Genomic DNA, 57,671 nt, shown 5'->3' on the forward strand with positions numbered 1-57,671 from the left:
TCAACCGGGTCCGCCGCCCGGGTCGGGGCAGCCGCCGGTACCGGTCGAACGTGGTGAGCCCACGGCCCTTGATCACGTGATCGATCTCGTCGCGCCAGTAGCCCGCCGAGGCCGCGATCGCGGGCAGGCGTCCGCCCCGACCGACCTCGGCCCAGGCCCGGTCGAAGGCGGCGGCGGCCCTGGTCGGATCGAGTTGGCGCGGTGGGCCGCCGCGTCCGTTCAGGAACGCGAGCGCCCACGCGTGGATGCCGCTGAAGTCCACCCGGTCCACCGCGACCGGCGCCATCGTGGCCAGGAACGTGCGTTGTACGCGCGGCAGGTTGGCGGTGAAGGTGGCGTACAGCACCCGGCCGGTGCCGTGTTGGGCCAGGTAGGCGGCGCGGTGCAGGCCGACCACGGTCTTCCCGGTGCCCGCGGGGCCGGTGATCCGGGCCGGCCCGGGCCAGTCGGCCCGGACCAGCGCGCACTGGCCGGGATCGAGGTAGGTCATCCATCGTTCGATCGGCCCGAGCCGTGCGGCCCGCAGCGTGGCGGCGGCGAACTCCCTCGGATCGAACGACGCGTCGAGTCGTCCGGGTGGGGACGTGCGCGCGACCGCCGTCATCGCCGAGGGCAGGGTCGCGGGTGCGGGTGCGGCCTCGTAAGGGTCCTCGTAGACCGGGAACACCCGCTCCAGGTGCCGCGCGATCGCCGTCACCGATTCCGGGTCCAGGCGGGCCGCTCGACCCAACAGATCGGGCGCGGCCTGCGTCTCGCCGAGCAGTCGGATCCGGCCCAGGCCGGCGTCGACGCGATGGCCGGCGAACACCATCATCGGCACGACCGCCACCGGCGAGACGCCGAGCGTGGCGATCGCCTCCTCGGCGATCGCGGTGATCGCGAGCAGCTTCGCGGCCTCGCCGGGGCGTGGCTGATCTCCCGCGTACAGGGTGCCGTTTCGGATGTTCGGCGCGGCGCGCCAGTTCTTGACGTCGACGACGTACACCCCGGCAGGTCCGACCAGCAGCAGGTCCACATTGGCCGCGCGGGTTCCCGGCCGGCGGCGGTCCACGGCGGGCCGCCAGCCGTAGCCGGTCAGCATCAACAGGTGTGCCACGACGCGCTGTTCCGCCTGTGACGCGGCCTCGTACCGCATCGCCACGCGACGGGCCTGTGCCCATGCGCGCCGCAACTCCCGTTCCCGCGCCCGCGCGTCGCGCGCCAGCCGGGCAAGGGAGCCGCCGGGGGCGGCGGATGCTGCGGCGCCCGCGCCCGCGCCCGCGCCCGCGCCCGCGCCCGCGCCCGTGCCCGTGTCGGTGCTCGCGCTCGTGTCGCTGTTCGTGCCCACGTCCGCAGATCGCATCGGGTCCCCCACCGTCGCGCCCCCACCCTTGAGCATCCCCATCGGAGCGTGTGGTCATGGGCGGGTCCGGCGATGAATTCCCGGTGATTCGTGGGCACTACGCGGGGTCGTCCCGAGTGTGTGTGAGGTAGTGGGGGCGGCGCGTCGATCCGCGGGCGGTGTCGGGACAGCGGGCGTGGTGTCGGGGTCGGCGGGCGTGTTGTCGGGTCACCGGGACGCGGCGTCGTGCAATGCGGCGAGGAAGGCGCGCAGGGCGGGCTGGGGTGGCGCGGACTCGCGGACCGCCGCGTAGATCCTGCGGATCGGTTCGGGGTTGCGGATCCGGCGGACGACGGTCGCGGATCGGCGGTTGTCCAGGGCCGATTCGGGGACCAGCGCGATGCCCAGGCCGGCGGCGGCGAAGCCTTGGGCGGTGGCGTAGTCCTGACTCTCCACCACGAACTCCGGGCTGAAGCCGGCCGCGCCGCACGCGTCGAGCAGGACGTCCAGGCACGGGCCCGGCGACTCGCTCGCGACCCACTGTTCCGCGGCCAGGTCGGACAGTTCCAGCACGGGCTTCGCGGCCAGCCGGTGACCCTTCGGGAGGACGGCGCGATAGCGGACGTCGAGCAGGTGTACGAAGCGCAGTCCGTCGACGGACGGGCGGTCGTCCGGCCGGACCACGAGTGCGATGTCGGCCTGGCCGTCCCGGACCTCGGCCAGCGGATGCCTCGGGTCGGACAGCTTCAACCGCACCTGCACGCCGGGGTGTTCGCGGCGCAACGCGGCCAGCGCGGGAGCCACCAGCACGGCTCCGACGGTGGCGAAGTAGTGGATGGTGAGCCGACCGGTGCGGCCGGCGCGCAGGTCGGCCAGGGCGGTCTCGGCGGCGGCGACGTGGGTGCCGATCAGCGTCGCGTACTCGGTGAGCAGACGGCCGGCCTCGGTGGGGCGCACACCTCGACCGACGCGTTCCAGCAGCGCGATCCCGGCCTCCTTCTCGAGAGCGGCGATTTGTTGGCTCACGGCCGAGGGCGTGTATCCCAAGGTGCGCGCGGCGGCGGTCACCGAGCCGCCGGCGACCACCGCTCGAAGCACCTGCATGCGTCGCACATCAAGCATGTAGGACAGCTTAACGATTCGTGCAGATCTTGTCGCTTGTCTTACCGGTCTGGGTGCGACAGCGTACTCAGCACCCCCTTTACCAACTCGCGGCGGAGGCGAAGTGCTCGGCGGATCACGCGCGACCCTGGTGCGCATGGCGGTCCTCGCGTTGTTGTGGGGATCCGGCTTCCTGTGGATCAAGATCGCCCTCAACGGGGGCCTGGCCCCGCTGCACATCACCGTCGTCCGCTGCGCCCTCGGCAGCGCGGCGCTGCTGGTCCTGGCCCGCTCGGCGCGGCAACGGCTCCCGCGCGAAAGGCGCGTGTGGGGACACCTGGTCGTGGCCGCGCTGTTCTGCAACGCGCTGCCGTTCTTCCTGTTCGCGGTCGGCGAGCAGACGGTGGACTCCGGCGTCGCGGGTGTGCTGAACGCCACCACGCCCCTGTGGTCCCTGGCCATCGGGATCGGGCTCGGCACCGAGCGCGGTCTGCGTCCGCCGCGGCTGATCGGCTTGGCGCTGGGCTTCGCGGGCACCCTGCTGATCTTCGCGCCCTGGCAGCGGGGCGGCCTGGCGGGCTGGGGCGCGTTGGCCCTGCTCGGCGCGGCGCTCAGCTACGCGGTCGCGTTCGCGTACATGGCGCGGCACCTGATCGGGCGGGGCGGCGCGCCGCTCGCGTTGTCGGCGGCGCAACTGGTGTGCGCGACCGGGCTGACCGGACTCGCCCTGCCGGTCGGTCCGACGGATCCGGGCGGGCCGACCGGCACCGCCGTACTGGCCGTGGTGGTGCTCGGGGTCTTCGGCACGGGCGTCACCTTCCACCTCAACTCCCGCCTGATCGCCGACGAGGGACCGACGGCGGCGGCCACGGTCGGCTACCTGCTGCCGGTCGTCTCGGTGACCCTCGGCGCCCTCGTCCTCCACGAGGCCCTGAGCCTCCGCGTGGTGGTGGGCATGCTCGTGGTCCTGCTCGGCGTCGGCCTGACCCGCACCACGAACCCCGACGCCACCAAGACCGCCCGCCCGTCCGAAACCGACCCCCTCCACGCCGAAACCCACCCGACGGTCAACCCCGAACCGGCGGAAGGCTGACGGGACCCCAAGCCCCCGCCACCACGCACCGGGTTCACGCCACCGCGCACCTCCCGCCCGACACACCGCCCACCACCCGCTGTCGGCCTCGCCCGCGCCGGAGGCCCCGCCCGGATCGTCGATCGCGGGTCGCGGGTCGCGGGTTCCGGGTCGGTCAGGTGGTTTTCGCGGGGGTCCAGGTTCCGGGGCGGATCACCGTGGCCGTGGTGTGGATGGGTGGGCTGTGGCGGAAGTGGAGGGTGAAGGGGATGGTTTGGCCGGGGGTCAGCCTGGGGGGTGTGCCGAGCATGATGTTGGCGCCGCTCGCGGTCATGCCGAGGAGGCCCTTGGCCGGGATCGGGAGGGACTTGGTCATCCACATCCGGCCGGCGTAGCCGGTGTAGGTGTGGAAGCTGAAGCCCACGTCGCTGGTGATCGGTGTGCTCACGCCGACGAGTTCGTCGTTGGCGGCACCGGAATTGCGGATGGTGAAGTACGCGGAGGTGGCGTCGGCGTTGGTGGCCAGGTGCACGCGGCCGTCGCTGATCGACAGCTTCGGTGCGGTGCCGGCTTGTCCCGCGGCCGTCCAGGCGGTGAGCAGGGTCAGCGCGAGGGCCGCCGCCACGAGCGGGCCCGCGACCGTCTTGAGCAGGGCGAGAGGCTTCACTTCGGATCCCGTTTCGGGTCGTCGAGGCGGCGGTCGGTACGGAATCGGGTCAGCCGCAGGCTGTTGCCCACCACCGCCAGCGAACTGACCGACATCGCCGCGGCGGCCAACATCGGATTGAGCAGGCCGGTCACCGCGACCGGGATCAGCACCACGTTGTAGCCGAAGGCCCAGCCGAGGTTGGCCCGGATGGTGCCGGTCGTCCGCCGGGAGAGCCGGATCGCGTCGGCGAGCGCGGTCAGGTCGTCGCCGACCAGGGTGACGTCGGCGGCGCCGATCGCGGCGGCCGTACCGCCGCCCATGCCGATGCCCAGGTCCGCCTCGCCCAGCGCGATGGTGTCGTTGATGCCGTCGCCGACCACCGCGATCGCCCGTCCGGGCTGGTCCTGCCGCAGGCCTCGGACCAGTTCGGCCTTGTCGTGTGGGTCCAACTCGCTCAGGACCTCGTCGATGCCCACCGCGTCGGCGACCACGCGCGCCGGCCCGGGACGGTCCCCGGTGGCCAGGATCACCGTGACGCCGAGCCGGTCGAGGGCCCGGATCGCGCCGGCCGCCTCGGGGCGTACCGAGTCGCCCAGCACCAGCACCCCGGACGGCACGCCGTTGACCGTCGCCAGCACGGCGGTGTCCCCGGCCGCGTCCGCCGCGGACAACGCCGCGCGCAGGTTCGCCGGCAGCGACGTCACGTCCTCGGCCCCCGGCCGCAGCACCGCCACACGCTCGCCCCGGACCAACCCGCGGACGCCCGTGCCGGGTTCGGCCGTGAAGTCGGCGACGGCCGGCAGCGGTCCCGTGCGCTCGGTCGCGGCCCGGGCCACGGCCCGACCGATCGGATGCCCGGACGCGGCCTCGACCGCGCCGACCAGGGACAGCAGTTCGCCCGGATCGACCCCGGGGGCCGGCTCGTACCGCAGCAGGCTCATGCCGCCCGTGGTCAGCGTGCCGGTCTTGTCCACCACGACGGCACCGACCCGGCGCAGCCGCTCCAGTCCGGCCGGTTCGCGGATCAGTACGCCCATCCGGGCGCCGCGCCCGGTCGCGGCCAGGATCGCGGTGGGGGTGGCCAGGCCCAGCGCGCACGGGCAGGCGACCACCAGGACGGCCATCGTCGCGCCGGCCGCGGCCTGCGGGTCACCGCCCGCGCCGAGCCAGAAGCCCAGCACGGTCACCGCCGTCGCGAGCACGGACGGCACGAACACGCCCGCGATCCGGTCGGCCAGGCGTTGCGCGTCGGTCTTGCCGGCCTGGGCCTCCTCGACCGACGCGGCGATCCGGGCGAGCCGGGTGTCCGCGCCCACCGCCGTGGCGCGCGCGGTGAACCGGCCGCCCTCGTTGACGCTTCCGCCGGGCACCGGATCCGCGGGTCCGACCTCCATCGGCCGGCTCTCCCCGGTCAGATGGGACACGTCGAGCGCGGATCGACCCTCGACCACGACCCCGTCGGCCGGGACCCGGTCGCCCGGGCGTACCACGAACACCTGACCGACCGTCAAGGACGCGGTGGGCACGGTGACCTCGACCTCGCGGCCGCCCCGGCCCGGGTGCAGTACGGCGGCCTCGTCCGGAACCAGCGCGGCCAACTCCCGTACGGCCGACCCGGTGCGGACCCGGGCCCGCTCCTCCAGCCGGCGCCCGAACAGGACGAACAGGGGTACGGCCACCGCGACTTCGAGGTAGGTGTGGGCCTCGGCGCCGGCCGCGGACGGGAGCAGGTCGACCGTCATCCGCATCCCGGGTTCACCCGCGTCGCCCACGAACAGCGCCCACAGGGACCAGCCGAACGCGGCGAGTACGCCCAGGCTGACCAGGGTGTCCATGGTCGCGCCCGCGTAGCGCAGCCCGTGCAGGGCCCGTCGATGGAACGGCCACGCGCCCCACGTCGCCACCGGCGCGGCCAGCATCAGGCACAACCACTGCCAGTTGGTGAACTGCCACGCGGGCACCATCGACAACACCAGGACCGGAAGCGCGAGCGCGGCGGTCAGGAGCAGATCCCGCCGACCGCGGTCGTGCTCCTCGGCGCCGGCCGGCCGGGCCCGGGTCGTGTCGGGCGATGGGGCGGTCAGGGTCGCCGAGTAGCCCGCCTCGGTGACCGCCGCCAGCAGGCTCACCACGGGCACCGACGCGGGGTGCACCACCCGTGCCCGTCCCGTGGCCAGGTTGACCGTCGCGCTGACCCCCTCCAGCCGGGCCAGCCGCCGTTCGACGCGATGTACGCATGCCCCGCAGGTCATCCCGGACACGGTGACGTCGGTGGTGACCAGTTCGGGCGAGGTGGTCACAGCGCACCTCCGACGACCCGGAAGGCGGGCACCGCACCGGCCGGTTCGCCCAGTCCCATCCGGCCGTGCCCGCCGCCCTCGTCACCCATCGGCACCGGGGCGCCGGGCGGACCGGGCCTGCGCAGGTCGGGGGCCACGGGGCCGGCTTGGCGCCCGACCGCGAACGCGGCGACGAACAGGATCACCAGGAGGCCGACGAAGCCGAGCACCGTACGGGCGGCCGAGGTCGAGCGGGTCGCCCCGGGGGGCGGGCTTGCTTCGGGACGCGCGGCCCTCGCGAGGAGGAGCAGGCGCCGGAGGCGGCCCGGAGAGTCGGGTCCGCCGGCGAACACGGGCATGAATCGGGCTCCAGGGATCGAACGGCGGGAGGTCGGGTCCGGCGCGGGGCGGCGCCGCGGTCGACGACGGCGGCACCGGGGACGGGCATCGAGGACAACCTTCGAGGACGGGTATCGGACACGGGCCTCGGACACGGGCGTCGGAGACGGGTGGTGGGGACGGGTGGTGGGGACGGGCACCGGGGAAGGGTGGAGGGGACGGGCATCGGAGACGGGCACCGGGGACGGGCATCCGGGTAGTCGGTCGGCGGCGATCGGTGGTTCCCCGAGGGTGTGGATTCCTGAGCGAGAGGTACGGCGGGGAGCGGGCGCGGTGTGGTTCGAGACGGTTGGGCACGGTTTCGGAGATTACTGCGTCAAGGCGTTCGAGCGCGGTTCGAGAAGGCTTCGGGAGAAGTTCGGGAATCGGCCGGGCACCCGAGGGCTCCCGCGTACCCGGCAGGTGGGAGCATGAGCGTCACCATGCCTGCCCGGTCCGTGCTTCGAGCCGCTCGCGCCGCGATGTTCGCGGTGATCTGCGTGCTGCTCGCGTTGTTCGGGCACACGTTGATGTCCGACGCGCCGATCCACTGGGCCGCGCCGGTCGGCGCCGGCGTCGGGATCGCCGTCCTGGCTTGGGCCGTGGCCGATCGCGAGCGCGGCCTCGGGGCGATCACGGGCGCGGTACTGGCCGCCCAGGCCGGCCTGCACACGTTGTTCACGCTGGCCCGCCAACCGGTCCCCGAACCGACCGGCGCGGCCCGCTTCCGCGACCAGTGGCTCCAGGTGCTGCTGTGCAACGACGACCGACCCGGCGACGCGCCGACCCGGTCGGTCACCGAACTCCTGGTCCGGATGCGGCTGGACCCCAACCTGGCCGGGCAGTCCCCGGAGGCGGCCGGCTTCGGTCGCCCGCCCTCCGGCGCACACCACACGGCCGGCGCCGGGGCCGGCGGGATGAACCACGACGGCGCGTTGACCGCCGTCCTGGGACACGGCGGGACCGGCATGGTCGCCGCGCACGTGCTCGCCGCGCTCGGCTGCGGTGTGTGGCTGCGCCACGGCGAGAAGGCCGTCTTCCGGCTGCTGCGCGTGCTCGCGACGATGGCGGGCACCGTGGTTCTCGCACTGGTGGGCGCCTGGACGTCGCCGGTCACCACCCGCCTGCCGGGCATGCCGCGCGCGGGTCACCGTCGCGAACGCGCCGTTCCCAAGTGGGTCTGCCGCCCGCTGCCGGGCCGAGGGCCGCCCGCCGCGCTCTTCGCCTGAGCCGTCCACCCGGCCCGCGTGTGTCCGGACGACCCGGCCGTGTTCGCCCCGCTTCGGCGCGGTGACCGCCTCCGGCGCCGTTCGGCGAGTGCGAGTTCGTGAGTGCCTGTTCGCGCGTGTTCGTCCGTGGTCGCCGCGTGTCGCGGGGCCGCGCCCCGACGGGGCGCCGCGCCCGCGTCGGCGCGTGGTGCCCGCGCGGGCGAGGACCGCGCCCGCGATCGTGCTGCCCGTGCACCGGCACACGTTCGCGGTGATCGCACGCGCGCACCCGCACCGCGGGCCGCGACGCCGACCGAGCACGCGTCCGCGTCGCCGTCGGTGGACCCGGGCGTACCCGCCACCCGAGTAGCGCCCGCCGCGCCGACTCGCCGGTCGCCGTGTCCGAACCCGACACCGCGCGCCGAGCGGGCCGGCCGTATGCCCGGGCGCCGTCGGGTGCTTCGCGCACCGCCGTCGAGACCGGGCCCGTGGCTCCCACGCCGCACTCGGCTCCGGCGGGCGTGCCTCCCACCAGCTCGGCGTCGATCCGCCTCGGGCCGATCGATCGCCGCCCGCATGACGAGGACGTGGAACGTGACTTCCCTGCACCCTCCCGGCCGTCCCGGACCCGGAACCGGCCGACCTCCGACCCTCGATCGACGTCGCACCCATCGCGCGTGCGTCGGCGGGGTGTGCGATGCATGACCTCGACCTGACCGAGCGAGCCCTGGCGGGCGCCGCCGGAGACCCGGACGCCGTGGACGACTTCGTCCGGGGCACGCATCGCGACGTGTGGCGCTTCGTCGCGTACCTGACCGACGTACAGAGCGCGGACGACCTCACCCAGGAGACCTACCTGCGCGCCTGGACGGCGCTTCCCCGTTTCACCGGCGCGTCCTCGGTGCGCACCTGGCTGTTGTCCATCGCCCGGCGCACGGTCGTCGACCGCTACCGCGCGGCGGCCGCCCGGCCGCGGACCGCCGCGGTCGAGGACTGGGTCGAAGTCGCCGAGCGCCGCCAGGACACCTCCCGGCCCGGCTTCGAGGAGGGCCTCGCCCTCGACGACCTGTTCGGGGCGCTGCACCCGGCCCGCCGGGAGGCGTTCGTGCTGACCCAGGTGCTGGACTTCGGCTACGCGGAGGCCGCCACCATCGCGGGCTGCCCGATCGGCACGGTCCGATCCCGGGTGGCCAGGGCCCGGAGCGACCTGATCACGCTGCTGCGCGAGGCCGAGAGCGTCGCCTTCGAGACCGGGGAGGAGCATGCCGTGAGCCATCGGCGAGCCTGCTGACCCACCCGTTCGGGGCGAGGGTCCACCGGCGGGACCGGTGCGCCCTCGCCCGCGCGATCCCGGCCCGGCCCCGCCGGCGGTGTCGGTTCGGTGGAGTCGGGTGGGCCGCGCCGTCGGCCTACGCCTTGCGGTCGGCGAGCGCGTACGACGCGACGGCGACGGTGCCGGCCACCGCGAACACCGAGGGCCACGCGCCGATCTTCTTCGCGAGGGGGTGCGAGGCGCCGAACGCGACCGTGTACAGCCCGGTCAACGCGGCGGCCGTGGGCGTCCCGGCCCGCTCCCGCCACCCCTTGGCGGCGAACGCCCCGGCCGCCGCGAGCACCGCGCCGCCCAACGGGCGCTTCTTCGTGTAGCGGGCGACGGCATAGCCGCCGACCAGCCCGCCGGCGGCGACCGCGGCCGTGGGGATACGAGCCATGGGAAACACACTCCTCGGATCGAAGGCAAGAGACGACGAGGGACAACGAGAGACGACGAGGGACGACGGATCGCGCCCGATCGATCCCGGTACGACCCGCCATCCGCCGCGCCTCGACCGGCGCCCACACGAACCTAACGCCCCCGAATTCGCGCGCCGCCGCGGCCCCGTGCCATCCCCGCGCCACCCCCGGGCCCGCCTCGTGGGCCTGGTGGGCAGAGCTGTGTCGGCGCGGGCGGGTAAGGTGCGGCGGTCGGCGGGTCTGTCGCTTGTGGGTGATTCGTCCGCATCGGATGCGTCGGGAGGAGGTCGGCCTTGGAACGGTTTCGGCGAGTCGGACGCGGCGCGCGCGACGTGCCGGTCGGCTGCCCGCGACCGGGCGCGTGGTGAGGCCGGCCGCGCCGCGGGTCGCGATGGCACCCGACGCGTACGGGCACGGCGGTCGGCTCCGGCCGTTGCGCGAGGACGGTGTGCCGATCGGGCCCGCCGAGCAGGTCCGCGACCTGGTCGCGGCGATCACCGATCTCGAGGCCGCACCGGTGCCGCCCAGATGGGTGTGGGCGTCGGCGGAGAGCGCGTACGCGCCGCTGCTGCCCACGCGGGTCGCGCGCTGCCACGACCTCGGGCTGGTCGAGTCGCTGCTGCTCGCGCACGAGGGCCGGTTCGGCGAGCCGCGATCACTGGGCGCGGCCTGGGCCCGCCTCAAGGGCCTGCCCGTACCGGACGACCTGCCGATCGGCGCCGCCGACGCGCAGGACAGCCTGTTCGTCCCCGACCGGCAACGGCTGCCCGCCGGCGCCGACGCGCTGGAAGCGGTGGTCGCGGTACACGCCGACCAGGTGCGCCGGATCGACGCGATCGAGGACGCCGCCCGCCGCTCGCGATTCCGGCTGCTGGTCGCCGCCGAGTCGGCGGGCGGACTGGTCGCGGCCGAGATGGCCGCCGACGGCCTGCCCTGGCGGGTCGAGGTGCACGACGCGCTGCTCACCGAACTGCTCGGCCCGCGCCCTCGCGTGTCCGGCGCACCGCCGCAACGACTGGCCGACCTCGCCGAGCGGTTGCGCGAGGCGCTCGGCGGGCGGGCGTTCAACCCCGACTCGCACACCCAGGTGATCAAGGCCTTCGCCGAGCAGGGCGTCCGGCTCACCTCGACCCGCACGTGGTACCTGCGCGACATCGGCCACCCCGCCGCCGACCTGCTGATCAAGTACAAGGAACTCGCCCGCCTGCACGCCGCGCACGGATGGGCCTGGCAGGACACCTGGGTCCGGGGCGGCCGATTCCGCCCCGAGTACGTGGTCGGCGGCGTCGTCACCGGCCGCTGGGCCGGGCGCGGCGGCGGCGCGCTGCAGATCCCGCGGGTGCTGCGCGGCGCGGTCGTGGCCGACCCGGGATGGCGCCTGGTGGTCGCCGACGCGGCCCAACTCGAACCGCGCATCCTGGCCGCGATGTCCCAGGACGCGGGCCTGGCCCGGTCCGCCGCCGCCGGCGACCTGTACGAGGCGCTGGCCAAGGCCGCGTTCCAGGGCGACCGGGCCAAGGCCAAGCTCGGCCTGCTGGGCGCGATGTACGGCCAGACCAGCGGCGACATCGGGCCGCTCCTGGCCACGCTGCGCCGGCAGTATCCGGACGCGATGGGCTACGTGGAGGCCGCCGCGCGCACCGGCGAGGAGGGCGGCATCGTGCGCTCCCGGCTGGGCCGGACCTGCCCGCCGCCGTCGTCGGAATGGCTCGACCTCGCCGAGGGCGGTGCCGGCGAACCCGGCGCCGACCGCACCGACGACGCCGGCGCCCGCTCGGCCCGCGCCCGGGGTCGTTTCACCCGCAACTTCGTCATCCAGGCCAGCGCCGCGGACTGGGCCCTGTCCCTGCTCGCCGCGCTGCGCCGCCGACTCGCCCGCTACGACTCGGCTCCGGCGGGCCGCCCGCACCTGGTCTTCTTCCAACACGACGAGATCATCGTGCACAGCCCGGCCGAACTCACCGAGGCGGTGGCCGCGGCGATCACCGAGGCCGCCGCCGAGGCGCGGGCACTGGTGTTCGGGGACACGCCGGTGATGTTGCCGCTGATGCCGGCGGTGGTGGGGACGTACGCGGAGGCCAAGTAGGGCCGTGCCCGTATCCCGCGGGCGGCCGGCCTTCCTCGGACCGGCCCCGGGCCCGTAACCGCGGGTGGGCCCGGCTCTTCGGGCCGGGCCCACCCGCGCCCGGCTCTTCGGGCCGCCGGCTCGCGCGCGAGGAGTTGGTCGAGCAGGTACGCGACCCATGGCGTGGACCTACGGGTACGACGCCGAGGTGTTGCCGAAGGCATCCGCCACGCTGCAGCGTTCCCCGATGCGTGGAGTCGACCCGCATAGGGTGCGAACGTGCCGCTTCGCCCCGGTACACGGAGGTTGTCGAGCGTCGATTCGACTCGGCCCCGGGGTCGGGAAGGAAATGCCGCGCCGAGGACTTCGGATGGAGGGGACGCCGGTCCGGGACCGCCGCCGGCGGGGCGCCGCGGCTGCGACCACCGTCCTCGGACACCGACCGAGGACCGACGCAAACCGACGGAAGGACCGAACACATGGACGCGCAACGGGCAATCGAGCGAGTCGGCCGGATCGGCGTCTGGCAACACCACGACCGGTACGCCGCCGACGCCGACGCGGCGGGCGCGGCGGCCGAGTTGGAGGAACTCGGCTTCACCGGTGCCTGGATCGGCGGCGCGCCGGTGGACGGGTTGTTCGCGGTGACGCACCGACTCCTCGGCGGCTCCCGCCGGCTCGGGGTGGCGTCCGGGATCCTCAACATCCGGACCTTCCCCCACGCGGACACGATCGCCGAGGTGTCCGCGGTCGAGAAGGACCATCCCGGCCGGTTCCTGCTCGGACTGGGGGTGAGCCACGTCGAGTTGGCCGACCACCTCGGCATCGAGTACACGCCGCCGCTGGCCGCGATGAACGCGTACCTGGACGCCCTGGACGCCGGCGGCCCGGAGGTCCCGCGCGTGCTGGCCGCGCTCGGCCCGCGCATGTTGCGTCTGTCCCGCGACCGCGCGCAGGGCGCGCACCCGTACTTCACCACGCCCGCACACACCCGCGAGGCGCGCGAGACGTTGGGCGAGGGGGTGTTCCTGGCGCCGGAGCAGAAGGTGGTGCTGAGCACCGACCCGACCATCGCGCGTGCGGTGATTCGCGAGGCCTCGGCGCTGTACCTGGGCCTGGACAACTACCGGCGCAGTTTCCTCCGGCTCGGCTTCACCGAAGCCGACCTGGCCGACGGCGGCAGCGACCGGCTGATCGACACCCTGGTGGTGTGGGGCGACGAGGAGACCATCGCCGCCCGGGTCGGCGAGCACCTCGCCGCGGGCGCGGACCACGTGGGCATCCAGGTGCTCTCCACCGAGCCCGGACACACCGGTCTGCCGCGCGCGGAGTGGGCCCGGCTGGCCCCGGCCCTGCGCGGGCTCTGACCACCAGGGCGTGTCTTCGATCCCCCGCCGAGCTCCACGACGCCCGGCACCGCATCCGCCCTGCGGGCTCCTCGCCGCGCTCGCCGCCCCGGAGAACCACCCGAAGAGAACCACTGCGGGCGCTTCTCCGGCACGCCGACGCACGCCATCCGCCCGTCGGGCTCCTCGCCGCGCTCACGCCGCGGAGCCCGACGGGGGATCGAAGACATGCCCTAGCCCGACCCGGTGAGGTCGGCCACGAACGTGCGAAAGACCGTGCGGTAGGTGCTCGGGGTGGTGCCCGTCAGACGTTGGAAGTGGCGGCGCAGATTGGCCGGTGTACCCAGGCCGGTCTGCGTCGCGATCCGCTCCACCGGGTCCTCGGTGCGTTCGAGCAGCCATTGGGCCCGCTGGATCCGGGTGCGCAGCAGGTACTGGAGCGGGGTGAGCCCGGTTTCGGCGCGGAAGCGGCGGGTCAGGTTGCGCACGCCCAGCCCCGCGTGCGCGGCGATGTCGTCGAGGGTGAGCGGGCGCCGGAGGTTGGCCTCCATCCACCGGGTGGTCGCCGCGACGGTGCTGCCGGGCGGGGTGTAGGCGCTGTACGCCGCGTTCGCCGCCGCGCCGCGGGTGAGGTCGTCGGCCGGGTCGTGCAGGTGCAGGAACACCTGCCGCTCCGTCTCGACGGCCACCCGCACACCGTGGTCCAAGGTGATCAGGTCCAGGTACAGGTCGATGCCGCCCAGGACACCGGCGGCACTGTGGAAGGGGCCGTCGGCGACCACCGCGCCCTCCGGATCGACCTCGACCCGCGGGTACCGGCGGGCGAGTTCCGCGGTGTCCCGGCGGCTGGTCGCCGCGCGCCGGCCGTCGAGCAGACCGGTCGCCGCGAGCGTGAACGTACCGGTGCCGACCGCGCCGATGCGGCAGCCGCGCGCGGCGACGGCACGAAGGGCGTCGACGACGTCGACCGGGGGCGCGTCACGAAAACCCGCGTGGCCGGGCAGCAGCACGGTGTCGGCGTCGTCGAGCCCGGCCAACGCGTCCAGACCCCATGGGGTCTCGATGTGGAAGGATGCGGGGCCGCCCGTCGCCGTGAAGCCCAAAGCGGTGCAGATCCGCACGTCGTAGCCCACCCGAGGGTGATGCCGCGCGGCGGTGCCGAACGCGAGTCCGGGCGCGGTGAGCTGGTGCCCGGGGACCCCGTCGAGAGCGAGGACGGCGATCACTGGCATGTCCGGAATCTAGCCGAGGATGACATCGAGACGACTGTTTCCGTTCGGGACGCGCCACGGAGGATGAGTGGACGAGGCGGGACGCGGGGGACGTCCGACTCGTGCGGCACCACCAACCTCTCGAAAGGTCACCACATGCCTTCTCCGGACTCTCGGCCCACCCTCGACGCCCGACCCGAGCGCCGGCGGCGCGGCCGGTTCGCGAAATCGATGGCGGCGGTCGGCGCGGCGGTCGTGCTCGGCGCGACGGCGATGGCCGGCAGCGCGGGCGCCATCGTCAACGGGCAGGACTCGACGCAGCGCTACCCGTTCATGGCGATGGTCCCGGAGGTCGCGGCAGGCATCGACGCCCAGTGCGGGGCGACGTTGATCGACCGGCAGTGGGTCCTCACCGCGGCGCACTGTGTCGATCCCGAACTGCCCATCGTGCTGGAGGGGAAGGTGCGGATCGGCAGCCCGAACCGCACCACCGGCGGCACGGTCCGCAACATCGACAAGATCGTGACCCACCCGGGCTACAAGCAGGACGACCCCAACCGGGACGACCTCGCGCTGATCCGGCTGGACCGCCCGGTCTCCCAGCAGCCGATCAAGATCGCGAAAAAGGCGGGACCGGTCGGTACGCCCACCCGGATCCTCGGCTTCGGCACCACCGTCGACAAGGACATCGAGCACGCGGTGTTCCCCGACCGGCTCCAGCAGTTGGACACCCGCCGCGGCTCCGAGGCGGAGTGTTTCGGCCGCGCCGGCGAGACCCGGCTGTGCACGGTCAGCCAAAAGCCCGGAGCCATGGCGTGCTTCGGGGACTCCGGCGGCCCGCAGATCCAGCGCGGCAAGGGTGGCCGCTGGGAGCTGATCGGGACCACGTCGGGTGACGGTGACGGCAAGGAGGGTTGCGCGACCGGTCCTGGCCTGTACACCAACGTGACCGTCTACAAGGACTGGATCAACAACACCATCCGCCACAACCGCTGATCGGTGATCGCTGATCACTGATCACCGATTCCGAGGACACGACCCGTTCCGCGCCGGCGGCCCCCGTTCCGGGCCACCGGCGCGGAACAGGGGCCACCGGCCGGGGCGACCCGGTCCCGACCGCGCCGTCCCCGGGGGCGGCGCGGGGCGCCACGACCGACTCCGGCCCGAGAACGGACGCGATTGTCCGGTCGCGGACTAGATTCCAGGTATGTCAGTGATCGCCGTCCTGGTCTCGGACGGGGTCCCGGGGCCTCAACTCACCACTCCCGGCCTGGTGTTCGGGACCGCCTGCCGCGAACATCCGGGTGTGGCGTACGAGGTCAGGCTCTGCGCGGCCCCCGGCCTGCGTGCCACCGGCGCCCCGGGCTCGCTCCGGATCGACACGCCGTTCGGCCTCGACGGCCTCGCCGACGCGGACGTCGTACTGGTCCTCGGACACGACGGCCATCGCGACGACCCACCGGCCGGCGTCACGGCCGCGCTCCGCGCGGCGGCGGCGCGAGGCGGCCGGATCGCCGCCGTCGGCACCGGTACGTTCACCCTCGCCGCGACCGGACTCCTCGACGGCCGGCGCGCCACGACCGCGTGGCGACACACCGAGGAACTGGCGGAACTGCACCCGCGGATCGACGTGGACCCACTGGGCACCGTGGTCGAGGACGGGCCGTTCCTGACCACGGCGGGCATCTTCGGCGGCCTGGACGTCTGCCTGTCCGTGTTGCGCCGGGACCACGGCCGGCGGGTGGCGGTCCGGACGAGCCGCGAACTCATCACACCGCTGCACACCTACGCCGACGACGTCCGGGACACCATCGACCGCGAGGTCACCGAGAGCGTGGGCCTGGAACCCGTCCTGCGCTGGATGGAAGCCAACCTGCACCGCCCGCTGACCGTCCCGGAGATCGCCGCCCACGCGCGTACCAGCGTCAGCAGCCTCACCCGCCGCTTTCACGCCCACACCGGTCTCAGCCCGCTGCGATACCTGCTCCGCGCCCGTCTGAACGAGGCCCGGCGACTGCTGACCGAAACGGACGTTCCCGTCGAGCGCATCGCGGCCCGCACCGGATTCGGCTCGCCCGCCGCCCTGCGCCGACACTTCCGCGCCCTCACCGGCACCGCGCCCCGCGACTACCGCCGGGCGCACCGCGAGTGTGACCATGGCGGTTCGCACAAGGAGGCACCTTGACGTTCCGGAGCAGCACCGACGCACCCGTTCAGGTCAGCGAGTGTCCACCGGCCGGAAACCCGGGGCGGGAGGATCGGGATCGGCAGCCGGAGACGGACCCGGATCGGGTCACCTGGGCGAACGCGTGTCGGGTGGTCGGCACACTCGACCACGTCGCGGGCAAGTGGAGCATCGGCATCCTCGTGTCCGTCGCCGAGGGCCCGATCCGCTTCACCGAGCTCGAGCGCACGCTGGAGGGCATCAGCAGACGTGTCCTCACCTTGAACCTGCGCCGGCTGGAGCGCGACGGACTGCTGATCCGCACCGTGTACCCGACCGTGCCGCCGAGGGTCGAGTACACGCTCACCGACGTGGCGCGCGAGCTGACCGTGTCGCTCAGCGGCCTGGTGCGTTGGGCCGATCGGCACGGGCCGACCATCGAGGCGGCCCGGCAGGTGTACGACCGGGAGCAGGCTGGGCAGGAGTAGCAGGGTCGACGGGGTCGGGCACGGCGCCGCGCGGCAGGGCCCGAGGGGTCGATCGGGTCGGACCGGATCGATCGGGTCGATCGATCCGGTCGGGTGGATCGGGCGGGACGAACGGAGCGAGGAGTTCGATGAACAGCGCGGAGCTACTGGTCGACGGGTTCGGTCGGGTGCGCGAGGTGGTGCACGAGGCGGTCGACGGGCTGACCGCGAAGCAGTTGACCGAGCGCCTCGACGCCGACGCGAACTCGATCGCGTGGCTGATCTGGCATCTGGCCCGGGTCCAGGACGACCACGTCTCGGACGTCGCGGCCCTGGAACAGGTGTGGACGGCGCAGGACTGGCACGGCCGATTCGAACTGCCCTTCCCGGTCCGGGCGATCGGCTACGGCCAGGACACCGAGGCGGTGGCCGCGGTCCGGGTCGACTCGGCGGAGTTGCTCACCGGCTACTACGACGCGGTGCACGAGCAGACCCTCGCGTTCGTCCGCAGTCTGTCCGCCGCGGACCTGGATCGTGTGGTCGACGAGGCATGGACCCCGGCGGTCACCCTGGGCGTGCGGCTGGTCAGCGTGATCGCCGACGACCTCCAGCACGCGGGGCAGGCGGCGTTCATCCGCGGCATCCTGCTGCGCCGATAGCCCGTGCCTCCGCGCCGGGCCCCGAGAGCCGCGCCGACGCGGGTCGCCCGCTCGCCGACCCGGCATCCGCGTCACCGACTCGGCTTCCGCGCGAGAAGATCGGGACCACTTACCCAAGGATTAGGACGTCCTCTCCCATGAGCCCCGAACCCGCTTCGCACTCCCCGCTGGCCCACGGCGCCGAGTCCCCGGCCGCCGCTCTGTTCGACGCCGTCGGGGCCGCGTACGAGACCGCCTTCGCCGGGTTGCCCGAGCAACTGGCCGCGCTGGACTGGTTGATCGCCGAACTCCCGCCCGGCTCGAAGGTGCTCGACATCGGTTCCGGTACCGGGCGGCCGACCGCCGAGCGGCTGGTCGCGGCCGGTCATCGGGTGACCGGGATCGATGTCTCGGCGACGATGGTCGACCTGGCCCGGACCCGGGTCGAGGGTGCGACGTTCGAGCAACTGGACGCGCGCGATCTGGTCGACGACGACGGCGCGTGGGACGCGGTGTGCGCGTTCTTCCCGTTCCTGCAACTTCCCAGGGCCGATCTGGACGCCCAACTGGACCGGCTCGGCGCGCGGCTGGCTCCCGGTGGGCTGCTCGCGTTCGCGACGGTGCCCGCGGAGGCGGACGGCGTGGAGATCCTGTGGCTGGGCCACCGGGCGCGGGTGACCAGCCACGGCACCGACGAACTGCTCGTCCGGCTGCGCGCGGCCGGACTGGAGATCGTCCACCACGCGATCACCGTGTTCCAGCCGAAGCACCCCGAGGCGGGACCCGAGGAACAACTCTTCGTATACGCGCGCAAGTCCGTGTCGGGCTGAGCGCTCGGCCCGGGCGAGGCGGGGCGGTCGCCGGCGCGCGGCAGGCGGTCGGTACCGTGGTCCCCGTAGCGGAATGCCGCACTCGTCCGGCGCCGTGCGCCTTGTCCGTTCTCCTCGCCTCGTTCGGGATTGCGTGATGACCATGACCGAACGTGAGGATCCGAGCGGCAACGGGCGCTCCGACGGTACGCGGCGCGCCGTGGGCGCGGCCCGCCCGGGTCGGCTCGCGCCGCCCGAGTGGCTCACCCTGACGCTGCGCGCCACCCCCGGTCCGATGCCCAAGGCCGCCGCCGTACGGGCCGCGATCGGCATCGCGACGCCGCTCGCCGTGGGGGTGGCCGTCGGCGACAGCGCGTCCGGCGCGTTGGTGTCCATCGGCGCGCTCGGCGCGGTGTTCGGGGACACCGCGGACGCCTATCGGCTGCGCGTCCTCAACATCGCCGTACCGCAGATCGTGGGCGCGATCGGACTCGCGCTCGGCAGCGCGCAGTTCGGACACGGCTGGTCGGCCGTCGCGATGCTGACGGTGGTCGCCCTGGTCGCCGGGATGATCAGCACGATCGGCGCGGTGGCCTCCGCGTCCGGGCTGAACCTGCTGCTGATGGCGGTGATCGGAGCGGGCCTGCCGATGCCCTCGCCGTGGTGGCGGGCGCCGATGCTGACCCTGGTCGGGGCCGGGCTGGTCCTGGTGATGGCGCTGCTCGCCTGGCCCGCGCGCTCGCGCATTCCCGAACGGGACGCCGTCGCCGACGCGTACGACGCGACCGCGAATCTGCTCGCCTCGGCCGGTACCGCCGAGTGGGAGACGGCCCGGGCCGAGGTGACGGCGACCCTCAACCACGCGTACGACCTGCTGCTCGGCCGCCGCGCGGTGGCGCCCGGACGAAGCCGGGGCATGTCGCGCCTGGTCGCGCTGCTGAACTCGGTCGGCCTGCTGGTCGAGGCGGCCACGGCGGTACACGCCGACGACCGGGGGGTGTGCGCGGCGGACGTGGACACGGTGCGGGAGATCGCGGCGGCGGTCCGCGGCGGCACGATGCCGACCGGCGCGGCACCGCGCGGCGCCGCGACCGACCCCGCGGACCGTGCGGTCGCCGCCGCCATCGAGCACGCGCACGAGACGTTGTCCGGCGCGTATCGCACCCCCGATCGGGTCGGCCGGCCCGGATCGCTGCCCGAACGGGTGGCCGCCGGCGCGCGGAACCTGCTGGTGTCGGCGGAGTCCTGGCGCTACGGCCTGCGGCTGACCCTGTGTATCGGGGTGGCCCAGGTACTGGTGTCCGTGGTGGACGTACCGCGCTCGTACTGGGTGCCGCTGACCGTCACCTTCGTGCTCAAGCCGGATTTCGGGTCGGTCTTCTCCCGCGCCCTGCTGCGCGCGCTGGGCACGGCGGCGGGGCTGGTGGTGGCGGGCGTGATCCTGGAGTTCGTGCCGCGTGGCTGGTGGGAGGTGCCGGTCGTGGTCGTGCTCGCGGCGGCGCTGCCGATCCTCTCCCGACGCGGCTACGGGTATCAGACCGCGGTGATCACCCCGCTGATCCTGATCCTGTCCGACCTGCTCGGGCATCAGGGCGTCGGGCTGCTCGCGCCGCGCCTGGTGGACAGTCTGATCGGGTGCGCGATCGTGTTGGTGGCGGGTTATGCGTTGTGGCCGGAGAGCTGGCACACCCGGGTCGGAGCCCGGCTGGCCACGGCGGTCGAGGACACCGCGCGGTACATCGAGTGCGCGTTCGACGAGAAGACCGATCAGGCCGCACGGGCGCGGACCCGACGGCGGATCTACCGCGACCTGTCCGATGTGCGCACCGAGTTCCAGCGCGCGCTGGGCGAGCCGCCGCCGGCCGGCGCGCGGGCCGCGGCGTGGTGGCCGCTGATCGTCGCGGTCGAGCGGGTGATCGACACCGGCACGGCGGCGGCGGTACACACCGCGCACGGCGCGCCGCCGCCCTCGCCCGAGGCGGCCGCGCACATGGCCGCCGAACTGCGCGCGCTGGCCGCCTCGATGCGCACCGGCGACGCGCCCGACCGGGCAACGCGGCCGGCCGCCGCGGAGGATCCGCGCGACGCGCTCACCGACGTACGCCGGGAGGTCCGCTCGGCGCGCTCGATGCTGGACGGGCCGGCGGGGGCGGGGGACGGGAAGGGTGCGGGAGACGGGCGGGGTTCGGGGGACGGGAAGCGCGCGGGTGGACGGAAGGGCGCGGCCGAACGGGAGGGCGCGGAAGAGCGGAACGGCGCGGAAGAGTGGAACGGCGAGGCCGAAGGGAAAGGCGCGGAAGAGCGGAACGGCGCGGCGGAACCCGGGGAGGAGAGCGGGTAGGAGCCAGCCGTCAACTTCTGGTTGACGAACCATGGTCGTCAACCTATGGTTGACGCATGGAGAATCCTGTGCGCATGACGAATCCGGTGCGGCTCGACGACCTCATCGACAGCATCAAGCAGACCCATCCCGACGCCCTCCGGCAGTTGTCCGACGCGGTGCTCGTCTCGGACCACCTCGGGGAACTGGCCGATCACCTGATCGGGCATTTCGTGGACCAGGCACGCCGATCGGGCGCGTCCTGGAAGGACATCGGTACGAGCATGGGCGTCACCAAGCAGGCCGCGCAGAAGCGCTTCGTCGCGAAGGCGTCCGGTGACGCCGACCTCGATCCGAGCCAGGGCTTCGGCCGGTTCACCGACCGGGCCCGGAACGTGGTGGTGGCGGCGCAGAACGAGGCCCGGGCGGCGGGCAATTCCGAGATCGGCCCGGCGCACCTGGTGCTGGGACTGCTCGCCGAGCCGGCGGGCCTGGCCGGGCGGGCCCTGGTCGCCCAGGGCGTGACACCGGAGGCCCTTCGGGAGGCGGTCGTCGCCGTGCTGCCGCCGGCCGCCGAGCAGGTGCCGGACCTGATTCCGTACGACGCGTCGGCGCGCAAGGTGCTGGAGTTGACCTTCCGCGAGGCGCTGCGGCTCGGGCACAACTACGTCGGCACCGAGCACCTCCTGCTCGCCCTGCTGGAGTTCGAGGACGGCACGGGTGTGCTCGCCGGCCTGGGCGTCGACAAGGTCGCCGCGGACGGGCACATCGTCGCGGCGCTCGCCGCGCTGCTCGCCGAGCGGCGGGAGCAGGAGTCCTGACGCTCGCCGTGCCGGGCGGCGCGGGCGGCAGCCCTGGCGTTCGCCTGCCGGGCGGCGCGAGCAGGAGTCCCGACGCTCGCCGACGCCTCGCTGTGTGATAAATGGTGCGTTCGGGTTAAAGAAGTGCTGTTTGCATACCGCAGAACCGGGGTGCTGCTCGACTGGAGTGGTTCTCGGCTCCGCCCGGTCGTTCCGATCCGGCGCCCGCGAGCAGCGACACGGGGAACGGAACGGGTATCGGCCGGGGCGGCGCGTCGGCGTCGCGACCCCCGGCGCATCCTGCCGCTCGCCCCGGCGCGGACGATCAGGGGGCGGGGATGTGTCATCTTCCCGGCGAGGGTGGCTTTTCGGCACCGGCCGAGGCCGTGTTGACGCCTCGCGAGTTGCAGGTGCTGTGGCATGTCGCGCAAGGGAGCACGTACGCGCGGACGGCCCGCTGCATGGGCATCTCCGTGCACACCGTGGACGCCTACCTGCGCCGGATCCGCGACAAGCTCGGCGTCTCGACCCGGGCGGAGATGATCCGCCGGGGCATCGCCCCGGACTCCTCGGCGTAGCCCGGGGGTTCGGGGCGGCCGTCCCGATGCCGAGCGCGCGCTAACACACGGCGAAGCCGAGGACCAGCCCCGAATACCCGTGACAATACAGTCGGTCACCCATGTCGCACGCTGAGTGTGTGAACGGTTTCGGGCCTCGCACGTGACGCGGAGCGGGCCCGACGGAACGGGGCAGGCATGGGGGATACGGGATGTCCGAGTGGCGCTTGCGGGACGAAGTCGCGCTGCACGTGGACTACACGGATACGACGTGGTTCGGGAGTCCGGTCGGCGCGCGGCCCGAGGCCACCGCCCGGGCGATGTTCGCACCGGTGCTGCGGCACGTGGCCCGGCACGGTTTCGGCGATCTGGTCCGGCGCGGCCCCGATCTGCTGCGTCGCTCGGTCGCCGAGCCGGCCTTCCGGCGCACCGCGCGCCCGGGCCGATCGATCGGCGCCGCCTGGGAGTTGCGGCCCGAGCTGCTCTTTCCGGACCCGGCGCGCGCGACGCCGTGCGGGCTCACCTTCCGGGACGCGGAACGCGGTCGGGCCCGCCGGTTCGACCTCGCCGCCGGCGACTGGCCGTGGGCGCACGCACTGGTCGCGGCGCTGAGCGCGCCGTTCGAGCCGGCCGCCGGGACGGCCGACGAGCATGCCGCCGCGCGCGACCGGCGTGCGGACGCGCTCGAGGACGTGCTGCGCGACGAGGGCTTCCTGCGGCCCGCCGAGGCGGCCCGTCAGGACGAACGTACGTGCGGAGACCTGGAGTTCGTCGGACACAACACCGTCGTGGTGCGCTCGCGCCAGGCCGCCGTCGTAGTGGATCCGTTGTTCTTCGCGCACGCCCGCACCCACCCGCGGGGCTACCAGCCGCTGGGGCCGGCCGATCTGGGCCCGCTCGACGCGGTGCTGATCACCCATTCCCACCCGGACCACTTCGCGCCCGCCTCGTTGTTGCGCCTGCCGCCGAGTACGCGCGTGGTGGTGCCGCGCGTCGAGCGGGAGACGGTGCTCACCGTCGATCTGGCCCGACGGGTTCGCGAACTCGGCTTCGAGCACGTGGTCGAACTCGACTGGTGGCAGAGCACGGCGATCGGCGACATCGAGGTGCACGCGCTGCCCTTTCACGGCGAACAGCCCACCGACGGGGCGGTGTTGCATCCGGGCATCCGTAACCACGGCAACACCTACCTGGTGCGCACCCCGACCGGGTCCGCCGCGTTCCTGGCCGACTCCGGGCGCGACGCGCAGGGCGAGGTCCGCGAGGTGGCCGCGCACGCCCGGGCCCGACTCGGTTCGGTCGACGCGGTGTTCTGCGGATACCGGGGCTGGCTGATGTACCCGGTGCAGCTGTTGTTCACCTCCGTCGCGCGTTACCTCGCGTTCGTACCGCCGGACCAGTGGAACTGCCGCCAACGCTTGATGACCACCCCGGACGAGGCCGTGGACATCGCCGAACGCTGGGGCGCGCGGCTGCTCGTGCCCTACGCCGACGGCGGTGCGCCGTGGTACTGGCAGGCGGGCCTCGGCCCCAGTCCGGACGAACCCGACGGTGAGGCGCACGGGTTCGACCCGTTCCCCGAACGTGTCGTGACGGCGGCCCGCAACCGCACCGAGATGCCGGACGGACTCCTGGGATCCGCGGTCGAGGTGCTGCTGCTCCGGCCGGGCGACACGGTGCGCGACATCGCGGGCGCGCCCGTGCCGATCCGCCGGGCGGGCCACGGGTGGCCGTACGACGACACACGGGTGCCGATTGCCGCCGGCGCGGCGCCGCTCACGCGCGACTGACCCCGGTGCTCGCCGCGTGCGATCGCCCCCGATCACCGGTTCGTGTGCCTGCGCCCGCCCGCCTGTCCTCGTCCGCATGCCTCCGCCGTACTTCCCTCGCCGCTCCGATTCGGGAGGACACCATGTCCGCCGCCCTCGTACCTCGGCTCGACGACCGGCCCGCGACGCTCACCGGGGCATTCGTCGAGCAGCCCTATCACCGGCACGTCGCACACCGCGAGACGCTGCTCAACGGTTCGCGCTGGTTGCCCGAGCCGGACGGACTGCCGCGCCTGCGGATCGCCGCCGACGCGACGCACCGCTCGGTGCCGGCGGTACGCGGTGCGCTGGCCCGGCGCGGGATCGTCCGCCTCGACTTCGATCGTTGTCCGAGCACGACCGAGTTCCTGAGGCTGGGCGCGTCGCTGGGTGCGGTGATGGAGACCGAGATCAACCCGGAGCTGCGGCCCTACGTCGAGCAGCGCGCGGTGCTCAACCTGCGCCACGACCAACCCGGCACCTCGCGCTACGACCTGGCGCTGATCGCCGCGAACTACCTCAATCTGCACACCGAGATCGCCGTACACCCGCTGCCCAAACAGCCGCGGCTGATCGCCCTGCTGTGTGTCGAACCGCCGGAGCCCGACCGCGGCGGGCAGACCGTGTTCGTGCCGATGGCGGGCGTGCGGACGCGATTGTCCGCGATCGAACTGGACGTGCTGGCCGCGACCAACTGCCGGGACTTCCCGACCGGGCCGCCGATGTTCTCCCGGCGCAACGGCCTCCCGGTGTTCTGCTTCCGCGACTTCGGCGCCGACGTGCTGCGTTGGCGCTACACCGGGTCGGCGGAGGCGGCCGGACCCGAGACGGTGCGCGGCGCGATCCACGACCTGTTGGACGCGATGTACGACCCCGCCTCGATGTTCGGCGTGCGTTGGCGGGCGGGCACGGCCGTCGTCTTCGACAACTGGGCCTTCTTCCACGGCCGTACCCGGATCCGTCCCGTGCCGGGCGGTCGCAACCGGCACTTCAAGCAGCTCAAGCTGCGCTGACGGCGGCACCGTTCGTACCAGCCGCACCAGCCGTGCGGGGCCGCATCGGGCGGAACCCGCGCACCCGCCGGACGAGCACGCGCTCGCCGGACGAGATGAACAAGGAAAGGAAGTGGTACGCATGTCGGAGGAACAGGACTACACCCCGACCGCACACACCCGGGGGACGCTGCTGCGCGGCAAGGACGGCGCGGTGTACTTCCTCCGGGACGAACTCCTGGAGGCGTGCCGGGTCACCGGCGAGGAACTGGTGTTCGCGGAGGCCACGTTGGCCGCCGCCGAGGAGAGCCCGCTGACCGGGCCGACCGGGTTCGTGCGCTACGAGGGCGAGATGCCCAAGGTGGACGTCGCCGGGATGGCCGAGGCGGCCGACCCGCCGTCGACCATCATGTGTTGCTGGTAGCGGGCGGAACACCGTGAACGTCGGGCGTCGACGGTTTGCCGTCGGCGCCCGACTCGACGTCGGGGAGGGTGCCGGGTGCGGGGTACGAGCCGGGACGACGATCGCGCGTGGCAGGTCGAACCCGCGTCCACCGCGCTGTTGCGCGCGGCGGCCTGGCCGGTGGAGACGCTGGAGGCGTTCGCCGCGCCCGGGCTGACCGTACTCGCCGCCCGGGTGGCCGCGCGCGCCCGCGCCGTCGCAGCCCGCCGACCCGCGCTGCTCGCACGGCTGCACGCCGCAGTCCCGCTCCTCGCCGAACCCGCCGCGCGCCACCGACTCCTCGCGGTGCGCCGTGCGGTCGGGCGCGGCGACGAACCCTGGGGAGCCGTACCGGTCGCCGAGGACCGGCACTTGGCGGAGCTGTTGGCCCTGGATGCGGCGGACCGTGCCGAACTCGCGCGGGCAAGGGCCGAGTTCGTCGGTGCGTACGCGGCCGAGACGGATCGGCAACGGCTGGCGCTGTGGCGGATCACCCACGAATCGCGGTTCGCGAAGGCGCTCGTGCTCGCGCACCCCGAGGTGGCGCGCCGCTGGGCCGGCGCGCCCGCGGTCGCACCCGCCGACAAACGCCGGCGCCGCGTCGAGGACACCGTGCTGCGCTACCTGCTCCGCGCGGTCGGCCGGCCCACCCCGGCGGGAGCGTGGGCGGGCGTGGCGGCGGTACGGCCGATCACCGACGGCGCGGCCCGGGCCGCGTCCGGGACGACCCCCGCCCTGGTGGTCGAGCCGGCCGAGCCGGTGTTGCGGGTGTGCCCGTCGGTCCTGCCGTTCGCCCGGATGCTCGCCGGACTGGCCTGCCGGCCGACCTACGCCGGTCGCGCCGCGCCGCGACTGCCGGCCCGGGCCGCGTGCGCGTGGACCGCGTTGGAGACGGCGGGCGCCGGGCTGGCCGAGACCGACGCGGCCGTCTGGTTCGCCGGTCTGCGCCGGTTGCGCGCCACGTGTGCGGAACTGGGCTCCCGATACCACGCGTCGACTCCGATGGAGATCGGGGCGCTCGCCGCCGAGGCCGAAGCCGAGATCCGCCGACTGTGGACCTGGGCGGGCCTCCCGGACCGGCCCACGGGCGACCTGTTGGTGGCCTCGTTGCGATTGCCCTGGCGGGTGCGCTGGAACGACGAACTGCGCCGGGCCACCGGCCGGGCCATCGGGCACCTCCTCGCCCGCCACGCCGCCGACGGCACGGCCGAGCACGAACGACGCGGGTCGCTGGGGGAGTTGCTGCGCGCGGGCATCGGGGTCGGTCCTGGGGGCGACTTCGGGCTCGGTCCCGGACGGGCGGGCACCGGTTCCGGCACGGCCACCGGTTCCGCCACGGCCACCGGTTCCGGCACCGCCACCGGCACCGGCATCGATTCCGAGTCCGGTGTCGTGGATGCCGAAGTCGGGGCCTGGGGCGCGGTGTTGGTGCGGGTGACCGCGACCGGGGTGGTTTGGGTCGGTGGCGGGATTCCCTACGTCCTGCCGTTCGCCGGGCTGCATGGCGCGTTGCTGGCCGAGGAGGGTGAGACGGCGCCGCCGACGGCCTCGGATTGGTTGCGTGCGGCCCTGCCGGTCGGTGTGCGGGCGATCGAGGTGGTCGGGCGGGACGCGGCCAATCCCGATGCCGCGTTGCATCCACCGTTGACGGACCTGGTGGCCGACCCGTGGGGTGTGGACGGTGCGGGGCCGCGGGACCTGACGGTGACGCTCGATGCCGGGCTGCGGCCCTGGCTGCGGCGCGCCGGTGACCGCGAGCTGCTGGTGCCGGTGTACGGATCCTGTGCGGTGATCGGTGGGCGTGACCCGCGTGGGCGGCGCATGCTGGCCCTCGCGGCGGCGCACGGCTGGGATCTGACCCGGCGTCACCCGCCCACGCCCGTCCCGGTCCGACTCGACACCGACGCGCACCCCGATGCGCACCCGCACGCGTCCGTGTACCCGAGGGTGACCTGCCACGACGGCACCGTGCTGGCGCCGAGGCGATACCGGATCGCGTGCGGTGCCCCGACGGAGAGCGCCGCCGAGCGCTACCTCGCCTGGCGCCGCGCCATCGACACCCTGGGCGTCGCGGATCTCGCCTACATCCGCACCGCGCCCGGCACGCCGGAGTTGCTGATCCGTACCGACAGCCCACTCGTGCTGCGCACCGTCCTGGACCGCCTGCCCGCCGGCACCGCGTGGCTGGAACTGACCGAACCGGCCGGCCCACCCGATCGGTGGCCGCTCACCGACGACGCGGGCCGGCACTACGCGTCGGAACTCGCGGTCGACTGGATCCGTCCGGCCCACCGGCGGGAACCACCCCAACCTCGAGACGGCGGCCCCTGACCGGTCTGAGCCGAGGCGGTGGCGGTCAGCGGCCGGGTGGCGGTGGTCAACGAAGTCCCAGGCAGCCCAGCCATTCCGGAGCACCTGCCTCGGGTGTCAGCAGCACGGCGTGGGCACCGAGCAGTCCCAGCAACGTGCTGTCGTCCGGCACCGAGGACTGCGTCCGAGCGGCCCGGGCCAACCCCTCCCGAAGGTGGTCGGTCATCGTCGTGCGCAGCGCGACCGCCGCCGGAAGCCGCGCGTGCCGGGCGAACGCGTCGGCGACGGCCAGGACGCCCGCCGCGCCGTGGCACACCCCCAATCGGTCCGAGGCGGTCGTACCGAACACGTGCCGATCCGGGTCGAACCGTTCGGCCAGCGATCCGAACGCGTCCTCGGCGCAGCGCCGCAGCGCCGGGTCGTCGAGCACGTTCGCGGCCTCCCACAGGGCCCAGGACACTCCCGGAGTCCCGTAGCACCAGCCCTGCCGACGCCGGTCGGAGCGGTCACCGTCGCCGGCCACCGCGCCCCAGGCCGGGCACCCGTGCGCATCGCGCCCGACCGCGCCGGCGACGCACGCGGCGGCCGAGCCGAGCGGCTCGCGGATCGCCCCCGCGTCGTCGCCGCCGGTCCGCACGGCCAGGCTGAGCGCGAGCAGCACCCCCGGCACGCCGTGCGCCAGACCCAGGTTCACCCGGCCCAGGAACCATTCGGGCCACGGCCGCCCGGAAAACTCGCCGATCCGCAGTCGCGGCAGTTCGGCCCCGACGCCGGCCCCGTCCTCGGTCCCGCCCCCGGCACACAGCCCGGCCAGATGCAGCGCGACCCGCGCGACCGCCGACCCCGAAGCGACCCGGGCACCGGCCCCGGCCCACCCCGGGCCCACCCGCGGCCTCGGGGTCCGGCTCGTGTCGGGGTGCGCGCACCCACCCGGTCTCGCGCCGGGGCTCGCACTGCCACCCGGTCTCGCGCCGGGCCCCGCGCTCCCACCCGGGCTCAGACCCAGGCCCAACACCACCCCCGCCGGCCCGCTCACCAGGTCGTAGTCCTCGAACCCGATCGACTCCGTCCGCCAGGGCCGGCGCGCGCACAGTGTGCCGAGTCGCACTCGGACACGTTCGGCGATCGACGCCAGCGGCGGGTGCAACGTCGCGCCCAACCGCAATCCGACCACCATCCCGGCCAGCCCGCCGTCGTGCAGGCCCGGGCGCGCCACGTCGTGCGCGAGCGCGTCCTGGGCCCATCGGCGGACCGCCGCGCGCGCGAGCAACGTGTCCTCGGCGGTACCGGCACGCGCGAGCAACACCGCGAGCACCACCGGCCCGGGCTCGGCCCGAGGCCCGCCGCCGCGACCGCACCGCGCGTACGTCGCCAGAAACGACCGCGCGAAGGATTGCGAGCACGCCGACGCGTGGCCGGCGCGCTGGGGCGGAACCTCGAACCCCGGCCTCACGTCCGGCCCTCCCGGGCCAGCGCGTCCGCGAGCAGGCACTGCGTCGGCAGCGCCAGTCGGCCGCGATTCCAGTGGAACACCGTGTAGTAGGCGACCGCCTGGCGCGGCCCCACCTGCGCCTGCCCGGTCGCGAAGTACGCGCGCGTCCACCGCTCGCCCTCGGCGAGGACCTCGGCCCGATGTCGGGCCGCGGTCTGCCGCGACGGCTCCGGCAGCGCCTCGCGAAGCTCGCCGATCGCGCGCCAGTGCGCCCGGATCCGCGCCGCCGTGTCCGGCCAGGCGGCCGGTAGCTCGGTGGGCAACTCCCGCCCGGTGTCGCGCCGGATCCGGTCCCAGACGTCCCGATCCTCCCAACCCTGGACCCCGACCCCGTCGAACACGTCGCGGAGCAGGATCAGCGAGAACGTCCACGCGGGCAGTACGGGGGCGTCCTGGGCCAGGAAACCGGACCAGGCCAGCGAGTCGGCGGTGAACAGTCGATGCACGCTCGCCATCGACACCGGGCCGCCGAACAGGTGCGCCTCGGGCTCGTACCCGCCCGGCGCCCAGTCCGCGACGACGTGCTCGCGCAGCCAGACGTCGGCGCGCCCGTACACCGTCTCGCGCAACTGCTCCGCGGCGTCCGCGTCCCCGTGCACGGCGAACCGGATCCGCAGACCGGGCGGCTTGTGCAGGTAGAAGAAGTCCGTCGCGGCACCGGTCGCGAGCAACTCGCAGGCCACCTCCTCCAGGCGCGCGTACAGGCGGCCCATCGGGCCCGGAGCCGGCGTCACGCCGACTTGAACCCAGCGGATCCGGTGCGCCTCGCGCGCCGCGGCCCGTTCGAGCGCGGCCAACCCGCCGGCGAGGAACGCGCGGCGCGCGCCGGCATACTCGCCGTCCGGCGGATCGTCGGCCGACCCCTCGCCCGATTCGCCGACGTCGCGCAGGCAATCGCGAAGGAGGACGGGAAGCGGTATCGTCCGCGCGCCGATCCGCACGTCGCCGGCCGGCGGATCCGGATCCCGCGCCCCGTCCTTCGAGCCCATCCCACCGTCCCCACCGCCGACCGAACCGGGCCATCGTCTCCGGCGCCATGCTCCCGGCTCGTGCGATGCGCCGTATTGTCACGAGAACTCGTGAATTGACCGAGAGTCCTCGATGCGTTACGGACCGCCCTCGCGCGGCGGAGCGCCACAACGGGTGCGCGGCGCGCCTCACCGTCCGGTCATCGCGCCCGTGCGATCGACGTAACCCCCGACGGCGAGGTGTGTCACGCCGCCGAAACCACCGCTCTCTAGCGTCCGGAACGTGGGCTTCACCCGGCCACGGGCCGAGACCACGCGCGCGCTCCGCGTAGCGGCATGCCGAGCCCTCGCGGCGCGCACGAACCGAACAACCCGAACAACCCGAGCGACCCGAGCGACCCCCGACCGCCCAGAGCCATCCGAGCGACTCGAACGACCCGAACGACGAGGAGGAACGCCCGTGTCGGCAACGGTTCCCCAGGCAGCCGACACCACCGTGCGGACCGTCTGCTCCTACTGCGGCGTGGGCTGCGGCATGCTGCTCGACGTCACCATCGACACCGCGACCGGACGCCGCACCGTGGTCAAGGCGCGCGGCGACAGTGCGCATCCGACCAACCACGGCCGGTTGTGCACGAAGGGTGCCACCAGCGCCGATCTGCTCGCCGCGCCGGGCCGACTGGGGACGGCCCTGGTCCGGGACGACCGCGGCGCGCCGCCCGTGCCGACCGCGGTGGACGCCGCGATCGGCGCGACCGCACGGCGACTGCGCGAGATCCTGGACGAACACGGGCCGGACGCGCTGTCCTTCTACGTCTCCGGCCAACTCACCCTGGAGGCCCAATACCTGGCCAACAAGCTGGCCAAGGGCTTCGTCGGCACCAACCTGATCGAGTCGAACTCCCGGCTGTGCATGGCCAGCGCGGGCAGCGGCTACAAGCTCTCCCTCGGCGCGGACGGACCGCCCGGCTCGTACCGGGACTTCGAGCACGCCGACGTGTTCTTCGTGATCGGCGCGAACATGGCCGACTGCCACCCGATCCTGTTCCTGCGGATGATGGATCGGGTCCGGGCCGGCGCCAAGCTGATCGTGGTCGACCCGCGCCGCACCGCCACCGCCGACAAGGCCGATCTGTTCCTGCGGATCAAGCCCGGCACCGATCTCGCGCTGCTGAACGGCCTGTTGCACCTGCTGATGGAGAACGGCGACACCGATCCCGCGTTCATCGCCGAGTTCACCGAGGGCTGGGAGGCGATGCCCGACTTCCTGCGGGACTATCCGCCGGCCCGGGTCGCCGAGATCACCGGCATCCCGGAGGCGGACATCCGGCAGGCCGCGCGCTGGATCGGCGCGGCCGGGGAGTGGACGAGCTGCTGGACGATGGGGCTCAACCAGAGCACGCACGGCACGTGGAACACCAACGCGCTGTGCAACCTGCACCTCGCCACCGGCGCGATCTGCCGACCGGGCAGCGGCCCGCTCTCGTTGACCGGTCAGCCGAACGCGATGGGCGGGCGGGAGATGGGTTACATGGGGCCCGGACTGCCCGGCCAGCGCTCGGTCATGGTGGCCGAGGAGCGGGAGTTCGTCGAGGACCTGTGGGGTGTGCCGACGGGTACACTGCGGCCGGAACCGGGCCTGGGCACGGTGGACATGTTCACCCGGATGGCCGCCGGCGAGATCAAGGCGTGCTGGATCATCTGCACCAATCCGGTCGCCTCGGTGGCGAACCGCGCGACCGTGATCGCGGGCCTGGAGGCGGCCGAATTCGTGGTCGTCCAGGACGTGTTCGCGGACACCGAGACCAACGCCTACGCCGACGTGGTGTTGCCGGCCGCGATGTGGGCGGAGACCGAGGGGGTGATGGTGAACTCCGAGCGCAATCTCACCCTTTCCCGGCAGGCCGCCGATCCGGTGGGCGAGGCGCTGCCGGACTGGCGGATCATCGCCCGGGTGGCGAGCGAGATGGGCTTCGCCGACGCCTTCGACTACGACAGCGCCGAGGAGGTGTTCGAGGAGCTGAAGCGGGCGTGGAATCCGAACACCGGCTACGACCTGCGCGGGATCGACTACCGGCGACTGCGCGATACGCCGGTGCAGTGGCCGAGTTCGGCTCCCGACGGCCCGGACCGGAACCCGATCCGCTACCTGGTCGACGACGACACGCCGACCGCGGCCGGCCGGCCGCGGTTGCGCTTTCCGAGGCCCGGCGGTCGTGCGGCGTTCTTCGCCCGGCCGCACCTGCCACCCGCCGAACTGCCGGACGACGACTATCCGATGGTGCTCAACACCGGACGACTGCCGCACCAGTGGCACACCATGACCAAGACCGGCACGATCGCCGCCCTCAACCGGCTCAACCCCGGTCCGTTCGTCGAGATCCACCCGGAGGACGCACGCGCGCTGGGCGTCGCGGAGGGCGATCGGGTCGAGGTGTCCTCCCGGCGCGGGCGCGCGGTACTGCCCGCCCGGGTGAGCGACCGCGTCCGGCCGGGCGATTGTTTCGCGCCGTTCCACTGGAACGACCGGTTCGGCGAATACCTCGGCATCAACGCGGTCACCAACGACGCGGTCGACCCGATCTCCTTCCAGCCCGAATTCAAGGCCTGCGCCGTGGCGTTGACCAAGGTGGCCGGGCCGTCACGACCCGAGACCGGGAACGCGCACGCGGTACCGGAGCAACAGCCCGCGGCGTCGCCCGGCGGTGGCGAACCGGCCGGATTCGGCGACCTCGTGGACCTCGCGCCCCCCGCCTTCACCGACGAGGAACGACGGTACCTGGCCGGGTTCATGGCCGGCGCGACGCGTTCCCTGGCGATGGTCGGAGCTGCCCGCGTCCCGGTGCTGCCCGCGCGCTCCCCGATCGCGCCGGAGCGGGTGACCTGGGTCAACGGGTATCTGGCCGGGATGTTCTCAGGCGCGGACGCCGAGCCGGAACTCCGACCCGAGCCCGCCCACCGACCCGAGCCCGCGCCCGAACCCGGGCCGGCGGGGACGGCGGCGGATGACGACCACGCCGTGCTGGTGTTGTGGGCCTCGCAGACCGGGAACGCCGAGGACGTCGCCGGCGCGACCGCGCGCCGGCTGACCGAGGCGGGCCTACGGCCGAGCGTGGTGGAGATGGCCGACCACACCCCCGATTCGTTGCCGATCGGCGTGCCCGTACTCGTGATCACCAGCACCTTCGGCGACGGCGAGGCGCCGGACGGCGGGGCCGGGTTCTGGGCCGCGCTCGCCGCCGACGGGCGGCCCCGGCTGGACGGGTTGCGCTACTGCGTGCTCGCCCTCGGCGACTCCGGCTACAGCGACTTCTGCGCGCACGGACGGCGGCTCGACGAGCGGTTGGCCGAACTCGGCGGCACCCGGATCACCCCGCGCGCCGATTGCGAACCCGACTACGAGCGGACCGCCGCGCAGTGGCTGGAGCGCGTGGTCGCGGCCCTGACCGGGGGCGGCGCACCGGGTTCGCCCGCCGAAGGCGCGCCCGGCCGACCCTCGACCACCGCCGCGCCGCTCGCGCCGCCCGGGTCCGCGAGCACACCTCCCACCAGCGCACCTCCCACCGCCGCCCCGCCCGCCGGCCGGGGCTACTCGAAGGCGACGCCCTTTCCCGCTCCGCTGATCGGCGATCGGCTGCTCGGACTGCCCGGATCAGCCAAGGAGGTCCGCGAGTTCGTCTTCGACGCGCGCGGCGGCGACGAGCAGGCCGCCCTGGAGTACGCGCCGGGGGACGCGCTTGGCATATGGCCGGTCAACCACCCCGAGACCGTGGCCGAGTGGCTGGCCGCGACCGGTCTGGATCCGGTGGCGCCGATCACCCTGCCCGACCTGGGCGAACTTCGGCTCGGCGAGGCGCTGCGGACACGGTTGGAGATCGCCCGGATCACCCCGGAACTGCTGCGGTTCGTCGCGGACCGCACCCGTGACCGGGACCTGGCGCGGTTGCTTCGCGCGGACAACCGGGGCGAACTGGCCAAGTGGAGCTGGGGTCGCCAGGCGGTCGACGTCCTGGAGGCCTTCCCGATCCGTGCCGCGGCGGACGAATGGGCCGGTGTGCTGCGCCGGTTGGAGCCGCGGATGTACTCGATCTCGTCCAGCCCACTGGCCCACCCCGACGAGATTCGGATCACGGTGTCGGTGGTGCGCTACCGCAACGAGGCCGGCGCCGTGCGCAAGGGGGTGTGCTCGACCTACCTGGCCGAGGCCGCCGCGGCCGGCGGTCCGGTGTCGATCTTCGTCCGGCGCGCGCCGCACTTCCGGCCGCCCGCCGACCCGCTGGCGCCGGCCATCATGGTCGGCCCGGGCACCGGGGTGGCGCCCTTCCTCGGCTTCCTGGCCGACCGTGAGGCACGCGGGCACCCGGGCCCGAACTGGCTGTTCTTCGGCGAGCAGCGCCGGGCCACCGACTTCTACTACCGCGACGAACTCGCCGAATTCCGGCGCACCGGCCGACTGGAACGCCTCGACCTGGCGTTCTCCCGCGACCAGCGGGCCAAGATCTACGTCCAGGACCGCATGCGCGAGCACGGACCCAGACTGTGGGACTGGCTCCAACGCGGCGCGCACTTCTACGTCTGCGGCGACGCGGGCCGGATGGCCAAGGACGTCGACCGCGCGCTGCGCGAGATCGCCACAGCGCACGGCGGCCTGTCCGAGGACGACGCCGAGGCGTACGTGCGGCAACTCGCGGGCGAGCGCAGGTACGTCCGGGACGTCTACTGAGGCGACCTGCGCCCGCCGCGGTCAGGCGGCCTCGTCCGGTCGGGCGTCCTGCGCCGCCAGTGCGCGCCGGGCCACGCCGATCGCCCGAGGGTCCCAGCCGGGGCGCGGCACCGAGGTCAACAGCAGGCGGGTGTAGGGATGTTCGGGCTCGCCGAGCACCCGCGCGGTGGTGCCGGCCTCGACGACGCGGCCCGATCGCATGACGATCACGTCGTCGGTGACGCAGCGCACCACACCCAGGTCGTGGGTGATGAACAGGTAGCCGACGGCGCTCTGTTCGCGGATATCGGCGAGCAGGTTGAGGATCTGCGCCTGAACGGACACATCCAGGGCGGCGACCGCCTCGTCGAGCACCAGGACCTCGGGTTCGACCGCGAGCGCGCGGGCGATGGCCACCCGCTGCCGCTGCCCGCCGGACAACTCCCGGGGCCGGGCGTCCGCGACGCGGGTGCCGAGTCCGACCCGGTCCAGCAGGTCGCGGATGCGCGCGTCGTGGTCGGTGCCGGGGAAGTGCAGCCGCAGGGTCTCCCGCAACACGGCCCGCACGCTGGTGCGCGGGTCCAGGGACAGGTACGGGTCCTGGAAGACCATCTGGATCCGCCGGGCGCGGGCCAGCCGGGCCGCGCGGCCACGAGGGGTGCCGGTCTGCTCCCTTCCGCGCACCCGCACGGTTCCGGAGTCGGCGCGCTCCAGACCGACGATGATGCGGGCCGTGGTGGTCTTGCCCGAGCCGGACTCGCCGACGATGCCGAGCGAACCGCCGGCGGCGAGCGTGAACGTGACGTCGTCGACGGCGCGCAGGTCACCGAACGAGCGGCTCAGTCCGCTGACTTCGAGCAGGGCATCGCGGTCTCGGTCAGGCATCGACGCTCTCCTGTTCCAGAAGGTCGCTGTGGTGGCAGGCCGCGGTGTGCACGGGATCCCGGGGATCGGGCTTGGCGAGCGGCGCCTCCCGCGCGCAGATGTCGGTGGCGAAAGCGCACCGGGGCGCGAAGGCGCATCCCGTGAGCCTCTCGCGCAGGTCCGGTGGCTGCCCCTCGATCGCGCTCAGCCGGCCCTGCGGCGCGTCGGGATTGGGCGTCGAGTCCAGCAGCGCCTTGGTGTAGGGATGCCGGGGCCGGGCGAACAGCTCGGCGGCGGGCCCGGTTTCCACGATTCGTCCGGCGTACATGACGTAGACCCGGTCGCTGATCGCGGCCGCGAGGCCCAGGTCGTGGGTGACGAACAGCAGCCCCGTGGAGAAGCGCTCGCGCACGTCGCCGAGCAGTCCGACGACCTCGGCCTGGGTGGTGACGTCGAGCGCCGTGGTCGGCTCGTCCGCGAGCAGCAGTGTGGGGTCGCCCATCAGCGCTCCGGCGATCATCACGCGCTGGAGCATGCCGCCCGAGAGCTGGCCCGGGTATCGGCGCAGGGCGGCGGCGGTCAGGCCGACGGCCTCCAGGAGTTCGACGGCGCGCGTGTCGGCCGCCGCCGCGGTCATCGTCTTGTTCAGCCGCACGCTCTCGGTGAGGAAGTCGCCGATGCGGCGCAGCGGATTGATCGCGGCCCGCGGGTCCTGGAAGATCATCGCCGCGGTGCGGGTGCGCAGCTCGCGCAACTCCCGTGCGTCCATGGTCAGTACGTCCCGGCCCGCGACGTCGACGACGCCCTCGGTGACCGCCCCCTTGGGCAGCAGACGCAACACCGTGCGCGACGTGAGGGTCTTGCCCGAACCGGACTCCCCGACCAGTGCGACCGTATCGGACGCCCCGACGGTCAGGTCGACGCCGTCCAGGACCGGGCGGGCGGTCTGCGGGAGCCGCAGCCGCAGCCCGCGGATGTCGAGTGTGCTCACCGCTGCCTCCCGGCGACTCGGTCGGCCCAGCGTTCGCCGACGACGTTGAAGGCGACGACGGTCAGCACGATCACCGCACACGGGACGATCGCCGAGAGCGGATAACCGCTCTGGATGGCGGATTTGCCGTCGAAGACCATACGTCCCCAGTCGGGGGTGAGGGCGGGCACGCCGAGGCCGAGGAAGGACAGGCCGGCCAGGTCGATCAGGGCGTACCCGAAGTTGACGGTGGACTGCGCCAGTACCACGGGCGCGATGTTGGGAATCACGTGCCGCAGGCAGATCTGCGGCCCGGAGTGGCCCTGCACCTTGTACGCGGCGATGTAGGGGCGTTCGCGTTCGGCGAGTACGAGCGAGCGGGTCAGCCGGCTCACGTACGGGAAGTACGCGATCGCCAGCGCGACGACCGGCGCCATCAGGCCCTCGCCGTACACCGACACGATCAGGATCGCCAGCAGCAACCCGGGGAAGGCGAGGGTGAGTTCCGACCCGCGCGAGAGCAGCGAGTCGAGCGCTCCGCCGCGCCACCCGGCGGCGACGCCGACCGCGGCGCCGAGCAGCGTGGAGAACACCACCACCGCGAGCGGGCCCAGCAGCGAGGTGCGCGCGCCGACGACGACGCGGGAGAACGTGTCGCGGCCGGCGGCGTCGACGCCGAGGAGGTGGTCGGCGGACGGCGGGGCGAGGGCGTCGCCGAGCACCCCGGTGTTGGGGTCGTGCGGCGCGATCCACGGGGCCAGCAGGGCGGTGAGCACGATGATGCCGACGAACACCAGGCCGGCGACGTACAGGGGCGCACCCCTACCGCGGAGCCGGGCCAGGCCGGGTCGGCGGGTGAGCGTGGGGGCACTCATGCGTTCGCCCTCGTTCCCAGGCTGATCCGCGGGTCGACGAGCGGGAGGAGCAGGTCGACGATGAGGTTCACCGTCATGAAGATGCCGATGATGATGAGCGAGATGGCCTGCACGGTGGGGAAGTCCTTGGTGGTCGCGGACAGTTCCAGGAGTTGGCCGACGCCGCCGACGCTGAACGCGGACTCCACCAGGACGGTGCACACCAGCAGGGTGGACACGATCAGGCCCGCCGTGGTCAGCACCGGGCCGAGCGCGTTGCGGAACACGTGCCGGCTGATGACGTGCCGCTCGGGCACACCCCGGCTGCGCGCGACGGTCACGTGCTCGCCGTCGAGCGCCTCCAGCATCGCGCTGCGGGTGACCCGGGCGAGCAGGCCCACCAGATAGAGCGCGAGGGCGACGGCGGGCAGTGTCAGGTGCCACATCATCGTGCCCAGACCCTTGCCGCTGCCGCTGCCGCTGGAGGGGAACCAGCCGAGTTCGACCGCGAACAGGCCCTGCAGCAGGATGGCCGCGACGAAGGCCGGTGTGCCGATGGCGACCGTCGTGCCGACCAGTACGGCCGAGTCGGTCGCACCGCCGCGCACCGCGCCGAGCCGGCCGAGCGCGAGGCCCAGGACCACCACGATCACCATCGCCATGGCGACCAGCAGCAGGGTGGTGGGCAGGCGGTCCGCGAGCAGGTGCGAGACGTCGGTGCGGTACTGCAGGGACCGACCGAAGTCGCCGTGCAGCACATTGGTCAGCCAGCGCAGGTACTGCTCGATGAACGGGTCGTTCAGGTGGTACTGCTTCTCGATCGCCTCGAGGGCGGCCGGGGAGGCCGACCGCCCGCCGAGGAGGAAACTCGCCGGGTTGCCCGGCGCCAGGTACATCGCGCCGAACACCACGAACGAGGCGGCGAGCAGGGTGACGGCCATTTCCAGCAGCCGTCGCACGGCGAATCTCACGAAGTTCACCCCGCTGCCCCCACATCGGCCGCCCAGGGGTAGTACATGTACGCGATGGTGGTCGGTGCGCCGGTGATCCGCTTGTTCAGGAATACCGTCGAGGGCCATTCGGCGACCGGCATCCAGACCACCTCCGTCGCGGCCTTCTGCTGCAGTTTCGCCTCCAGGGCGAAACGCTGCGTCGGGTCGTAGGTCCGGGTGATCTGTTCGACCAGGGCGTCGTACTCGGGGTCGGAGTAGCCGGCGTGGTTCTGGTAGCCGCCGGTGCGGAAGTTGCGCAGCAGGTCGACCGGGTCGGTCACGGACAGGTAGTACGTCTCGGGGAACATGTCGATCCCCTCGCGTGCCGCCGGGTCGGTGAACAGGGCCGAGAACGCGTCCGGCGCGATGGTCTTGAGCTCGATCCGCAGGCCGATCCTGGTTCCGGCGTCCTGGATCGCGGTGGCGAGCAGCGAGACGTCCCGGCCGATCGGGCTGGTCGCCACGGTGAGGGTCTTGCCGGTCGCGCCCGCCTCCTGGATCAGGCGCTTGGCCTGCTCGATGTCCTGCGTGCTCGGCGGCAGCGCGTCGAACGCCGCAGCCTGCGCGTCGGCCGGAGCACCCGCCCAGGCCGCCCGCGGGGTGAGCGAGTTGCTCACCTTGCCGTTGCCGGCGAGCGCGGTCTTGACGAAGCCGGCGCGGTCCAGCGCCATCGACAGGGCCCGGCGCACGCGGACGTCGCCGAGCGCGCCCTTGGTGCTCGTGACGTTGACGTTGACGGTGCTCAGGCCCTCGCCGTAGTACAGCGTGCCCACGCCACTGGTGCGCAGCCGCTCGTAGCTCTCCGTCGGGATCAGGAAGCCGCCGTCGACTTCGCCGCCGAGCATCGCGTTGGTGCGCGCGGACGGGTCGGTGAGGAAGCGGAACGCGACGGTCTTCGCCTTGGCTTTGGTGCCCCAATAGCCGTCGAAGCGCTGCAGTTCGAGCGACTGGCCCTTGGTCCAGTCGCCGAGCTTGTAGGGCCCGGTGCAGTCCAGGCTGCCGGTGGTCCCGTAGTCCTTGCCCGCCGCCTCGACACCCCTCCTGCTCGCCACGACCCCCGCGGCGGTGGCCATGAGCTGGGGGAACATCGAGTCGGGCTGCTTGAGTTTGAAGGTGACCTGCAGCGGCGCGGTCGCGGTGACCGACTCCACCTTCTCGAACGACTCGGCCCAGGAGGCGCCGAGTTCGGGGTCCATCTGCCGGCCGACGCTGTAGACGACGTCGTCCGCGGTCATCACCGAGCCGTCGTGGAAGCGTACGCCGGACCGCAGGTCGTACACCCAGGTCAGCGGGTCGGGGTTGCTCGCCTTCTCGGCCAGGCCGGGGGCCATGGTGAGCTGCGGTGTCCAGCGCATGAGGCTCTCGCACACGTTGGACAACACGGTGTTCTGCGGGTAGTCGAACGCCGAGATGTAGTCGAGGGTCAGCGGTTCGGCGTACAGGGCCCAGCCGAACTTGTCGATCTCGCCCTTGGCGGGCGGCGTGTCGGCGGACAGGCGGTATCCGGCCGGGTCGGCGTCCTTGCCGGGCGGGCCGGAACAGGCGGCGACCAGGGCGAGCGCGGCGGCGGCCGCGATCGCGGCGGCGCGGCGGGCGGTGCGTCCGGACCGGCGCGGGAGATATCCGGGCATCAGGCGGTCCTCCCCGGGGCGGACGAGACCGGGATCTGCTGCGTGATGCAGTGCACGCCGCCGCCGCCGAAGGCGACGGTGCGGGTCGGGACGCCGACGACCTTGCGGTCGGGGAAGGCGTCCTGGATGACCGCGAGCGCGCCGGCGTCCGCGGGGTGGTCGGCGATCGGGACGACGACGCCGCCGTTGGCGATGTAGAAGTTGAGGTAGCCGACCTCGATGTCGCTGCCGCCCCAGGACACGAACGCGGCCTGCGGGACCTCGACGATCTCGAAGGGGCGGCCCAGCGCGTCGGTGGACGCCTCCAGTACGGCGCGGTTGGCGCGGCAGCGCGCGTAGTCCGGATGCCCGGGGTCCTCGGGCAACTGGATGATCACCTTGCCGGGCGCCACGAACGCGCACACGCCGTCGACGTGGCCGTCGGTCTCGGTGTCCAGGAGGCCGCCGTAGGGCAGCCAGATCACCTTGGTGATGCCGAGCTTGTCGGCCAGTTCGGCCTCGATCTCGGCGCGGCTCATGCCCGGGTTGCGGTTGGGGTGGAGCAGGCACTGCTCGGTGGTGATCAACGTGCCCTCGCCGTCGACCGTGACGGCACCGCCTTCCAGGATCATCTCGGAGGCGATCCGGGTGTCCCCGAGCCGCGCGATGAGCGCCTCGCTGACGCGGTCGTCCGAGTCCCACGGGTGGTGCTTGCCGCCCCACGCGTTGAAGCGGAAGTCGACGCCGGCCCGGCGGCCGTTCCCGTCCCGGACGAAGATCGGGCCCGAGTCGCGGAACCACGAGTCGTCCAAGGGGAGTTCGATCACCGTGACGGCCTCGCCGCACAGTTCGCGGGCCTCGTCGCCGGCGCCGGGGACGGTGACCATGGTGACCGGCTCGAAGGCCGCGATGGCGCGGGCGACCGCGGCGTACTCGCGCTTGGCGGGGTCGAACATGTCCCCCCACAGGTCGGGCCGGGTCGGCCAGGCCATCAGGCAGCCCTCGTGCTCGGTCCACTCGGCGGGCATGCGGAACGTCATGTCGTGTCTCTTTCGATCGGGGTGCTGCGGCGGAGATCTGGTGGGACGGCGGAGAGGTACGGGTGGTGGGGACGAAGACGGGGGTGGTGGGAGGGAGGTCGGGGAGGGGGTGCAGGGGGGTGCGCCGGGGCGGGGACGGGCACCGCACGGGCAGGCGTGGTCGGGGCGTGGCCGGCGCGGCGGACGCGGAACGATCCGGCGCGCCGGCCCCCGCTCGGACACGGTCTAGGCGACCGGCTCCTGCATCGTGGCGCAGTGGATTCCGCCACCGCCGCCGCCGACGCGGTCGGTGTCGAGCTGGACCACCTCGCGGCCGGGATAGGCCGCGGCGACCACCTGGCGGGCGGCGGCGTCCTTGGCGTGGTCGCCGAACTGGGACATCACCACGCCGCCGTTGCAGACGTGGAAGTTGACGTACGAGTCGACGAAGTCCGGGTTGTTCGAGCGCAGGGTGTCCGGTCCGTCGACGCGGATCACCTGGAGTCGGCGTCCGCGCGCGTCGGTCGCGGCCGAGAGGATCCGCAACTGCTCGCGGGCGTCCCGCGCCCAGATGTCGGTGCGGTTCGCGGGCGGGACCTGCACCATGACCACGCCGGGGCGGATGAACCGCGACGTGGCGTCGATGTGGTCGTCGGTGATGTCCTGTCCCTTGATGCCCGGTACCCAGATCATCCTGGTCGCGCCGTAGGCGGCCAGGACGGCCTGTTCGACCTGGGCCTTGCTCTTGCCGGGATTGCGGTTGGCGTTGACCAGGCTGCTTTCGGTGGCCATCACGGTGCCGTCGCCGTCGGTCTCGATCGCGCCGCCCTCGCCGACGAAGCCGGCGCGGGTGAAGGCGAGCCGGTCGTAGGCGGCGATCCGGGACGCCACCAGGGCGTCCTTGGCGTGGGTCTGCTTGTTGCCCCAGCCGTTGAAGCCGAGGCCGACCGCGTCCCGACCACCCTGGCCGTCGGTGCGGAACACCGGTGCGGTGTCCCGCGCCCACAGGTCGTCGACGGGAATCGAGCTGATCACGGTCACGGTGGGACCGCACTTGGCGCGGGCCGCGGACGCGCTCGAAGTGTCCGGCGCACACATGATCACCGGTTCGAAGCGGGCGATGGTCCGGGCGATCAGCGCGATGTCGTTCTGGATGCCGCTCAACTGCCGGCCCCAGATCGTCGACTTGGTCGGCCACGCCATCCAGGTCCGCACGTGCGTGACGTCGTCGGCGGCCACGCGCAGGCCGACCGCCGCGCGGGCGGTGGTCGCGCGGGCGCCGGCCGCGTGCGCCGACGACGCGCCGAACGTCTGGGCGCCGATCGCCAGACCCGCCGCGCCCAGGACGGTCGCGCCCAGGACGTCGCGCCGGGACGGACCGATGTCGGTCGGTTCGCCGGCCTTCGAGGTACCGCTGCGGTGCACTCCAAACATGGCTGACTCTCCCTATCGGGTGCGCGCTCCGCCGGAATGGCGGCTTGGGATGCATGGGGTTGCCGACGGCGGACCGCCCGTCGCCCAGGCCTGATGTGCCTGTCGGTGGCCGCGGACCGGTCCGACTCGTCTCGTGTCCGCTGCCGTGCGTGCCGCGTGGGCCGGGCCGGGAGGGGTGGAGCCGGTCCGGCGTTCCCACACTGTGGCACTGACTGAAAAGTCAGTCAATACATCGTTCGGCAAAGGGTTCGGTGGACATGCGAACGTCGCGCCTGGTGGGCGGGGGGTCGGGTGGCCGGTCGAATGGCGGCCCGGCGGCGGCGTTCGGCGCGTCTCTCGCGCACGCGGGCGGGGCACGAGATAGCGTGACTGAAAATTCAGTCGGTTTTTTCGTTCGAGTCTCGGGGTCGGCAGCGATCCCGCTGTGGGGTGCCAGGATGTCCAGTCGTCAAACCCTGATCTTGGAGGCCGCCGCCCGGCTCATCGCGCGGCGCGGCGTGCGGGGACTGCGCGTCGAGGAGTTGGCCGTCGACGCCGGCGTGTCCACCGGGCTCATCTACTACCACTTCGGCGACCGCGCGGGGCTGCTGAGGAAGACCTGGGAGTTCATCAACGAACGCGCCGAGCGCTACACCACGTCGGGTCGCGATCCGGAGGGCGATCCGCGCGGCTACCTGGAGGACATGCTGCTGTTCGAGCTCCAGGACGTTCCCGAGGTCAAGGAGAACAGCACGGCGTGGGGGGAGTTCCGGGCGAGTGCGGTGTTCGCGCCCGAACTCGGCCGACAGGTGCACGAGGCGACCGAGCAGTGGATCGCGGACGCGGCGGACCTGATCGCCGCGGCGCGCGAACTGGGCGACGTGGCGCCGGACGTGTGCGCACAGGACGCCGCGGAGCGACTGACCGCGCTCATCGAGGGGCTCAGCGAGCGGTGGTTGACGGGCTCGCTCTCGCTGGAGCGCGCGCGTGAGCTGCTGCGCGGCGGCCTGGCCCTGGAGCTGGGGCGACGGGTGGCGGTGTCGAGCGTGCGAGAAATTGACTGAAATTTCAGTTAGTGTAAAAGTGGGGGTCACGGCGCCTCGGGTGCGCCGTCGGCTCTCGGCCACGATGCGCGCGAACCCTGCGAACCCTGCGGCGTGAGTGTGCGCCCCGCCGCCTCGGCCGCGCCGTCGGCCGCTGCCGATACGTCTCGATCCCGCGCCCCCTCGGCGCACGCCGCGATCCGCGCGGCGGTACGACCGGCTGGAGGTACCCCATGTCCGATTCCCGTCCCGCGCGCCGCGGCATCCTGCACGCCCTGGGATTCGGCGCGTCGCCGGCCGACACCGCCTCGGCCGGTTCGCCCGGGTCCGCCGCACCGGCGGACCGACACCGTTGGCGGGTCCCCGCCGACGACGTACCGCACGCGCGGACCTGGATGTCGTGGCCGGCGAACCGCTCGATCTGGGGCCGGCACCTGTCCGGCGTACAGCGGGACATCGCGCTGATCGCCCGGACCGTCGCGTACCACGAGCCGGTGATCGTATGCGCGATCGACGAGGACGACGCCGCGGACGCCCGCGCGCAGTGTGGACCGGGCGTCACGGTCACGGCCGAGATCCCCACCGACGACCTGTGGATGCGCGACACCTGCGCCGTGTTCCGCACCGACGGCACGGGCCGGATGGACACGATCGGCCTCGGCTTCAACGGCTGGGGCGAGAAGCAGACCCACCGCAACGACGCCCGGGTCGCGCGGTACGTCGCCGAGTACGCGGAACTCCCTTTCACGCGAGCCGAGTTCGTCGGCGAGGGCGGGGCCGTGGAGACCGACGGGGACGGCACCGTGATGGCCACCGAGAGCAGCCTGGTCAATCGCAACCGCAACCGCGGCATGTCCAAGGCGGACGTCGAGGCCGCGATCCTGGACGCCTACGGCGCGGACAAGATGATCTGGGTCCCCGGGATCAAGGGGCGCGACATCACCGACGACCACATCGACGTCACGTCGCGGTTCATCCGGCCGGGGGTGGTCATGGTGCAGGTGCCGCCGGCGAGCCGCAAGGACGCGTGGGCCCGGGACGCGCGCGAACAACTCGCCATCCTGTCCACGGCTACCGACGCCAGGGGGCGGCGCCTGCGGGTGCTCACCGTGGAGGGCCCGGAGGACACCCGTTCGACCAACCGCGACCTGGTCGACTCGTATCTGAACTTCCACGTGGTCAACGGCGCGGTCGTCACCGCGCAGTTCGGCGATTCGCGCACGGATGCCGCGGCCGGGGCCGCGCTCGCGGACGCGTTCCCCGGGCGCGAGGTGATCCAGCTCGACGTCGACCGCCTCATGGGCGGGGGCGGGGGCATCCACTGCTCGACCATGCACGAGCCGGCTCGCTGACCCGGGCGCGTTCGGTGACCCGTGCCCGCGCGCCGATCCGTGCCTGCCCGCTCACCCGCGCCCGCTCGACGTCGCCGCGCTCCGTCCCGGCATTCCGGTCGCCGCGACCGGCCGGTTCGGGGCGGGGTACACCGGATCGCCGCTGTCCCATCCGTTTGCCTCACGCCACGTCCGGTCACTCTCGCTCGTGGTCGATATCGCCGTTGAACACGCAATCGGTTCGTTTTGCCGGCCCACCGTGGTCGGCCGAACCGAACCCCCAGCACACCGAGGATCGATCCTGTGCCCGAATTCCCCTTGATGCCCCGTCGGACGATGTTGCGGTCCCTGGCCGGCGCGAGCGCACTGGCCCTCGGCCTGGCGGCGTGCTCCGACTCCTCGGACTCCTCGGACTCCTCCGACAACGGCGCGCCCGAGTCGTCCGCGTCCTCGGCGTCCGGGGGCACGGGCACGAAGTCCGGGAACCCGGCCTCGGCCCGCCGGTTCGGCGCCGAGTGGGACAGCCACGTGCGTACGTTCATGTCCTGGCCGGCCTCGACCGGCATCTGGGGCGCGGATCTGCCCGCCGTACGCGAGGACATCGCGCGGGTGGCGCGGGCCATCGGCGCCACCGAACCCGTCGTACTGCTCGCCCGCCCGGAACAGGCGCAGGCCGCGCAGCAGGCGTGCGGTGAGGACGTCGAGGTCGTGCCGATGCAGGTGGACGACCTGTGGGCGCGGGACAGCGTCCCGGTCTTCGTGGAGGAGTCGGGCTCGGTGCACGGCGTCGACTTCAACTTCAACGGGTGGGGCAACAAGCAGCCCCACGACCGGGACGCGCGGGTCGCCCGCGAGGTGACGGCCAAGTACGGCATCCCGCGTGACCAGACCTGGATCGTCGCCGAGGGCGGATCGTTCGAGACCGACGGCGTCGGCACGCTGATGGTCACCGAGAGCTCGGTGGTCAACGCCAACCGCAATCCCGGCAAGAGCCGGCAGCAGATCGAGGACGAGCTGAAGCGGGTGCTCGGGGTGAGCAAGGTGATCTGGTTCGAGGGTGTGCGTGGGAAGGACATCACCGACGCGCACGTCGACTCCCTCGTCCGGTTCGTCGCGCCGGGTGTCGTGCTGTTGGACAAGGCCTTCCCCGGCGAGCCCGCGGACTCGTGGTCGCGCTCGGCCGACCAGGCCGCGGCCGTACTGAAGGACGCCACCGACGCGCGAGGCAAGCCCCTTCAGGTCGTCGACCTGCCGCAGCCCGATCCCTTGGAGATGACCGGTCGGGGCGACGACTTCGTGTCCTCCTATGTCAACTTCTTCATCGGCAACAAGGCCGTGTTCCTCCCGCGCTTCGGCGACAAGGCCGCCGACGACCGCGCGCGGCAGATCCTGCGCGACCACTTCCCGACCCGCGACGTGGTCTCGGTACGGATCGACGCCGTCGCCGCGGGCGGCGGCGGGATCCACTGCGCGACGCACGACCAGCCGGGCACCCCGACGTCATGACCGAGCCGCCGGTACGACCGCCGCGGTCGTACCGGCGGCGATCCCGGTCGTCGGCGTCCGGTTGCGGGTCGGTGAGCGGATGGCCCCGGGCTCCCGCGACCGGGCCGCCACTTCGGCCGCCGACCGAGTGGACGTACAAGTTTCGGTACAGCGGGTGGACGCGGGGTCCTGCCGGGTGAGCGGGTCGCTCAGACGCGTTCGAGCGCGCGGTGGGGTGGTGCGGGCAGTTCGACGGCGATCGCATCGCCGGGCCGGATGTCGCCGCCGGTGCGCACGATGGCCATGATGCCCGCCTTGCGGACGATGCCGCCCGCCTCGTCGCGGCCGACGACGGCCTTGAGCAGGCCGTCCCGGAAGGCGTTGATCTGCGGGCACGGGTTGCGCAATCCGGTCACCTCGACCACGGCCTCGGCACCCAGGCGCAGGAGCGTCCCGGTGGGCAGGCCGATCAGGTCGACCCCTCGGGTGGTGACGTTCTCGCCCAACTCGCCCGCGGCGACGGTGAAGCCGGCCTCGGCCAGTTCCTCGAACAACTCGGCGTGGATCAGGTGGACCTGACGCAGATTGGGCTGCGTGGGGTCGGCCGCGACCCGGGAACGATGTTGCACGGTGACCCCGAGATGGGCATCGCCCTCGACCCCGAGTCCGGCCAGCAACCGAATGCTCTCCACGTTCGCCTTCGTGAACCGATGCTCGGCCTCCCGGCTCACCGCCACCACACGCGCGTCCACGCCGACACCCACTCTCCCGAGTCTCCATTGGATCCCACGACCCTACGGCGCCCGGGACCCTGGTGGACATGAGAGGGCGTGAGGGCGGTGCGCCGTGCGTGGGTGTGTCGGTGCGGTGCGGTGCGGTGCGGTGCGGTTCCGTTCGGGGACGGATGGGTGGCGGGTCGGCGCGTGGACGCGGGTCGCGCGCACGCGAGCGGGAGTGGCTGGTGGGTGCCGTGCGGGGTGTCCTCCTCGGCGAGCCTGCGTCAGGTGTCCCGGGGCAAGTGGTCGGCGGTGTCGAGCAGTTCGGTTTCGGTGCCGTGGCCGGCCGGGACGCGTCCGGCCGGTGGGCCGGGCGCACCGTCCGGCGGGGTCGGGGTGCGTGCGCCGGCCGGTGTGCGGGGAGTGGCTCGCGGGATCCGTGACGCTCCATCGTGTGTGTCGACCCGTCGACCCGTCGACCCGGGGGGCGCGTGGGGCGTAGTTTGGTGGGTCGTGGGTGCCGATCCGAGTGGTCCGGGGGTGGTCGTCGTGCCCAAGGCCAGGCTTACGCCGGTGCGCTCGAAGCAGCCGGTGACGCGGGATCGGGTCGTGCGTGCGGCCACCGCGTTGACCGCCGAGGTGGGGTTGGAGGGCTGGACGATCCGGAGTCTGGCCACCGCTCGCGACTCGTGGCCACAGGTACCCCATCACCACGTGGGTGATCGGGACGCGGTGGCGCACGCGGTGGACATGAGCGAACTCTCCGGCAACCGGCCGCCGGCGGCGAGGGCCTGCGTGCCTTCGCCGCGACTGGCCCACCTGCGCCAGGGCCCCGACGAACGCGAGGCGTACGCCGCACATCTACACCTACACCCTCGATCGAGCCCTGGACGGCATCGCCGCGCGCATCGAGGCCCTGGCCGCCGGCGCCGAACCACTGGCTCCGTTCGCCTCCTGACGCACGGATGACGGCGATCCGACGCACGGATGACGGCGATCCGGGGGTTCGCGGGACGGCACCTCCTGGCCACCCGCGCCTGTTTCGCGTGGCGGGCGGACCGCCTCAACGCTTGACGGCCTCCGCGATCCGCAGGGCCGCCTGGGCGGGCGTGAGGTGTGTGGTGTCGACGACCTCGGCCTCGTCGTGCAGCCACGTGCGGGCCGCCTCGGCGTAGGGCCCGAGGTATCGGAGACGGAAGGGGGAGGGGCCGAGAAGGGTGTCCCCCTCGATCCGCTCGCGGAGCGTGTCCTGGTCGGCGTGGAGGACGAAGTGTCGTACCGGAATGGCATGTCGGGCGAGGCCCGCGCTGATCTCGCGCCAGTACGGCTCGACCAGGACGGTCATGGGCATCACCAGGGTGCCGCCGGTGTAGTCGAGTACGCGGCGGGCGGTCTCGACCACGAGCGGCCGCCACGGAGGCCAGTGCTGGAAGTTGTCCGTCGCGGGCAGCCCGGGGGTGATGTCCATGAGCGTCTCGCCGACCTTCTCGGCGTCGAACACCCGTGAATCCGGGATCAGTTGCTGCACGAGTGCACTGGTCGTCGTCTTGCCGGCGCCGTGCGTGCCGTTGAGCCATACGATCATGCGACCGACGCTAGCGCGGCGCGGCTCCGTCCGCGCGAACGGGGCGCGGCGGAATTCCGGCCGGACTTCGGGGTCTCTCGCGAGGCGGCTTCAACCACCCGGTTCGACGCCGGCAACGGCACCTCGACCGCAGAATCGTTTTCAGCGAACTCGGCGCGCACGGTGGCTTGGAGGCCGCCGTGCGCTCGACTGCGCCGTAACGGCGCTGGTGGGACGGTCGGTTGGGTTGCGGTGGGGGTTCGAAAGGTGGCTTGCCGGGCACCTGATGGCGCGGAGTGACAAGAATTACAGGTGGCTTTTGGTGATGAAATGATCCGGTTTACGACTGTCCTCGCGTCCGTACGGCGCTATCCGATCGACCCTCGTGCGCGCCTCGACGATTCGGTGAATCGACGCGTCGCACGATAGGCATGGGGCACTCCCCGCCCGGCCGAACGGCGCACTGTCGCGGGTGGGAGTCGGCAGCGGGACCTGGTCCCGACGATGCGTCCGTGGAGGATTCCGATGCGTGCCCGCACCCCGCGTGAACTCGCGCAACTTCCCTACGCACACCGGCTCGTGGCGTTCGAGGGCGAACTCGACCGGGACGGCGACCACGAACTCGCGCACTTCGACGGCGACGCCATCGTGGAGGTCGAGGGCGGCGGCTCCGCGTTCACGTCGTCCGCCTTCTCGGCGGTCACGTTCACCGGCGGCCGGTACCGGCGGGCCCGGTTCGACGACGTGTGGCTGCACGGCGCGCGCGTCGTGGGGGTCGACTTCGCGGAGACCGCGTGGATGGACGCCGAGTTCACCGCGTGCGTACTGGCCGGGACCGAGGTCTTCGGAGCCACGATGCGGCGCGTGGTCTTTCATCAGTGCAAGTTCGACTCGGTCAACCTGCGGCAGACCAAGCTGCGCGAGGTCGCCTTCGTGGACTGCCTGCTCCGCGACGTCGACCTCGCCGGCGCGACCCTGACCGACGTGGGCTTCCCCGGCTCGACCCTGGAGCGGGCCCGCCTGGACGGCGCCCGAATGACCCGGGTCGACCTGCGCGAGGCCGGCGCCCTCGACATCGCGTCCGGCCTCGAAGCGCTACGCGGCGCCACCATCAACACCCCCCAACTCCTCACCCTGGCCCCAGCCCTCGCCCACCTCCTGGGCCTGACCATCAAGGACGGCTGACAGCCCCGCCCCACCCCCCCACGCCGCACCTGGCACCGCCTCGCACCCGCCCGCCGTCGTGCGCCGGGCTGCCCCGCCTCACCGCGAGCCGCATCCGGGGCCTGCGCGATCTCGCCCCCGCGCCCATGCCCTGACGAGCCGCTTCGTATCCACCAACAGCCGCGCCGCACGCGAACCGCCTCGCGCCGCGCCCACGCCCCGCCGGCGCCGTAGTCACCCGTCGTGCACCGTGCCGGTTTGCTGCACCCCGGGCGCGTCCACTCCCGTGTGACGGCGGCCGTCGACGATGATTATCGTTGGCGGCCCCGGCTGCCCCGCAGGCGGCGCGACCTGTGAGGATGTCCGCTCGTGGGGGAGGCGACAGTGGGCGAGCCGCACAGGCAGGACCGGACGGACGCGCGGGAGGAACCGCCGGCCGATCCCGGCCGGCCGCTGCGCCCGCGCGGGATGGTGGACCTGCGCGGACGCGAGCGCGGGCCCGCCGTGTTGGGCTATCCGAGCGGCTCGGTCGTGGTGGTCTCCGGGCTGCCCGGCAGTGGCAAGAGCACGTTGCTGCACCGTTGGTCCCGATCGGCGACGGTGATCGACCCGCGCACGGTGCACGTCGAATATCAGAGCCGGATGCCCGGATGGCTGCCGTACGCGGTCTATCGGCCGTGGGTGCGCCTGCAACACGTGCGGCGGCTGCGCGCGCAGGTGCGCGGCGGCGGACCGGTGCTGGTGCACGACTGCGGCAGCAGACCGTGGATGCGCCGCTGGCTGGCCCGATCCGCCGGCCGACAGCGGCGCGAACTGCACCTGGTACTGCTCGCGGTGGACGCGGCCGACGCGCTGGCCGGCCAGGAGCGGCGCGGACGCTGGGTCCCCGGACGGGTCTTCGACAAACACCGGCGCGGTTTGGCGCAGTTGTTGCTGGCCCTGTCCGTACAGGGTGGCGCGGTCGTACCCGAGGCGGCCTCCGTCGTGCTGCTCGACCGCACCCTGCGCGAACACGTGATCGCGCTCGAGTTCGGCCCGGGGCGGGCCCCACGCCCGCTGCCGGGGCCGCTGCCGGTGCCGGAGCCCATCGAGCCACCCCCGATCCTGCCCACCACCACAACCACCCGCGTGATCACCCGGCGGGACCCCCGCACTCCCGAACCGACGCCGTGAACACGAAGCGCACGGCGGACCCGGGTGGCCGGCCTCACTCCGAGGAGATTTCCCGGGGCCGCGACACCGCGGCTCGGTAGGCCGGGCTCTCGTCGGTCACCCGCTCGCGGTGACTGAGCTCCTTCCGGGGCGTTCGCAGCGCCTCGGACGCGGGCCGCATGGTCAACCCGAGCTGCTTCGACGAAATACGCGCTCCCGCGGGGCGGAGCAGAAAGCGCTGCTGTTCCTGCGAGAATCCTTTGGTCTGTGTATACCCGTCGACCAGGTCGCGCTGCATCGTGAATTTCTTCAGGTCCTCCGGCGCGAGCGGTACACGATTCTCTTCCATATGGCGAACCGCGAAGTCGACGGCCGGTTTGAAGGGCACCAGAAGGCATTTCGCCCCTCCGATGAAGCCACCCTTCGTGAGGCCGGCGCCTTCTTTCATGAAGGCCTTGCCGATGCTCATGAAGTCACTGTCGTCAAGGACCACGTCGCGGTACTGGGTGAATTCGCCGCGACCGTTGAGCGGGCTGTACACGCGCGTCTGGTAGTGCCGCTCCTGCGGGTTCTCCCGCTTGTATTCCGCCAGATGGAACGCCGTGCACGTGTCCCAGTCGGTGCCCGCCATGAGAATGTGGGTGTTCGGGGTCCGGTACAGGGCGCCGAGCGGGGAACTCTCGCCCAAGTGGCTGCGCAGGTCGTGCCCGTCGACAATGTCGTGCCCACGTTTCCCGGTGGCGGCGAACGACGTCTGTGGATGTCTGCTGCGAACTCCGCGCCGCCGGATCACCTCGGTCAGGAAGCCGACCTCCTCCGACGGGGTGATTCCGGGATCGAAAGCGGGCAGAGCGGCTTCGATGCGGGCGCGCTCCTCGGGGGTCTTCCCCTCGACCGCGGCCCGATAGGCGTGCGAGGTCAGCGAGTTCCAGGAGGTGAAGGTCGGTACGACAAGGGTGGCGTCGTCTCCCAGGCCGTCCATGATCCCGTCCACGACGACCTTCGGCATATCGGCGTCCGGGCCCGACCGCGCGCCACCGGGACCCGCACCGTCACGACCCCGGGTCGATTCTCGGGCGGACAGGGGCTCCAGAAAGGCGGTGAGCGATGAATGCAGCAAGATCGTGCGGTCGGACGGGATACCACGAAGCAGGTACCGCGTATCCTCGGCGATACGCTGGGGAGTGAGATCGAGGATCGACAGAGTTCCACACCTCTTCGTGCCCATCCGGGGTTCGGCGCGTGCGGCGATCACTCTCCCACGGGATTCGTCGCGCGGGAAGACCCGCCCACGAGCCAGGCTCAGTGGCCCGAGGCCACCTGCCGCGCGACGGGAACGCACCAGCCACGAAGCGTCGTTCGGCGTGCTCCCGTGCTCCCGTGCTCCCGTGCTCCCGTGCTCCCGTGCTCACCGAGCCAAGAGGTGCAACTGCCGGTGCACGTCGCCGACCTCGATCACCGCGAGGGTGGTCAGCGCCGCCGCCCCCGCGCGCTCGGCCCGGCGCGCCTTCGCCTCGGCCCGGCGCGCCCGCCACGCCGCCTGCCGTACCCGTGCCTGCTCGGCGCCGGCGAGGATCTCGCGCTCACGTGCCTTGAACATGTCGTACTCGACCATGACCCGCTCCCGTTCCCTCCGACCCGGTGTGCCCGGCTCGTGGTCACAGCCTCGCGGGCCAGTCGGGTCGCCGACATCGGGCGGATGCCGCATCCGCCCGGCCGCTCCCGCCCGGCAGGTGCCTAAGGCGGCTCAGGCATACCTAGGACAGGCCTCACTCGAAGGTGGACAAGCCTCGCTCGCCGGCTGCCACGCCGCACGGCGGACCCCTTCGACCACCCGTCGGCCGCGCCACCCTTTCGGTCCGCCCCGCTTGTGCACGCTCGCGCGCCCACCGAGCGTGGAAAGGTCACGGCACGCGCAGCGAAGGGTCGGTTCATGTCGAAGGAGAACGTCGTCGCGGTGAACCCGCTCTTCGCCCGCCCCGGGGAGGCCGTCGCCGTCGAGCGCTATCGGATGCCGATCGGCGAGATGTTGCCGGAGACCGCGTACCAGATCGTGCACGACGAGATGATGCTCGACGGCAACGCCCGCCTGAATCTGGCCACCTTCGTCGGCACCTGGATGGACGACCACGCGGTCCGGCTGTACGCCGAGTCGTTCGACAAGAACATGATCGACAAGGACGAATATCCGCACACCGCGATCATCGAGGACCGCTGCTGGAAGATGCTCGCCGAACTGTGGAACGCGCCCGACCCGGCGCGCACGATCGGCACCTCCGCGATCGGTTCGTCCGAGGCCTGCATGCTCGCCGGGCTCGCGTTCAAACGCCGCTGGCAACACGCCCGCCGCGCGGCGGGCCGGCCCACCGACCGGCCGAACCTGGTGATGAGCTCGGCGGTCCAGGTGGTCTGGGAGAAGTTCTGCAACTACTGGGACGTCGAGGCGCGCCTGGTGCCGATCACCGAGGAACATCGCACGCTGGACGGCCACGACCTGGCCTCGTACGTGGACGAGAACACCATCGGGGTGGTCGCGATCCTGGGGGTCACCTACACCGGGGCCTACGAGCCGATCCGGGAGATCGCCGACGCCCTGGACCGGATCCAGCGCGAGACCGGCCTGGATGTCCCGATCCACGTCGACGGGGCCTCCGGCGCGATGGTCGCGCCGTTCCTGCAACCCGACCTGGAATGGGACTTCCGGTTGGAGCGGGTGCACTCGATCAACACGTCCGGACACAAGTACGGACTGGTCTACCCGGGTCTGGGCTGGGTGGTGTGGCGCACCGCCGACCTGCTGCCCGAGGACATGATCTTCCGGGTCAGCTACCTCGGCGGCGAGACGCCCAGCCTGGCGCTGAACTTCTCCCGCCCCGGCGCGCAGGTCCTGCTCCAGTACTACCAATTCCTGCGACTGGGCCGCAGCGGCTACTTTGCCGTGCAGAAGTCGTCCCAGGACGTGGCCCACCACCTCGCCCACGGCATCGGCGCGATGGACGCGTTCGAGTTGTGGAACGACGGCTCGGACATCCCGGTGTTCGCGTGGCGGCTCAAGGCCGGCCATACCGAGAACTGGAACCTGTACGACCTGTCCGACCGACTGCGGATGAAGGGTTGGCAGGTGCCGGCCTACCCGATGCCGGACAACCTCGCCGACGTGACGGTGCAGCGCATCGTGGTCCGCAGCGGCCTGGGCATGGACCTGGCCCGCGACCTCCTCGACGACATCCGCGAGGCGACCGCCTACCTGGACCGCCTGACCGGACCGATGCCGATCGAGACCCGCGCACCGGGCTTCCACCACTGAGCCGGCGCAGCTCCCCGGCCGTATCGGCCGTCGAACCGGCGGCGGCCGAACCGGTCGCCGCCGTGCTCAGCCGGTCGCGGCCGCGGCCAACCCCAACTCCCGCTCACCCAACGGCGCGAAGAACGCCGCAACGTCGGCCGAACCGACCCCCGCCAACGTCGCGGGCGACCAGTGCTGCTACCTCGGCGAATGCGAGCCGCGTCGGCACGTTTCGGCCCGACAGTACCCGGATCGGCACGCCTTCGTGCGCCGTGGGCACACGCTCGGGTGCACCCCGAAAACGCCACAGGGGGGCCACCGGCTTTGCGGAGCACGGCCACCCGCCGGCCACCATGTCCCTGGAAGGGGAGGCGGCTCGACGCATCTCGGCCATGGCCGAACGCGTCTGTCCACGTGCAGGATGTGTACCTGGAGGCAGCCGCGGTGATTTGGCGGGCGGTTACGAGCTGTCCCGCGAGTCGCGATGCCGTTGGTCGCCCGGCATCGTAGGCCAATCACCCAAAAACGTGCGTAACTGATCTATGCGGGCGGAGAAGCGATCTGCTCGTTCCAGACTCCTTCGCCAATGGCTCGGGCGTAGATCGGCTCCGGGGCCTGAGGCCGTTGCGGCAAGTCAGCTTCCTGCCGAACGGAGTGCGTGGGACAACTCGGCTGCCGAGGGCCGTTCGCCGGGTTCCGTTGCGCAAGCGGCGAGAACGGCGCCTTCGAACTCCGGGAAAGCCCAGGGCCGAATGGCCGCGACGTCGTGCAGGCGGCCGGCGGCGATGTCGGCGAGGAACCCCGCACGCCCTCCCTCGGGGCTGCGGTAGTCGGCCGGCGGGGTTCGCGTCCAAGACCAGATCAGGGATGCCGCGAAGGCCCACACGTCCGCTTGCGGCGTGACCGCGATGTGTTCGTCGGAGCCAATGACCAAGGCGGCGATCTCGGGCGCGGTGGTGTGGGCGAGGCCGCCCCGATGGATGTAGAACGGCACCGGCACCGGGCCCTGTGCACAGGCGAGATCGATGATCCGCGCCCTGTTTCCCTCGCGGACGAAGTGGTCGGGTTGGAGATCCCCGTGAGCCCAACCCGCCGCATGAAGTTCGGCGAGCCGATTTGCGGCGTCGGCGGCGAATCCGAGCATCAGGTGGCGGGCCTCGTCGGTGTCGTCGCCGTGCGCGGCCGGTCCCAGCGCGTCCCACATGCTGATTCCGTCGATCCAACGCATCGTCAACCACGAGCCTTCACCGTAGGCCCCGTGGGCCCGGTAGTGGTCGGCGGCAAGCGCGACCAGGACCTCACCTTCCCGGCGGGCCATCAGGCCGTCGGTAATCTTGAGTGCGGTGTCGCCGACTTTGAAGAACGTGGTGCCGCGCCGGTCGTGGAGGAGCTTCGCCCCGGCCGGGTCCAGCCCGAGCTCGGTGATCAGAGGATGCACGTGTGGTCCTTCATGGGCGGCGAGTCCGGATCGGAGCAGTCTGCCCTTGAGGATGCCCACACGCAGAATCCACCAGGTCGGAACGTGCTTCGGCGGCCGGGCCCATGCGAACTGGGCCCGACCGCCGGTCGTGCTTGGATCCGCTACGCGATCAGTTCCCAGTGGGTGACGGTGATGTCCTCCAAGGGGATGCCGAGGTCCTTGTAGATCCGCTGGTGCATTGCCCCGAACCAGGCGTCACGCCTGTCGTCGAAGAAGGCCCGGTCGTACCAGGCGACACCGAGCAGGACGGTGCCCCCGCCGTTCGGGTTGCCGATTTCGGCCTCCCAGTAGGTGCACTCCCAGTCCCAGAGCATCATCTCTTCCGGCCTGCTCCGCAGGCGCTCGTCGGAGACGCGCAGGGACTGGATGCAGCGCTCGGCGGTCGCCGCGTCGGGGCAGTAGTACGTGCAGTCGGACCTGGCGATCACGGCCTTGCCGGCACGGCGGCCGGCGTCGCCGTCCTCACCGACCAGGACACGTACGCGGGTCACTGCTTCCTCTCGCGTGGCGAGTTCCTCAAGGATGCTCACGATTCGGCACTCCCTACGTAGTGGTGACGGTTACCAGCCCGGTCCGCTGATCGGGTCGAGGCTGGGGCTTGTGGTGGCGCGCCTGCGGATGCCGTCCGGGGCGACGTAGCGGATGTTGAGCCCGATGCGCGGGGTGCCGCCGGAGTTCGAGCCGGACCGGTGCAGTAGTCGACTGTCCATCAGGACGGCGGCCCCCGCTCGCAGGCAGACGGCCGTCGCGGTGTCGTCGGTACCAACGAGGGCCGTTGTGGCGCGGCCGCGCTCCGCGCCGTGCGCGGCTTCGCGGCCGACCGGCAGGTAGCCGCAACGCTGGGACCCTTCGACGACGTGCAAGCAGCCGTTGTTCACGGTGGCGTCGGTGACGGCCGGCCACGCGGAGACCGACCATTCCGGGTCGAGTTCGATCCGCTCGTCGATGCCGTCCTGATGCCACGGCACCTCGAACGGACGGCCTGGCCACTTCGTCATCAGGAAGGTGTTCTCCACGGCGACGGCCGACCCGATGAGCCCCCGGACGGCGTCGAGCAATCGCGGGGCTCGCACGGCGAGGGCGGCCCACTCGGCGTCGAGGTGAGGGTTGCGGACGACTTCCGTTCGCTGGGCGAGATGCTCGGCCAAGATCTGTGTCGCCACACGCCGGGTCGATTCGGACGTGGCCCACTCGACATCGGCTCGCCACCCGCTGCGGCCGAGAATCCCGTTGTCCATGAGCGATTTGGCCATCGAGGTGACCTCCGTTGGGGGCTTGACCGTGTGCGATCGCTCTGCTCGTCTGGTAGTCAGTCAACTCCGCTCGGCTATCGACGTCCGGTGCCATACGGGGGTGCGATTCCCGGCAGGGGGCCGCTCAGGGGGGCCAATCAGGAGCAAGGGCCGTTCGACCGCCGGGAGATGGGCATGATGGCACCAGGTGGCATCGGAGTCCTGTTGAGGAACTGTCGGGAATCCGCAGGCTTCACGCGGGAGGAACAGGCTCTGCTCTTGGAGAAAGCCCAGGGCGGCGCGTGGTTCGACCCTGAGAACCTGAAGCGCTGGGAAACCGAGCGCCGTCTCCCCACCGCCCGGTGGCACCCGCTACTGGCCGACGGGTACGGGCGGTCCGAAGACGAGATCGCCCGCGCCGTGGCGGTGTCCAGGCAGTGGCGTCGGCGGCATCAAGTGGCCGGCGGTAGGACGGAGGACCCAGCAGTGCAACGACGACGTTTCCTCGGAGCGGCAGCGGCGGCGGCCGGTGTGGTTGCCCTACCGGGCATCGCAGAAGCCCGACAAGGTATCGACTCGGCCCTGTCCGACCGGGCGAAGGCGATCTCGCATATCTCGCCGGGGCGTTCGAACGGCACCGAGGGGGCTACCACGGCCGCCCGC

General features: G+C 72.7%; 48 protein-coding genes (2 of these 48 running past the window's edge). 25 read left to right on the forward strand and 23 right to left on the reverse strand.

Features of this window, described 5'->3' with window-relative positions:
• Nucleotides 1-1,342, reverse strand: the 5' portion of a protein-coding gene (locus ACWCPW_RS04730) for a UvrD-helicase domain-containing protein (RefSeq protein ID WP_449760134.1). Its footprint begins 941 nt before the window's first position; 1,342 of the gene's 2,283 nt are visible here — the first part of the coding sequence; it begins with the start codon at nucleotides 1,340-1,342; its stop codon lies beyond the left edge, outside the window.
• A gap of 207 nt (nucleotides 1,343-1,549) precedes the next feature.
• Nucleotides 1,550-2,443, reverse strand: a complete 894-nt coding sequence (locus ACWCPW_RS04735; protein WP_449760135.1) for a LysR family transcriptional regulator — start codon at nucleotides 2,441-2,443, stop codon at nucleotides 1,550-1,552.
• Between the two features lie 136 nt (nucleotides 2,444-2,579).
• On the opposite strand from ACWCPW_RS04735, the gene ACWCPW_RS04740 reads away from it, so the two are divergent.
• On the forward strand, nucleotides 2,580-3,515 hold the full coding sequence (locus ACWCPW_RS04740) for a DMT family transporter (protein WP_449760136.1): 936 nt from the start codon (nucleotides 2,580-2,582) through the stop codon (nucleotides 3,513-3,515).
• A 154-nt stretch (nucleotides 3,516-3,669) separates the two neighbouring features.
• Here the strand turns inward: ACWCPW_RS04740 and ACWCPW_RS04745 are convergent, their stop codons facing one another.
• The 3 genes from ACWCPW_RS04745 to ACWCPW_RS04755 are packed head-to-tail and all read right to left on the reverse strand — an operon-like array spanning nucleotide 3,670 to nucleotide 6,781.
• Nucleotides 3,670-4,161 carry a copper chaperone PCu(A)C gene (locus ACWCPW_RS04745; protein ID WP_449760137.1) on the reverse strand — a complete coding sequence of 164 codons (492 nt, stop codon included), beginning with the start codon at nucleotides 4,159-4,161 and terminating at the stop codon, nucleotides 3,670-3,672.
• Complete coding sequence (locus tag ACWCPW_RS04750) at nucleotides 4,158-6,395, reverse strand: heavy metal translocating P-type ATPase (protein WP_449760216.1); 2,238 nt, start codon at nucleotides 6,393-6,395, stop codon at nucleotides 4,158-4,160. Before ACWCPW_RS04750 ends, ACWCPW_RS04745 begins: the two co-directional genes overlap by 4 nt.
• Before the next feature lie 44 nt (nucleotides 6,396-6,439).
• Complete coding sequence (locus tag ACWCPW_RS04755) at nucleotides 6,440-6,781, reverse strand: hypothetical protein (protein WP_449760138.1); 342 nt, start codon at nucleotides 6,779-6,781, stop codon at nucleotides 6,440-6,442.
• 450 nt (nucleotides 6,782-7,231) lie between these two features.
• On the opposite strand from ACWCPW_RS04755, the gene ACWCPW_RS04760 reads away from it, so the two are divergent.
• Together ACWCPW_RS04760 and ACWCPW_RS04765 are read left to right on the forward strand one after the other, a co-directional pair.
• Nucleotides 7,232-8,029, forward strand: a complete 798-nt coding sequence (locus ACWCPW_RS04760) for a hypothetical protein (RefSeq protein WP_449760139.1) — start codon at nucleotides 7,232-7,234, stop codon at nucleotides 8,027-8,029.
• A gap of 676 nt (nucleotides 8,030-8,705) precedes the next feature.
• Nucleotides 8,706-9,299, forward strand: a complete 594-nt coding sequence (locus ACWCPW_RS04765) for a sigma-70 family RNA polymerase sigma factor (RefSeq protein WP_395858880.1) — start codon at nucleotides 8,706-8,708, stop codon at nucleotides 9,297-9,299.
• A 118-nt stretch (nucleotides 9,300-9,417) separates the two neighbouring features.
• On the opposite strand, the gene ACWCPW_RS04770 is transcribed toward ACWCPW_RS04765, so the two are convergent.
• Nucleotides 9,418-9,720 (reverse strand): hypothetical protein, encoded by a 303-nt coding sequence (locus tag ACWCPW_RS04770; protein ID WP_402231261.1) that lies wholly within the window; start codon nucleotides 9,718-9,720, stop codon nucleotides 9,418-9,420.
• A gap of 413 nt (nucleotides 9,721-10,133) precedes the next feature.
• Here ACWCPW_RS04770 and ACWCPW_RS04775 point away from each other — a divergent pair, with 413 nt between their 5' ends.
• Together ACWCPW_RS04775 and ACWCPW_RS04780 are read left to right on the forward strand one after the other, a co-directional pair.
• Nucleotides 10,134-11,828: a bifunctional 3'-5' exonuclease/DNA polymerase gene (locus ACWCPW_RS04775; protein ID WP_449760140.1), complete on the forward strand. Its 1,695-nt coding sequence runs from the start codon at nucleotides 10,134-10,136 to the stop codon at nucleotides 11,826-11,828.
• Between the two features lie 458 nt (nucleotides 11,829-12,286).
• Entirely contained in the window at nucleotides 12,287-13,174 is an 888-nt protein-coding gene (locus ACWCPW_RS04780; RefSeq protein ID WP_449760141.1) for a TIGR03620 family F420-dependent LLM class oxidoreductase, read from the forward strand.
• Between the two features lie 212 nt (nucleotides 13,175-13,386).
• On the opposite strand, the gene ACWCPW_RS04785 is transcribed toward ACWCPW_RS04780, so the two are convergent.
• Complete coding sequence (locus ACWCPW_RS04785; RefSeq protein ID WP_449760142.1) at nucleotides 13,387-14,385, reverse strand: GlxA family transcriptional regulator; 999 nt, start codon at nucleotides 14,383-14,385, stop codon at nucleotides 13,387-13,389.
• Nucleotides 14,386-14,520: 135 nt separating this feature from the next.
• Between ACWCPW_RS04785 and ACWCPW_RS04790 the strand changes: the two genes are divergently transcribed.
• The 12 genes from ACWCPW_RS04790 (at nucleotide 14,521) to ACWCPW_RS04845 (ending at nucleotide 27,692) form a co-directional block, all read left to right on the forward strand.
• On the forward strand, nucleotides 14,521-15,360 hold the full coding sequence (locus ACWCPW_RS04790; protein WP_449760143.1) for a S1 family peptidase: 840 nt from the start codon (nucleotides 14,521-14,523) through the stop codon (nucleotides 15,358-15,360).
• 211 nt (nucleotides 15,361-15,571) lie between these two features.
• On the forward strand, nucleotides 15,572-16,549 hold the full coding sequence (locus ACWCPW_RS04795) for a GlxA family transcriptional regulator (RefSeq protein WP_449760144.1): 978 nt from the start codon (nucleotides 15,572-15,574) through the stop codon (nucleotides 16,547-16,549).
• A 131-nt stretch (nucleotides 16,550-16,680) separates the two neighbouring features.
• Nucleotides 16,681-17,016, forward strand: a complete 336-nt coding sequence (locus tag ACWCPW_RS04800) for a winged helix-turn-helix transcriptional regulator (protein ID WP_449760217.1) — start codon at nucleotides 16,681-16,683, stop codon at nucleotides 17,014-17,016.
• Nucleotides 17,017-17,144: 128 nt separating this feature from the next.
• Entirely contained in the window at nucleotides 17,145-17,654 is a 510-nt protein-coding gene (locus ACWCPW_RS04805) for a mycothiol transferase (protein ID WP_449760145.1), read from the forward strand.
• Between the two features lie 137 nt (nucleotides 17,655-17,791).
• A complete protein-coding gene (locus ACWCPW_RS04810) occupies nucleotides 17,792-18,463 on the forward strand; it encodes a class I SAM-dependent DNA methyltransferase (RefSeq protein WP_449760146.1) in 672 nt (223 codons plus the stop codon).
• A 136-nt stretch (nucleotides 18,464-18,599) separates the two neighbouring features.
• Entirely contained in the window at nucleotides 18,600-20,783 is a 2,184-nt protein-coding gene (locus tag ACWCPW_RS04815; RefSeq protein WP_449760147.1) for an FUSC family protein, read from the forward strand.
• Between the two features lie 56 nt (nucleotides 20,784-20,839).
• Complete coding sequence (locus ACWCPW_RS04820) at nucleotides 20,840-21,583, forward strand: Clp protease N-terminal domain-containing protein (protein WP_449760148.1); 744 nt, start codon at nucleotides 20,840-20,842, stop codon at nucleotides 21,581-21,583.
• Between the two features lie 365 nt (nucleotides 21,584-21,948).
• A complete protein-coding gene (locus ACWCPW_RS04825) occupies nucleotides 21,949-22,140 on the forward strand; it encodes a response regulator transcription factor (RefSeq protein WP_449760149.1) in 192 nt (63 codons plus the stop codon).
• Between the two features lie 191 nt (nucleotides 22,141-22,331).
• Nucleotides 22,332-23,909, forward strand: a complete 1,578-nt coding sequence (locus ACWCPW_RS04830; protein ID WP_449760150.1) for an MBL fold metallo-hydrolase — start codon at nucleotides 22,332-22,334, stop codon at nucleotides 23,907-23,909.
• A gap of 122 nt (nucleotides 23,910-24,031) precedes the next feature.
• On the forward strand, nucleotides 24,032-24,940 hold the full coding sequence (locus tag ACWCPW_RS04835; RefSeq protein ID WP_449760151.1) for a TauD/TfdA family dioxygenase: 909 nt from the start codon (nucleotides 24,032-24,034) through the stop codon (nucleotides 24,938-24,940).
• A 121-nt stretch (nucleotides 24,941-25,061) separates the two neighbouring features.
• Nucleotides 25,062-25,343 carry a hypothetical protein gene (locus tag ACWCPW_RS04840; RefSeq protein ID WP_449760152.1) on the forward strand — a complete coding sequence of 94 codons (282 nt, stop codon included), beginning with the start codon at nucleotides 25,062-25,064 and terminating at the stop codon, nucleotides 25,341-25,343.
• A 75-nt stretch (nucleotides 25,344-25,418) separates the two neighbouring features.
• Nucleotides 25,419-27,692, forward strand: a complete 2,274-nt coding sequence (locus ACWCPW_RS04845) for a lantibiotic dehydratase (protein WP_449760153.1) — start codon at nucleotides 25,419-25,421, stop codon at nucleotides 27,690-27,692.
• 46 nt (nucleotides 27,693-27,738) lie between these two features.
• Here the strand turns inward: ACWCPW_RS04845 and ACWCPW_RS04850 are convergent, their stop codons facing one another.
• Nucleotides 27,739-28,977 carry a lanthionine synthetase LanC family protein gene (locus ACWCPW_RS04850; protein WP_449760154.1) on the reverse strand — a complete coding sequence of 413 codons (1,239 nt, stop codon included), beginning with the start codon at nucleotides 28,975-28,977 and terminating at the stop codon, nucleotides 27,739-27,741.
• Between the two features lie 143 nt (nucleotides 28,978-29,120).
• Entirely contained in the window at nucleotides 29,121-30,152 is a 1,032-nt protein-coding gene (locus ACWCPW_RS04855) for a thiopeptide-type bacteriocin biosynthesis protein (protein ID WP_449760155.1), read from the reverse strand.
• Between the two features lie 439 nt (nucleotides 30,153-30,591).
• On the opposite strand from ACWCPW_RS04855, the gene ACWCPW_RS04860 reads away from it, so the two are divergent.
• The gene (locus ACWCPW_RS04860; protein WP_449760156.1) at nucleotides 30,592-34,854 is read left to right on the forward strand and encodes a molybdopterin-dependent oxidoreductase; all 4,263 of its coding nucleotides are present in this window, start codon (nucleotides 30,592-30,594) and stop codon (nucleotides 34,852-34,854) included.
• Nucleotides 34,855-34,875: 21 nt separating this feature from the next.
• Here ACWCPW_RS04860 and ACWCPW_RS04865 read toward each other — a convergent pair whose 3' ends face one another.
• The 7 genes from ACWCPW_RS04865 to ACWCPW_RS04895 all read right to left on the reverse strand — a co-directional run bounded on the left by ACWCPW_RS04865 (nucleotide 34,876) and on the right by ACWCPW_RS04895 (nucleotide 42,576).
• Nucleotides 34,876-35,718: an ABC transporter ATP-binding protein gene (locus ACWCPW_RS04865; RefSeq protein ID WP_449760157.1), complete on the reverse strand. Its 843-nt coding sequence runs from the start codon at nucleotides 35,716-35,718 to the stop codon at nucleotides 34,876-34,878.
• The gene (locus ACWCPW_RS04870; protein WP_449760158.1) at nucleotides 35,711-36,688 is read right to left on the reverse strand and encodes an ABC transporter ATP-binding protein; all 978 of its coding nucleotides are present in this window, start codon (nucleotides 36,686-36,688) and stop codon (nucleotides 35,711-35,713) included. Before ACWCPW_RS04870 ends, ACWCPW_RS04865 begins: the two co-directional genes overlap by 8 nt.
• Entirely contained in the window at nucleotides 36,685-37,542 is an 858-nt protein-coding gene (locus ACWCPW_RS04875) for an ABC transporter permease (RefSeq protein WP_449760159.1), read from the reverse strand. Before ACWCPW_RS04875 ends, ACWCPW_RS04870 begins: the two co-directional genes overlap by 4 nt.
• Nucleotides 37,539-38,501, reverse strand: a complete 963-nt coding sequence (locus ACWCPW_RS04880; protein WP_449760160.1) for an ABC transporter permease — start codon at nucleotides 38,499-38,501, stop codon at nucleotides 37,539-37,541. The genes ACWCPW_RS04875 and ACWCPW_RS04880 overlap by 4 nt, the downstream gene beginning before the upstream one ends.
• Nucleotides 38,498-40,144 (reverse strand): ABC transporter substrate-binding protein, encoded by a 1,647-nt coding sequence (locus ACWCPW_RS04885; protein WP_449760161.1) that lies wholly within the window; start codon nucleotides 40,142-40,144, stop codon nucleotides 38,498-38,500. The genes ACWCPW_RS04880 and ACWCPW_RS04885 overlap by 4 nt, the downstream gene beginning before the upstream one ends.
• Nucleotides 40,144-41,163, reverse strand: a complete 1,020-nt coding sequence (locus ACWCPW_RS04890; RefSeq protein WP_449760162.1) for an agmatine deiminase family protein — start codon at nucleotides 41,161-41,163, stop codon at nucleotides 40,144-40,146. The genes ACWCPW_RS04885 and ACWCPW_RS04890 overlap by 1 nt, the downstream gene beginning before the upstream one ends.
• 225 nt (nucleotides 41,164-41,388) lie before the next feature.
• Nucleotides 41,389-42,576, reverse strand: coding sequence for an agmatine deiminase family protein (locus tag ACWCPW_RS04895; RefSeq protein WP_449760163.1), 1,188 nt, complete (start codon nucleotides 42,574-42,576; stop codon nucleotides 41,389-41,391).
• A 437-nt stretch (nucleotides 42,577-43,013) separates the two neighbouring features.
• On the opposite strand from ACWCPW_RS04895, the gene ACWCPW_RS04900 reads away from it, so the two are divergent.
• The 3 genes from ACWCPW_RS04900 to ACWCPW_RS04910 all read left to right on the forward strand — a co-directional run bounded on the left by ACWCPW_RS04900 (nucleotide 43,014) and on the right by ACWCPW_RS04910 (nucleotide 46,435).
• Nucleotides 43,014-43,619, forward strand: a complete 606-nt coding sequence (locus ACWCPW_RS04900) for a TetR/AcrR family transcriptional regulator (protein ID WP_449760164.1) — start codon at nucleotides 43,014-43,016, stop codon at nucleotides 43,617-43,619.
• Nucleotides 43,620-43,831: 212 nt separating this feature from the next.
• Entirely contained in the window at nucleotides 43,832-44,950 is a 1,119-nt protein-coding gene (locus ACWCPW_RS04905; RefSeq protein ID WP_449760165.1) for an agmatine deiminase family protein, read from the forward strand.
• A 300-nt stretch (nucleotides 44,951-45,250) separates the two neighbouring features.
• A complete protein-coding gene (locus ACWCPW_RS04910) occupies nucleotides 45,251-46,435 on the forward strand; it encodes an agmatine deiminase family protein (RefSeq protein ID WP_449760218.1) in 1,185 nt (394 codons plus the stop codon).
• A gap of 188 nt (nucleotides 46,436-46,623) precedes the next feature.
• On the opposite strand, the gene ACWCPW_RS04915 is transcribed toward ACWCPW_RS04910, so the two are convergent.
• Together ACWCPW_RS04915 and ACWCPW_RS04920 are read right to left on the reverse strand one after the other, a co-directional pair.
• Entirely contained in the window at nucleotides 46,624-47,154 is a 531-nt protein-coding gene (locus ACWCPW_RS04915; RefSeq protein ID WP_449760219.1) for an MOSC domain-containing protein, read from the reverse strand.
• 1,039 nt (nucleotides 47,155-48,193) lie between these two features.
• Nucleotides 48,194-48,715, reverse strand: coding sequence for an AAA family ATPase (locus tag ACWCPW_RS04920; RefSeq protein WP_449760166.1), 522 nt, complete (start codon nucleotides 48,713-48,715; stop codon nucleotides 48,194-48,196).
• Between the two features lie 504 nt (nucleotides 48,716-49,219).
• Here ACWCPW_RS04920 and ACWCPW_RS04925 point away from each other — a divergent pair.
• Both ACWCPW_RS04925 and ACWCPW_RS04930 read left to right on the forward strand, forming a co-directional pair.
• Entirely contained in the window at nucleotides 49,220-49,879 is a 660-nt protein-coding gene (locus ACWCPW_RS04925) for a pentapeptide repeat-containing protein (protein ID WP_449760167.1), read from the forward strand.
• Nucleotides 49,880-50,227: 348 nt separating this feature from the next.
• Nucleotides 50,228-51,031, forward strand: a complete 804-nt coding sequence (locus tag ACWCPW_RS04930) for an AAA family ATPase (RefSeq protein ID WP_449760168.1) — start codon at nucleotides 50,228-50,230, stop codon at nucleotides 51,029-51,031.
• 34 nt (nucleotides 51,032-51,065) lie between these two features.
• Here ACWCPW_RS04930 and ACWCPW_RS04935 read toward each other — a convergent pair whose 3' ends face one another.
• A complete protein-coding gene (locus ACWCPW_RS04935) occupies nucleotides 51,066-52,265 on the reverse strand; it encodes an aminoglycoside N(3)-acetyltransferase (protein WP_449760169.1) in 1,200 nt (399 codons plus the stop codon).
• Nucleotides 52,266-52,418: 153 nt separating this feature from the next.
• Entirely contained in the window at nucleotides 52,419-52,625 is a 207-nt protein-coding gene (locus ACWCPW_RS04940) for a hypothetical protein (RefSeq protein ID WP_449760170.1), read from the reverse strand.
• A gap of 318 nt (nucleotides 52,626-52,943) precedes the next feature.
• On the opposite strand from ACWCPW_RS04940, the gene ACWCPW_RS04945 reads away from it, so the two are divergent.
• Entirely contained in the window at nucleotides 52,944-54,317 is a 1,374-nt protein-coding gene (locus ACWCPW_RS04945) for a glutamate decarboxylase (RefSeq protein WP_449760171.1), read from the forward strand.
• A 613-nt stretch (nucleotides 54,318-54,930) separates the two neighbouring features.
• On the opposite strand, the gene ACWCPW_RS04950 is transcribed toward ACWCPW_RS04945, so the two are convergent.
• The 3 genes from ACWCPW_RS04950 to ACWCPW_RS04960 form a co-directional block, all read right to left on the reverse strand.
• Nucleotides 54,931-55,734, reverse strand: a complete 804-nt coding sequence (locus ACWCPW_RS04950) for a protein kinase domain-containing protein (protein ID WP_449760172.1) — start codon at nucleotides 55,732-55,734, stop codon at nucleotides 54,931-54,933.
• A gap of 143 nt (nucleotides 55,735-55,877) precedes the next feature.
• A complete protein-coding gene (locus ACWCPW_RS04955; RefSeq protein WP_449760173.1) occupies nucleotides 55,878-56,306 on the reverse strand; it encodes a hypothetical protein in 429 nt (142 codons plus the stop codon).
• Between the two features lie 30 nt (nucleotides 56,307-56,336).
• Nucleotides 56,337-57,029, reverse strand: a complete 693-nt coding sequence (locus ACWCPW_RS04960) for a phytanoyl-CoA dioxygenase family protein (RefSeq protein ID WP_449760174.1) — start codon at nucleotides 57,027-57,029, stop codon at nucleotides 56,337-56,339.
• Between the two features lie 177 nt (nucleotides 57,030-57,206).
• Here ACWCPW_RS04960 and ACWCPW_RS04965 point away from each other — a divergent pair, with 177 nt between their 5' ends.
• Nucleotides 57,207-57,671: the 5' portion of a helix-turn-helix domain-containing protein gene (locus tag ACWCPW_RS04965; protein ID WP_449760220.1), read on the forward strand. 24 nt of this gene lie beyond the right edge of the window; only the first 465 of its 489 coding nucleotides appear in the window; its start codon is at nucleotides 57,207-57,209; its stop codon lies beyond the right edge, outside the window.

Source organism: Embleya sp. NPDC001921 (assembly GCF_053594475.1).

Bases quoted from the DNA above. Each gene is read 5' to 3' on its own strand.
- ACWCPW_RS04895 (WP_449760163.1), bottom strand. From the start codon at position 42,576: ATGTTTGGAGTGCACCGCAGCGGTACCTCGAAGGCCGGCGAACCGACC.
- ACWCPW_RS04835 (WP_449760151.1), top strand. From the start codon at position 24,032: ATGTCCGCCGCCCTCGTACCTCGGCTCGACGACCGGCCCGCGACGCTC.
- ACWCPW_RS04940 (WP_449760170.1), bottom strand. From the start codon at position 52,625: ATGGTCGAGTACGACATGTTCAAGGCACGTGAGCGCGAGATCCTCGCC.
- ACWCPW_RS04790 (WP_449760143.1), top strand. From the start codon at position 14,521: ATGCCTTCTCCGGACTCTCGGCCCACCCTCGACGCCCGACCCGAGCGC.
- ACWCPW_RS04770 (WP_402231261.1), bottom strand. From the start codon at position 9,720: ATGGCTCGTATCCCCACGGCCGCGGTCGCCGCCGGCGGGCTGGTCGGC.
- ACWCPW_RS04755 (WP_449760138.1), bottom strand. From the start codon at position 6,781: ATGCCCGTGTTCGCCGGCGGACCCGACTCTCCGGGCCGCCTCCGGCGC.
- ACWCPW_RS04820 (WP_449760148.1), top strand. From the start codon at position 20,840: ATGGAGAATCCTGTGCGCATGACGAATCCGGTGCGGCTCGACGACCTC.
- ACWCPW_RS04925 (WP_449760167.1), top strand. From the start codon at position 49,220: ATGCGTGCCCGCACCCCGCGTGAACTCGCGCAACTTCCCTACGCACAC.
- ACWCPW_RS04920 (WP_449760166.1), bottom strand. From the start codon at position 48,715: ATGATCGTATGGCTCAACGGCACGCACGGCGCCGGCAAGACGACGACC.
- ACWCPW_RS04865 (WP_449760157.1), bottom strand. From the start codon at position 35,718: ATGCCTGACCGAGACCGCGATGCCCTGCTCGAAGTCAGCGGACTGAGC.
- ACWCPW_RS04840 (WP_449760152.1), top strand. From the start codon at position 25,062: ATGTCGGAGGAACAGGACTACACCCCGACCGCACACACCCGGGGGACG.
- ACWCPW_RS04810 (WP_449760146.1), top strand. From the start codon at position 17,792: ATGAGCCCCGAACCCGCTTCGCACTCCCCGCTGGCCCACGGCGCCGAG.
- ACWCPW_RS04855 (WP_449760155.1), bottom strand. From the start codon at position 30,152: ATGGGCTCGAAGGACGGGGCGCGGGATCCGGATCCGCCGGCCGGCGAC.
- ACWCPW_RS04785 (WP_449760142.1), bottom strand. From the start codon at position 14,385: ATGCCAGTGATCGCCGTCCTCGCTCTCGACGGGGTCCCCGGGCACCAG.
- ACWCPW_RS04775 (WP_449760140.1), top strand. From the start codon at position 10,134: ATGGCACCCGACGCGTACGGGCACGGCGGTCGGCTCCGGCCGTTGCGC.
- ACWCPW_RS04750 (WP_449760216.1), bottom strand. From the start codon at position 6,395: ATGACCTGCGGGGCATGCGTACATCGCGTCGAACGGCGGCTGGCCCGG.
- ACWCPW_RS04960 (WP_449760174.1), bottom strand. From the start codon at position 57,029: ATGGCCAAATCGCTCATGGACAACGGGATTCTCGGCCGCAGCGGGTGG.
- ACWCPW_RS04735 (WP_449760135.1), bottom strand. From the start codon at position 2,443: ATGCTTGATGTGCGACGCATGCAGGTGCTTCGAGCGGTGGTCGCCGGC.
- ACWCPW_RS04795 (WP_449760144.1), top strand. From the start codon at position 15,572: ATGTCAGTGATCGCCGTCCTGGTCTCGGACGGGGTCCCGGGGCCTCAA.
- ACWCPW_RS04885 (WP_449760161.1), bottom strand. From the start codon at position 40,144: ATGCCCGGATATCTCCCGCGCCGGTCCGGACGCACCGCCCGCCGCGCC.
- ACWCPW_RS04815 (WP_449760147.1), top strand. From the start codon at position 18,600: ATGACCATGACCGAACGTGAGGATCCGAGCGGCAACGGGCGCTCCGAC.
- ACWCPW_RS04760 (WP_449760139.1), top strand. From the start codon at position 7,232: ATGAGCGTCACCATGCCTGCCCGGTCCGTGCTTCGAGCCGCTCGCGCC.
- ACWCPW_RS04780 (WP_449760141.1), top strand. From the start codon at position 12,287: ATGGACGCGCAACGGGCAATCGAGCGAGTCGGCCGGATCGGCGTCTGG.
- ACWCPW_RS04805 (WP_449760145.1), top strand. From the start codon at position 17,145: ATGAACAGCGCGGAGCTACTGGTCGACGGGTTCGGTCGGGTGCGCGAG.
- ACWCPW_RS04910 (WP_449760218.1), top strand. From the start codon at position 45,251: ATGCCCCGTCGGACGATGTTGCGGTCCCTGGCCGGCGCGAGCGCACTG.
- ACWCPW_RS04900 (WP_449760164.1), top strand. From the start codon at position 43,014: ATGTCCAGTCGTCAAACCCTGATCTTGGAGGCCGCCGCCCGGCTCATC.
- ACWCPW_RS04890 (WP_449760162.1), bottom strand. From the start codon at position 41,163: ATGACGTTCCGCATGCCCGCCGAGTGGACCGAGCACGAGGGCTGCCTG.
- ACWCPW_RS04905 (WP_449760165.1), top strand. From the start codon at position 43,832: ATGTCCGATTCCCGTCCCGCGCGCCGCGGCATCCTGCACGCCCTGGGA.
- ACWCPW_RS04765 (WP_395858880.1), top strand. From the start codon at position 8,706: ATGCATGACCTCGACCTGACCGAGCGAGCCCTGGCGGGCGCCGCCGGA.
- ACWCPW_RS04875 (WP_449760159.1), bottom strand. From the start codon at position 37,542: ATGAGTGCCCCCACGCTCACCCGCCGACCCGGCCTGGCCCGGCTCCGC.
- ACWCPW_RS04830 (WP_449760150.1), top strand. From the start codon at position 22,332: ATGTCCGAGTGGCGCTTGCGGGACGAAGTCGCGCTGCACGTGGACTAC.
- ACWCPW_RS04945 (WP_449760171.1), top strand. From the start codon at position 52,944: ATGTCGAAGGAGAACGTCGTCGCGGTGAACCCGCTCTTCGCCCGCCCC.
- ACWCPW_RS04740 (WP_449760136.1), top strand. From the start codon at position 2,580: ATGGCGGTCCTCGCGTTGTTGTGGGGATCCGGCTTCCTGTGGATCAAG.